Genomic DNA, 54,651 nt, shown 5'->3' with positions numbered 1-54,651 from the left:
CACCGAGCTGCTCGGCGGCCGCGAGCTGCGGCTGCGTCTCGACGGGGTGACCCCCGAAGCAGAGGTACGGCTGGCCGCCGCCGGCCGCGTACGCCGCACCGGCGAGGCGTACACCGTCGAACTGCCCGCTCAACAGGACCCGGCCACCGTGCCGGACCTCGTCGCCGACCTGGTCGTCCTCGGGGTGCGGGTGCACGCGGTCGAACCCGGCCGGGTCACCCTCGAAGAACGCCTCCTCGACATCGTCCGCGCCGACCAGGCGGAGGAAAGCCGATGAACGCCGGGATCGTGCTCACCATCGCGGCTCTCACCATCAAGGAGTCGGCCCGGCGCAAGGTGCTGCGTGCGCTGGCCCTGCTGACCGTCGTGCTGCTGGGGCTCAGCGCGTGGGGATTCTCCATGATGATCACGATCGAGTTCGACGGCGGCGTGATGACCACCGGGGAGGCCAAGCTGGTGGCCTCCCAGATGCTCAACCTGGTCATGTTCGGCCTGAGCCTGATCGCCGCGCTCGGCACCGCCTTCCTCGCTGGCCCCACTCTGGCCGGCGAGATCGAGTCGGGCATCGCGCTGGCGGTGCTGGCCCGCCCGGTGCACCGCTGGGCGGTGCTGCTGGGCAAGTGGCTGGGCCTGGTCGTGTTCGGCAGTGGTTTCGTGGTCGTGGCGGGGCTGGCCCAGTTCCTCATCGTCCGGTTCATCGTGGGCTACTGGCCGCCGCACCCGGTGACCGGCCTGGCGCTGCTCGCGGCCCAGACGACGGTGCTGCTCACGCTCGGTCTGCTGCTGTCCACGGCCGTGTCGCCGATGGCCTCGGGCATCATGGCCGTGGGTCTGTTCGGCGCCACCTGGATCGCGGGCGTGGTCGGCGGCGTCGGGCTGGCCCTCGGCAACGAGGGGGTGGCCAGGATCGGCACGGTCTCCCAGATCCTGCTGCCGACGGACGGGTTGTGGCGCGGGGCCATGAACGCCTTCCAGGACCCGATCGTGCTGGCCCGCTTCGGCGGACCGGCGCTGGAGGGCGGCTTCCCGTTTCTGAGCAACGCCCCGCTGACTCCGGCGTACCTGACGTGGACCGCCGTCTGGGTGGTCCTCGTCCTGGGCCTGGCCGCCCTGTCCTTCCGCCGCCGCGACCTCTGAACTCAGCCGCCGGCCAGCTCGGAGAAGATCTCCACCAGCTCCGGCCGGTCGAACGGGCCGACGTGCGGCGCCGCGACACTGCGCACGTCGGTCGGGTTGTCCGGCGTGAGGCGGTCGGCCTCGGCGATGAACCGGTCCTGCAGCGCGAGCGGGATCAGCCGGTCGAGGGTGAGGCGGACGTACGTCCGGGGGATGCGGCCCCAGGTGTGCGCCTCGCCCCGGGCCTCGGCCAGCGGGATGCTCGCCGTCTCGTCCGGTTCGAGGGCGTTGAGGAGCCGGCTCACGCCTTCGTCGGTGAAGTCGGCGGCCAGGGTTTCCTTGACGGCCTGAAACAGCGCCGGGTCGGCCGAGCGCCAGTTGATCCTGGTCACCCCGAGCACCGCGGGGTCGGCGACCACGGCGGCGCTCAACCTGTGGACCAGGCTGTCCTTGTTCTCCGGTGTTCCGAGGTAGGCGGTCAGGTTCGGCAGGTCCACGCAGCAGTAGGCGGCGACGTAGACGACCCGGTCGAGCAGGTCGGGGATGGCGTTGCCGACCCGGCTCACGGTGACGCCGCCCTGGCTCATGCCGGCCAGGACCACCGGCCCGTGGCGGCGGGCGCGGCGTACCACGTCCACGACGCGCTCGACGTAGTCGTCGATGGTGATCTTGGCGAGCGGGGACGGCTCCGCGGCCAGCGCCTGGAGGTCCTGCGGGGCCTGGTAGGGGCGGGGGTAGAAGGCCTCCTGCCCGTGTCCAGGCAGGTCGATGGCCACGCACCGGTGGCCGCGCAGGGTGAGCTCGGTGGTCAGGCCGGTGGCCCAGGAGGACGAGGAGTTGGTGCCGTGGATGAAGACGAGGGTGGTCATGGTCGTTCTCTTCCTTAGTTGGGGTGGGGGTGGCGCCACATCGGCCACAGCGGCGGGCTGCCGGCCACGCGCACCGGCTCGCCGAGATCCTCGAAGCCGTGGCGCCGGTAGAGGGCGCGACTGCGGGGCGAACTCGCCTCCAGGTACGCGGGAAGCCGGTCGGCGTCCGCTCGTTCGAGCCGGTGCCGGAGCATCGCCGAGCCGAGTCCGGCGCCCTGCCGCCCGGTGACCACTCCCATGCAGGGGAGGTAGAGGTGCCTTTCGCCGTTGGGGTGCCGTGGGGCCAGCGCTTCGCCGAGGGCCCGCAGCCGCTCGCCGCCGCCCGGCTCCTCGTCGGGCGTGTGGTCCGCGGGCAGCGTCAGCCAGATGGCGGCGGCCTGGCTGTCACCGGCCAGGTACGCCTCGGCGGTGGGGTGGGTGAGCAGGTGGCGGTAGTAGTGCGCCTGGAGTGGGCCTCGCGGGCCCGTTTCGGGGTAGAGCCAGCGGACCAGGGGGTCGTTCATGAACGCCTCGGTGAGGACGTCCAGCACCGCCTGCCGTTCCGCCTCGTCCGCCCGCCGGATGGATGCGTACGGTGTATCGACTGTCATGTTTGAAGGGTATTTGCCCACTACCCACAGGCGCATATTTCCAGGATTTAGCGGGCGAAAGTGCACTAGCGACGGCGGCGATTGAACTAGTACACTCCAGCGTCATGGCGACGCAGCGTCCGGAACCTCCCTACCGGCACATCGCGGCGGAGATCCGCGCCCGGATCGTCAACGGCCGCCTGCGGCCCGGCGACCGGGTGCCGTCCATCCGGGAGATCGCCCAGCGATGGGGCGTCGCGGTCGCCACCGCCACCAGAGTGATGGCCACCCTGCGCGACGACGGCCTGGTCGAGACGAAGGTCGGCGCCGGCACCGTGGTCAGCGGCCGCACGGGCACGAAGCGGCAACCGGCGCCACGGCAGGCGCTCGACAGGAAACAGACCCTCCGCGCCGCCGTCGCGATCGCCGACGCGGAGGGCCTCGACGCCGTGTCCATGCGACGGCTCGCCGCCGAACTCGGCGTCGGCCCGATGTCGCTCTACCGGCACGTGTCGAGCAAGGACGAACTGGTGACGCAGATGACCGACGAGGTCTTCGGCGAACAGGAGCTCCCCGACCCGGGGCCGGACGGCTGGCGGGCCAAGCTCGAACTGATCTCCCGCCTGCAGTGGGAGCTCTGCCGCCGGCACCTCTGGCTGCCCCGGGCCGTCTCCTTCACCCGTCCGATGCTGGTGCCCAACGTGATGGCGTACACCGAGTGGACCCTGCGCGCGCTGGACGGGCTCGGCCTGCCCATGTCGATTCGGATCCGTGAGGCCCTGACGCTGCACACGCTGGTCCTCACCGTCGCGCTGTCCATGGCCGACGAGATCGAAGCCGAGCAGGAGACCGGCGTGACCCTCGACCGATGGTGGCTCACCCAGCGCAAAAGGGCCGACGAACTCCTGCGTTCCGGACGCTTCCCGCTGCTGGCCACGCTGACCGACGACGAGGTGGCGGACGCCGACGGCCTGTTCGAGTACGGCCTGGCCCGCCACCTCGACGGCTTCGCCACCCTCATCGAGACCCCCGGCCAGGAAGCCGGGGGCCGATGATCAGACGGTGCGCTTGGCCCAGAAGTGCACCCCGATCTGCGCGAACTGCGTCACCGGAGACGCGCTGGGCGACTGGCTCTGACCGATGTGCCGGAGCGTCTGAACGTTCTTCGTCGGCAGCGTGCCACCCGGGCCGACCACGGCGGTCGGGTGGAACCACTTCTGGCGGTCGCTGTTGTCGCAGGCCGCCACGGTGACGCTCACCGTGCCCGCGGCGGTCAGGCACAGCGGAGCGCCGCTGTTGATGCTGGCCCGCAGGGTGTAGATGAACGCGGGCTGCCCGCCGCCGGACGAGACGGTGGATGTCTGCGCCCACTGGCCGAAGGTGCTGTTCGTGTCGCTCCTCAGCACGACATCCGCCCCGTTGAAGTTGGCGGAGGCCGTGAGCACCGTCCTGGCGCTGTCCCCCCGGTACTCCAGCTCCTTGAACACCTCGGCGTGCGCCGGAGAGGCGACCAGCGCGCCGATCCCCGACAGGCTCACCGCGGCGAGCGTCATCGCGACGGAACGGCGCAGGTTGTGTGATGCGGACATGAGAAAAGAACCCCCCTGGTTGACGTCCCTTGAGACCGACCGGCTCAAGGCGGCACCAGTACACAGCCGGGGCCCGTCGTGGTCAGCGCACAAATACCGCTTCACCCACCCGAGACGTAGATCACACCCGCCCGGGAACCACACCGGATGAAGGAACCGCCCTGGCGCCGGGAGGCAGATCACAGGGTGGAGTTTGGGTCTGTGGCCCGATTTGACTGGAAATGTTAGATCATAGGCTCGTGAATGATCAGATCAGGGACATAGCCGCCCGAAATGGACTTGGTAGGCCTGAGGCGGTCTATGGGCCCGCTGACGGGGGAACTCCCTGGGATCGGGAGCTGCACCTCTTCGAGCACGGGCTGGTCGTGCGGTTGCCGGATGGGCGGGTTCAGGGGCTCCGGTGGGAGTCGATGACGGTGCTGAAGGACGTCATCGATCCGTTCCGGAGCGTGTACTCGCTGAGCGACGGCGTCTCGGCGCCCGTGGTGATCGACGGGTTCGAACGGCCGGAGCAGTGGGGGCCCGCCATTCACGGGGCGGTCCTGCGGACGCATCTGCCGCAGGCCCGGGCGGCGTTGCAGGCGGGCAGCACCGTGGCGTTCGGGGAGGTGGCGGCGACCCAGCAGGCGTTGCTCACCCCGACCGGCGTGGTGCCGTGGGCGGAGATCAGCGAGATCGGGGTCGAGAACGGCGTCGCCTCGATCAAGGTGCGGCAGCAGTGGCGGCCCCTCACCACCACGTATGTCCGCGACCTCCCGAACTTCCTGGTCCTGTTCACGCTCATCGAGGAGCTCAAGGGCGGGGCCCGCGCCTCGGGGTCCCGGCTGGGCTGGGTGGTCGGCGGGGTCGCGACGTTCCTCGTCATCGCCCTGGTGGCCGGCGGGATCGTCGTGGTCAAGCGGCTGGTGAAGACGGGTGTCCGGGAGGGGATCACCGCCTCACAGGAGACGCCGACGCCCACGCCGTCCGACACGGCCTCGGCGACGCCGGAGCCCTCGGAGACGTACTCGCCGACGACCGAGCCGACCCCGACCGAGGAGCCGTTCGACGCGTCCACGCTCGACGACGAGGACACCGACCAGACCCCGATCACGAGCGGCGCGCTGCTGGCCGACTCCTTCACCACCCGCAAGGGCGTGCGCTACAACCTCAAGGGGACCCGCTCGGACGACTGCCCCGCCTGGTTCCAGGAAGGGCGGGTGCGGACGTTGCTGCGCAGCGGGCGCTGCAAGGAGATGATCTCGGGCGTCTACGCCAGCGCGAACTCGACGAAGAACAACCGGATCATGGTCGTGATCCGGGTCATCCCGTTCAAGGATTCGAGCACCGCCAAGCGCACGTTCGACAAGCTGCCGGCGGGCTCACGGGACTGGGGCTTCATGTGCCCGCTCAAAGGTCCGGGCTCCGGCCTGTGCGCGAACGGCCGCGGCAGCTGGTCCTCGGCGTACATCTGGGGCTGGACCCAGCACAACCACCGCTACGTCATCGCGACCCTGGCCCTGTACGAGAACCTCGCCGACGGCAGCAGCACCAAGCCGTGGCTGACCGACGCGTCGAAGGCGGCGCTGGAGGCGGCCGGCCCCATGGTCTACCACGACACCAACTGAGCCCCGCAGAAGGACCCGAGCGCGCGGTGAAGGCCGGCGCGGTGCGGGCGGTCCAGGTCACGCCGCGCGGAGACGCGGAACGCGGCCCAGGTCAGCTTCCGTTCGCAGGAGGGCAGCGCACGGGCCCGTTCCGCGGCCTTGAGTGCCTCCAGCATGTCCTCGGTGATCCGGTCGAGCCGTGGGCGGACCTCGGTCAGCAGGTCGGGGCGGTGGGTCGGCCGCGAGCCGGGGTCGGCGTGCCAGCGTCGGAACAGGGCGCGCTGGACCAGCTTGCTCGCCTCGATCTGGTCCCGGAAGACCGCGGTGGCCGAGGCCGGGTCGATGCCCAGCCGTACTGACCGCTCGGCCACCGAGGCCAGCACCTGCTCCTCCCTGGGCGGATCGTCGATGGGCTGACCGGTGCCCCACTTGGCGGCGGCCACCTGATCGGCCAGCTCGATCCGATCAGCGGCGAGCGCCACGAAACCCGAGATGTCCGGAACGACGGTCACGGACAGCAGCAGCACGGTCACAACCAGCATCACTCAACGGTAGAGCACCAGGACGAGGTGGCCGAGCGGCGTGTCGCGCAGATCGGCGACCTGGAGCCCGGCCCCCGCGGCGAGCGCCGTGTAGTCGTCGGCGGTGCGCTCGCGCCCGCCGCTGAGCACGAGCATGCGCAGGTCCATCTCGGCGAACATGGCCGGATCGGCGCGCTGCTCGATCACGACCACCCGCCCTTCCGGCCCGGCCGCGTCGGCGCACCGCCGCAGGATCCGCCGTGAGTCGTCGTCGCTCCAGTCGTGGATGACCCGCCTGAGCACGTACGCGTCGCCGCCGGCCGGCAGCGGATCGAAGAAGCTCTGCCCGGCGAACGAGCACCGCGCGTCAAGCCCCAGCCCGGCGAGGTGCCGCCGGCCGCGTTCCACGGTGTCGGGCAGGTCCACCAGCGTGCCGCGCAGATCCGGGTGGGCGGCCAGCACCTCGGCCAGCAGGATCCCGGCCCCGCCGCCGACGTCGACCACGTGCAGCACACCGGACCAGTCGTAGCCCGCCGCCGCGTCGGCGAGATAGTCGGCCCCATCCGCCATCATCGCGTCGAACGTCGCGCTCATCTGAGGATTGGCCGCCAGATAGGACCAGAAGTCCGCCCCGAAGACCGTCTTCCACGCCGGTTCCCCGGTGCGGACCGTGTGGAGCAGCCCGGTGAACGCCAGGTCCATCTGCCCGCCGAACCCGTCCAGGTCGAGCCGCGCCCGCATCCCGGACGGATGCCCGGCGGCCAGCAGCGCGGCGGGCCCGTTGACGGCGAAGGCGCCCGGCTCCGGCTCGGCGAAGACACCCCTGCTGACCAGGTGGCGCAGCAGGCGTACCAGGGCATCGGGGTCCGTGCCGGAACGGCGGGCCAGCTCCAGCACGGGCACCGGCTCGTCGCCCATCAGATCGCTCAGCCGCAGTGTGGCCGCCACCCGCACCGCCATCGGGGTGACCAAGTCGGTCACCGGCGCCAGCACCGCCCACGCCTCTTCCCACGCTGTCATGGCCGGAAGCCCCTTCTCGCGAGATCGAGATCAAGCCGAGCGTACTCCCGCAAGCCCTTCGTGATCGGCCACACCGCGAGAAGGCCGGGCGCGCTGGAGACCGGGAATGACTTCGCGGCCTGGCCGGACGAAGCCATGAGCGACCGGGAGGCCTCGCCTACATGGCCGGGGTGCTCAAAGGGCCGCCAGCAGCAGGATGAGCGGTAGCGAGATGACCGACGACAGCGACATCGCCAGCGAGTGGGTCTTGAACGTGCCGCGTGTCGACAGCCCCAGCATGGTCTGGAACATCCAGAAGAAGTTGCTGCTCACATGCGGCAGGAACAACGCGCCGGACCCGGCGGCCAGCGCCACGAACACCAGCGGCGTGTCCAGCGAACCGGCCAGCGGCGCGAGGATCCCGGCCGCGGTGATCGCGGCGACCGAGATCGAGCCGAGCGCGATGTGCAGCACGGCGGCCACCAGCCAGACGAGGATCAGCGGCGGCAGGAAGCTGGAGCCGAACGCGCCGCCGAGCACCTTGGCCAGCCCGGAACCCTCGATGACCGCCCCGAGCGAGCCGCTGATGCCCGACAGCACGAGGATCGGCCCGCACGACGACAACCCCTGGCCCATCGCGGCGTGGATCTCCGCGCGGGAGTGCGTGCGGCTGGTCAGCAGGTACGACGCGGTCGCCCCGGCGAACATCGCCACCACCGGATCGGTCACGAAGCCGAGCACCGGCGAGGTCCAGCCGAGGTTGCCGGCCAGCGCGCCGAGCGCGATGAGCATCAGGGTGGCGACGACCGGCAGCAGCGACACGCCGAGCCCGGCCCGAGTCTCCTGCCTGACCAGCACGGCCCCGGACGCCGGGGCGCCGCCGCCGGCGGGCTCCTCGTCGGGGATCTCGTCCAGGGCCGGGTTCCAGCGCAGGGCGCGCGGGGTGAGCAGGGCGAAGACCAGCATGGTGAGCACGGCCGTGGGCAGGCCGACGATCAGGCCGTACCAGAACATCTGGCCGAGCGGCACGTCCAGCAGCCCGGCCACGGCCAGCGCCGCCACCCCGGGCACCACGAACACCAGCCCGACCTCGATGCCGGCGGTCAGCGCCCCGCCCATCAGCGCCTTGCCGTGCCGTCCCAGGCGCGGGCCGAGGCGGCGGGCCAGCGGCGCGGTCAGCACGAGCAGCACGTCGGAGTAGATCGAGGTGAACAGCGAGCTGAGCGAGACCGCGAACACGTACGGGATGCTGCGCTCGCCGAAGACGCGCAGCATCAGCTCGATCAGCCGGCGCAGCGCGTCGGTCAGCGTCAGCAGCGAGCCCATCAGCACGCCGAACGTGACCAGCAGCCCGATGTCGGCCATCACCTCGCCGAACCCGGCGGTGATCGCCTTGGTGGTGCCTTCGGCCCCGACGCCGGTGGTCAGCCCGAGGAAGATCGTGCCGAGGAGCAGCGCGATGACGGGCGGGATCTTCCAGACGGTGATGGTGACGATGACGCCCAGGATGGCGACGCCGGTCATCGTCAGGAGCAGAGCGTTGCTCACAGTGGCCCTCCTCGGGGGGTGACGGGGCAATCCCCAGTCAGGCAGGCCACCCGGCATACTGTCCACGATGAACTTTGTCGTTCTTCCATAGGCAGCGCCTATGGAAGCGGGGGTGTGGAGACGGACGTGGACGCTCGCCAGCTCGCCTACTTCCTCGCCGTGGTCGACCACGGCGGCGTGCAGCGCGCGGCCGAGGAGCTGTGGGTGGCCCAGCCCTCCGTCTCCCAGGCGATCAAGAAGCTGGAGCGCGGCCTCGGCACCCCGCTGTTCCGCCGGCACGGCCGCCGCCTCGTGCTCACCCCGGCGGGCGAGGCCCTGGTCACCCCGGCCCGCCAGGTCACCCGCTGGCTGGAGGCGGCGGCCGAGAGCGTGGCCGAGGTGGAACGCCTGCTGGCCGGGAAGCTGACCATCGCCGCCATGCCCAGCCAGGCGGTCAGCCCGCTGACCGAACTGGTGGCCGCGTTCCGCCGGCGGCATCCGGGGGTGCAGGTCTCCGTACGGGCCGCCGACCGCCCGGCCGACGTGGCCGCCGCCCTGCGGACCGGGACCGCCGAACTCGGCCTCATCGCCACGCTCGGCCGCCCGGGCCCCGATCCGGACTTGGTGGTGCACCCGGTGGCCGAGCAGCCGTTCGTCCTGGTCGCGCAGGCCGCGGCCGACCTGCCCGAGGGCGACGGCCCCGTCGCGCCCGCGCTGCTGGGCGGCGCCCGGCTCATCGTCGGCCAGCCGGGAACCGGGATGCGCAGGGCCGCCGACCAGATCCTGGCCGCCGCGCCGGGAGCCGCGATCGCCGTGGAGATGGAGCACCGCGAGGCGCTGCTGCCGCTGGTCCTGGCCGGGGTCGGCATCGCCGTCGTCGCGGCCTCGTGGCGGCGGCTGGCCGAGCCGATGGGGCTGGTCGTGCGCGACCTGGCACTGGACGAACTGCTGTACGTCTCACTGGTGCACCGCACCGAGCCGGTCAGCGCCCTGGCCCGCGCGTTCGTCGCGGCGATATAGCGAACGCCTATACGACGGCCACGATCCTCGTCTTGGACCTCGGCCCGCCGGTTCCGGCTCAATGGCGCCATGACCTCCCACCGCATCGCCCTCATTCCCGGCGACGGGATCGGCATCGAGGTGCTGCCCGCCGCGACCGCCGTACTCGACGCCGTCGGCCGCAGGCACGGCTTCACGCTCGGCTACGACACCTTCGACTGGTCGTGCGAGCGCTACGAGCGCGAGGGCGCGATGATGCCCGCCGACGGCCTGGACCGCGTCCGGCACCACGACGCCATCCTGCTCGGCGCCGTCGGGCGGCCGGGCGTGCCTGACCACGTGTCGCTGTGGGGGCTGTTGATCCCGATCCGCCGGACCTTCCGCCAGTACGTCAACCTGCGGCCCATCACGACCCTGGATGGCGTGGCCGGACCGCTGCGCGACGCCGAGGGCGTGGACCTCGTCGTGGTGCGGGAGAACGTCGAAGGCGAGTACTCCGAGATCGGCGGCCGCCTCAACCGCGGCTTCCCCGAGGAGATGGCGGTCCAGGAGTCGGTGTTCACCAGGGCGGGCGTCACCCGGGTGCTTGACTACGCCTTCGAGCTGGCCGCCGGCCGCCGCGGCGTCCTGACCTCGGCCACCAAGTCCAACGGCATCATCCACACCATGCCCTTCTGGGACGAGCTCGTCAGGGAACGCGCGCTGCCCGCTGTCTCCTGGAACCAGGAGCACATCGACGCGCTCGCCGCGAAGGTCGTCCTGCGGCCGAGGGAGTTCGACGTCATCGTGGCCTCCAACCTGTTCGGCGACATCCTGAGCGACCTGGCCGCGGCCGTCGCGGGCGGCATCGGCCTGGCCCCGGCCGCCAACCTCAACCCGGAGCGCGACTTCCCGTCGATGTTCGAACCGGTGCACGGCTCGGCCCCCGACATCGCCGGGACCGGCGTCGCCAATCCCGTCGGCGCCCTCTGGTCGGCCGCCATGATGCTCGACCACCTGGGCCACGCCGAGGCCGGTGACGAGGTGCGCGCCGCCTTCCGCGCCGTCCTCGCCGAGACTCCGGTCCGCACCCCCGACCTGGGCGGCGGCGCCACGACCAAGGAGTTCACCGCCGAGGTGCTGAACCGGCTCGGCACGGCAGGAGGCCGCCCACGCCAGGCGTGAACGGCCTCCTCGATCGAGCGGTCACGGACAGTTGTGCACGCCGCTCCTGGCGGAGGAGACCACCACGTCAGCCAGCGCGGGCGCGCTCACGTGGACGGCGTTGACCAGCATCCCGGCGGATGTGCCCGCCACCGGCCGCTGCTCGTTCAGCGTGATCGTCGCCACGCCCGCCCGGATGACGGTGTTGGGCGCGATCGAGCCGACCGGGTGCGACACCCCGCCGATGGTCAGTGAGCCGAGCGTCGTCGTGCCGGTCGCGCTCGCGGTGTACGTCCCGAGCGCGCACGTGCTCGTCGAGGTGGCCCGCACCCCGGCGACCTTGATGACCGGCAGGCCGGGCAGCCCGATGGACACCTCGTCGGCCGTCGCCTGCCCGGTGGAGCTGCCCAGGCCGGTGACCACCCCGGCCTTGAGCGCCTTGGCGTTGACCAGCGCGAGCGAGATCGCGGCCGTGGTCTTCTCGGTCGTGGACCTGGCCGAGGTGGACACCTCGCCGGTGTCGGCCACGACGGTCTGCGGCAGCAGGATCGGCTTGACCGACAACGCGTGGGAACGGCCGGTGTAGTAGAGCAGCTTGGCCGTGCCGGAGGCGTTCGACGGCAGGTAGCACGCGTCGCCGGTGAAGCTCGCCTTGATCGCGACGCTCGTCGCGGTGGCCGGCTGGGCGACACTGGTGATCACGCAGCTCGCCACGCCCGCGGCGTCCGTGCGCGCCTGGCACGACTGCGCCGACGTGCCGGTGCCGAGGGTCAGCGTCACGGGCCGGTCCCTGACCGGACGGTCCGCGGCGTCGGTGAGCGTGGCCTTCAGCGTGGCCGGGGCGTCGTTGGCGACGTTGGCCGGGCCGTTCACCTTCAGGCCGGTCTTGACCAGCACGTGCGTCTCGGCCTTGGCGGTGTCGTTGGCCGCGTTCGGGTCGGGACCGGCGAGGTTGTCGACCACCGCGGTCGCGGTGATCGTGCACTCGTCGCCGCTGTGCACGACGTCGTCCTGAACCTTCGCGCGGATCGTGATCTGCCGCGAGGCGCCCCTGGTCAGCTCGTCGAGATGGCAGGTGACCTTGGACCCGTCCCGGACGCACGGGCCGGTGCTGTCGACGAAGGTGACTTCAGCGGGCAGCGTGGTGGTGACCACGACCGAGCTGGCCGGGTTGGGGCCCTCGTTGGTGGCCTTCACCGTCCAGGTCAGGGTCTCGCCGCCGCGCACCGGATCGGGGCTGGCGGTGATGCCGACGCCGACGTCGGTCGTGTTGACCGCCTCCCAGTTGTCCTTCAGCTCCTGGAGGGTGGGCAACTGCTCCGGATCGGGCTCGGCGACGACGGGCTCGTTCACGTCCGAACGCCGCAGGCCGCCCGCGAAGCCGGGGTACGCGAGCGAGGTCGCCACCCTGGCCCAGTCGTCGAAGCCGTTCAGCGTGTCGGCGCTGCTGGTGTTGGTGGCGCAGTCGCGCGGCCTCCTGACGCCGGTGACAGGGTCGGGCGGGCCCGCGGTGTTGACGTTGACGGCGGGGTTGACCGGGTCGTCGGCGCTGTCGCCGTCGCCGTTCCAGTCGGGGGCGACGTTGACGTCCTCGGTGATCTTCGCGCCCTGGACGCCGGGGACGCCCGGGTCCTGGTCGTCGCCGTTGACGAAGATGAACCGGTTCTCGTTGTCGTCGGCGTCGAGGAGCCGCTCGGCGAGCGCGGTCTCGTTCAGCTGGCGCAGGACCTTGCCGCGCGAGGTGCCGTCCAGCGCCAGGCGGGGCGGCGAGAAGTCCACGATCCGGCCGCCGCCCACGCGCGGGATGCCGAACTGCAGGTCGTAGTTCATGGCGCTGACGTAGTTCGGCTTGCAGTTGACGGTGACGTCGCCGCCGTGCTCCAGCCCCAGGGTGTGGCCGAGCTCGTGCAGCAGCGTGCCGCCGTCGTGGTTGTAGTCGACGAAGAACCGGTTGTTGGTGCTGGCCTGGCCGCCGATGTTGCAGGTGGCCGCCTCGGCCGTGCTGATGGCGTAGCGGAAGACGCCGCGCCGTACCGCCGCGAAGTTGTTGGTGTTGCCGGCGGCGGCGTTGAAGGCGGCGTCGATGCCGCAGTTGTTCAGCGCGCCGACCATGCCGCCGCCGCCGAGATCGTCGCCGACCAGGCAGGCGGGGTTGGCCACGTCGGCGTTCGTGCACCGGCCGCCGGGGGAGGGGTCCTCGGCGCTGGCGTCGATGAACAGGCAGTCGGGGTCGGCGCCGTCGCGCAGGCCGTCCAGGCCGTTGTCCTGGTCGTCGAAGCACGTGCCGGGCTGTTGCTGGCGGCGTACCGTCTGGTCGACCAGGTTGCCGGTGTCCACCCACAGGTTGATGCCGCGCGAGCCGTCGGGATTGTCGATGGGCGCGGACTTCATGGCGTTCTTCATCGCCTGGATGTCGACGCGGGTGGGCGCCTCGCCGGCCGTCCAGTCGAGCTCCAGGAAGACGTCCTTGCGCAGCGGGTTCGCGCCGAACCTTTTCAGGTCCAGCGCCATCGAGCCGTCGGCGTTGCGGATGCCGTGGATCTCGGCCAGGTCGGTCAGGCCGTCGCCGTCGCTGTCGGTGCTGGCGCCGACGTTGGAGGAGATGGTGAAGCCGATCATCGTCTTGTAGCCGTCGTTCTCCTCGGGGAAGTCGAAGTCGCCGTTGCCCTCGGCGCAGGTGTGGCCTTTCGGCACGCCGTTGCGCAGGCAGGGGGTGCCGACCGCGAGGTTGTCGCCGGAGAAGGTGGCGTTGACGATGTCGTACTTGAGGTTGAGCGTGAGGTCCCGCTCGTTCTTGCTGAGGTCCATCTGGTCGTCGCCGAAGTTGGTGCCGTCGTCGTAGTCCCAGATCTCGATGTTGACGTCCACCGTCGTGTCGTTGTTCGGCAGGTTCACCACCTTGCTGAACACCCAGCCGTTCGGCGCCTCGGGCAGGCCGAGGGGCTCGAACTCGTCGTCCTCGATGCGCGGGCCCCGGGGGAAGCGCTCGTCGGCGATCTGGACCACCGGGTAGTAGTCGCCGTCGCCGGAGGCGTCGTCGGGATTGTCGAGCTGTTTGAGGTAGTCGATCCTGACCGTCAGCGTGACCTGGGTGGCCGCCGACGCGGACCCGGTCAGCGCCACCATCAGGGCGGCGACCAGGACGCCGATCAGGGCGACGGATCTGCCGCGTGGTAAGAGTGCCATGATGTACCGCTCCAGAGAGATTCACAGGGGAATGTCCTCCCTGTGACTGTCGGGGGCGTCACGGCCGGAAACATGAGTAACCCCGTACTCAGAGCGGGTTGCGCACCGGCAGGCTCGCCTCGGGTTCGGGCAGCCAGGCGTCGCCGGTCGGGGCCAGCCAGTCATGGGCCGTGGCCAGCTCGTCCACGGCCTCACGCAGGGCGCGCAGGCCCGGATGGTCGCCGTCGGAACGCCAGATCATCATCCACGGAAACACCGCGACCGGATCCACGAGCGGCCGCAGCACCGCGCCCGGAATGTCAGGTTGCGTGGTCAAGGTGAGGATCGGCGCGTCCCGGTCGCGGATGTGCTGCGCGAGCTCGTCACCGCCCCGCACGTGCGGGTGGGCGAGCGCGGGGTCCACGCCGAAGGGCGCGAGCAACTGCAGGAGCGCGTGCTCCCACCCGGGCGTCGCGTGGTCGCCCGCGCGGATGCACGGGTTGGTGCCGCGCAACGCCTCCAGGGGTACGGCGGGCAGCTCGGCCAGCGGATGCCGCTCCGGCACCAGCACCGCGATGCGCTCGTGGCGGACCGGGCGCTGCCGTACCCCGTCCAGCAGGCCGGGGCTGCGGCCGAACGTGATGTCCAGCCGCCCGTCCAGCAGCAGCGGCACCGCGGCCTCCGCGCCGCTGTGGAAGCGGGCGAAGAACTCCACCCCCGGCGCCCGCCCGCGCGCGGCGGCCAGCACCAGCGCGGGGGTGAGGCCGGAGCCGACCACGTCGACGGTCAGCGACCGGGGCTGCCCGCGCAGTTCGATCATGGTCGCGTCGAACAGCCCGAGGATCTCCCGCGCCCGGGTCAGCAGCAGCCGGCCCTCCGCGGTGAGCGTGACCTTGCGGGTGGTGCGTTCCAGCAGCCGGCGTCCGACCCGGTCCTCCAGCCGCCTGACGTCGCGGCTGAGTGCCTGCTGCGCCACGAACAGGCGCTGTGCGGCTCGGCTGAAGTGCAACTCCTCGGCCACGGCCACGTAGTGGCGCAACAGCCGGATCTCCACGTCGTCAGGCACCCCTCCTTCCTACCCGATTAACGCATCTGACGCGTGAATCACCTTCGAACAGGTGTTGGACCCCAGGCGAGCGCCGCCGCCAGGATCGAGGCATGGCTGGACGAGGAACGATCATGCTGAGCTACGGGCTGACCGGTGTCATGAACGCGCTGTGGGGCGCCACGCTCCCCGCCACCGACGCCCGCCTGGAACTCGGGCCGGGACGGCTCGGCGGGCTGCTGATGGCGCTGGCCGTCGGCGCCCTCGTGGCGATGCCGGTGGCCGGGCGGCTGGCCGAGCGGTGGACCGGGCGGCGCCTGCTCCGGATCTGCGCCCCGGCGGCCGCGCTCGGGCTGGCCGGACCGGCGCTGGCCGGCGGGGTCGAGACGCTGATGATCTCGGCGGTGGTGCTCGGGATGCTGTTCGGGCTGCTCAACGTGGCCCTGAGCCTGCAGGCGGCGGCCGTGGAGCGTTCCCTGGCCCGGCCGATCATGGCCACGGTGCACGGGACGTGGACGCTCGGGGCCGTGGCGGGCGGCGCGGTCATCACGGCGGCGCTGCGGGCCGGCCTGGACGTGCGGGTGCTGATGGGCGCGGGCGCGATCATCCTGGCCCTGGCCCTGCTGGGGGTCAAGGGCACCCCGGACCCACGCCTCCGCCTCGTCCCCCAGCCTGCCGAGCACGCGCGCCCGGCCCCGCCGCGGCCCGGTCTCATGGTGATGCTGGGCGTGGTCGGCGCGGCGGCCTTCATCACCGAGGGCGCCGCCACCGACTGGGCCGGAGTGCACGCCACCCGCGTCCTGGGCGCGGACCCCGCCACCGGCTCGCTCGTGTACACCGTCTTCTTCGTCGCGATGACGCTCGTCCGCTTCGCCGGCGACGCGCTGCGCACCCGGCTCGGCGTGCGCACCACGATCCGGCTGTGCGGTGTGACCGCAACCGCCGGTTACGGCCTCGTCCTGCTCGCCGGCGTCCTGCCGTTCGGCGCGGCGGCGCGGGTGGGCTGCGCCATGGCCGGCTGGGCGCTGGCAGGCGCCGGCATGGCCGTCGTCTGGCCGATCGTGGCCAGCCTGCTCGGCGCCGCCGACGGCGCGGCCCGCCGCCTGTCGGCCGTCACCACCATCAGCTACGGCGGAGGCCTCGTCGGCCCCGCCCTCATCGGCTACGTCGCCACGGCGGCGACGCTGCCACTCGCCCTGGTGATCCCGGCGGCGCTCGCGCTGCTCGTGGCCACCGCCGCACCACCCCTGCTGAACGCGGTCTCCGTGTCAGCGACCCGCAATCGGCCCATCGCGGCCACCACGTCCAGGAGCACATCATGACCGTCGCCACTCTCGACCTCCCCGACGCCCGCCTGCACTTCGAGGTACGCGGCCAGGGCCCGCTCGTCGCCCTCGTCGGCGCCCCGATGGACGCCGACTCCTTCGCCCCGCTGGCCGACCTGCTGGCCACCGACCACACGGTGCTCACCGCCGACCCGCGCGGCATCAAGCGCAGCCTCCTCGACGACCCCGCCCAGGACTCCACGCCGAAGCTGCGCGCCGACGACCTGTCACGCCTGCTGGCCCGCGTGGACGCCGGTCCCGCCGTGGTCTTCGGCTCCAGCGGCGGCGCGATCACCGCCCTCGCCCTCGCCCAGACCCACCCGGAGCAGCTGCGCGCGGTCATCGCCCACGAGCCCCCGCTCATCGAACTCCTGCCGGAGCGCGACAAGCTCCACACCCTCACCGACGAGCTCATTGCCACCTACCTCGGCGGCGACGCGGTCGGCGCGTGGGCGAAGGTCATGGCGCAGGCCAACATCACGGTCCCGGACGGCGCGCTGGAGATGATGTTCGGCGGCGAGCGCGATCCTCAGCACGTGGCCGACGAGCGCCGCTGGTTCGCCCACGAGCTGCACGGCACCACCCACTGGGCTCCCGACCCGGACCTGCTGCGCGCGGGCCCGCGCCTCGTGATCGGCATCGGAGAGGAGTCGGCCGGCCAGCTGTGCGACCGCACCTCCCGCGCTCTGGGCGCCGCCCTGGGCATCGAGCCCGTCTCGTTCCCCGGCGACCACACCGGCTTCGCCGACGACCCCGACGGCTTCGCCCCCGCCCTGCGCGCCGTCCTGGCCCAGCTCTGACCCCATGCCGGCGCACGTTCCTACACGTGAAGAAGCGGCCGCCCCCGACCGATCGGCCGGGGGCGGCCGCGCCTGCCCCCGGCGAGCCGGTCAGGAGCCGTCCATCAGGCGGCTCTCCCAGGCCCAGGCCACGATCTCGACCCTCCCGCGGACCCCGAGCTTGTCCAGGATGCCGGACACGTACCCCTTGACCGTGCTCAGCGACAGGAACAGCTCATCGGCGATCTCCTGGTTGGTGCGCCCCTTGGCGATCGCCCGGACGATCTCGGCCTCCCGCACGGTCAGCGGCTGCGCCGGCACCCGCGCCCTGGCCCGCGCCCCGCGTTCGGCCAGATGGCTCAGCAACCGCAGCGTGATCGACGGCGAGATGAGCGCGTCCCCCGTGTACGCGGCCCGCACCGCCTCCACGAGCAGCTTGGGACCCGCGTCCTTCAGCACGAACCCGGCGGCCCCCAGCCGCAACGCCCCGTAGACGTACTCGTCCAGGTCGAACGTGGTCACCATGACCACCCTCGGCTCCGCGTCGGCCAGCGCGCGGACCACCCCGATCCCGTCCAGCCGGGGCATCTGGATGTCCACCAGGCACACGTCCGGCCGCGTCCGGTGCGCCTGCTCGATCGCCTCCACGCCGTCGGCGGCCTCGGCGACCACGACGATGTCGGGCTGGTCCTCCAGGATGATCCGCAGGCTGGCCCTGATCATCTCCTGGTCGTCGGCCAGCAGCACCCGGATCGGCGGCGTCATCGGCGCCCGCCGGTCGGGATGACCGCCTGGACGGACCAGCCGGAGCCGGGCCGCGGTCCGGCCGCCAGCGTGCCGCCGAGCGCTTCGAGGCGTTCGCGCATGCCGATGAGCCCGTACCCGGCGCGGCGGTAGCGGCGGGCGGGCGTCTGCGGCGCGTCGTCCTCGACCGCGACCGTCACCGCCGTCCCGTCTTCGGTGATGCCGACGGTGACCTCGCGTGCCTGCGGCGCGTGCCGGGCGACGTTCGTCAGCGCCTCCCGCACGATCCGGTACACGGTGCTGCTCACCTCCGGCGGCCATGCGGACGGTTCCGCGTCCATCCGCAGGTACGCCCGTCGGCCCTGGGCCTCGAAGCCCTCGATCAGCTCGCCGAGCCGCTCGTGGCCCTCGCCGGCCGGGGCGGCGTCGCGCAGCAGGCCGACCACGCGCCGGGTCGCGGCCAGCGCCGCCGCGCCCGCCGACTCGATGCCGGCCAGGGAGCCGGGCGTCTTGTCCGGGTGCTTGGCGGTGACGAGCTGGGCGGCCTGGGCCTGGAGCACGATGCTGGTGATGTGGTGGGCGACCACGTCGTGCAGCTCTCTGGCCAGCTCCAGGCGTTCGGCCCGCCGTACCCGCTCGGCCGCGGCGTGGCGGCGGGCGGCGAGGAGCCGGGGGGCGAGTCCAAGCAGTACGGCGGCGAGCCAGGCCAGGGCGCTCAACGTCGGCACCGCCGAGCCGGGATCGGCGAGGAAGCCGCCCGCCACCACCGCCAGCCCGGCGGTGGCCACGGCGGCGGCCGCGCGGACGGGCAGCGTCCTGACCGCGGCGCCGACGAGCACCGCCAGCGCCAGCGACGTGGCCGGGCTGGGCTCGGCGGGCAGGGGGACGAAACGGGTGGCGAGCACGGCCAGCGCGGCGACGGTCAGGCCCGCGACCGCCGTCCACAGCACACCGGCCTGGCGCACGAGAGCCAGCACGCACACCACCACCGCCACCGCCGCCCCGAACAACCCGTGACCGGCGCCCCAGCTGCCGGCGACCTGGTACGCCTGGAAGGCCACGGCCGCCGCGAACACGACACCGAGCCCCGCCGCCTGCAGCCGTTCGAGAACATGCACGTCACACAGGCTAGAAGAGGAACCCCGCCGGCCTGTACCGGCCAAAGGTACTGTCCTTTTCCCTGCTTTCCGCCGATGTGGGGAGCCGGTCGCGGTTCGCAGGATGAAGCCTCATGTCACAAGAAACGCTCCCCGCGACCTCCTCCGGCCGGCCGAGGGTCGCCGCGCTGGACGTGCTGCGCGGGTTCGCCCTGTGCGGCATCCTGCTCGCCAACGTCAAGCCGATCGCCCACATGGGCGGCACCGCACCGGCCGCACCGGGCGGTGATCCTTCCCTGCTGGGGCTCTTCGTCGACCAGCGCTTCTTCCCGATCTTCTCGCTGCTGTTCGGCGTCGGGTTCTCGCTGCTGCTGGAGTCGGCGAGGCGGCAGGTCCCACGCCCGCGGGTCCTGCTGCTGCGGCGGCTCCTGGTCCTGGTCGCCATCGGTCTGGCGCACATGTTCCTGCTGTGGCGGGGCGACATCCTCACCATCTACGCGGTCGTCGGGCTCGTGGTCCTGCTGCCCTCGACCTGGCTGCCGCGCTGGGCCGTCGCGGGGCTGGCGGCCGTCCTCATCGTGACGCCGCTGATCCTCGGCAGCAACGGGGTGCCGCTGGTGCCCGGATTGTTTCTGCTGGGCTCGGCGCTGACGCGCTATGGCGTGATCGACCGGATGGAGCACGCCGTGCGCGGACCGGCCGTTCTGTTCGTGCTCTTCGTGGCGGGCGCGGTGCCCGCCGTGTGGCTGCAGATCGGGACCGAGGGGTCGGCGGGCTTCAACCTCTGGTTCTCCCTGGCCGGGCTGCTGACCGCGGGCGCGTACGTGTGCGGCCTGCTGCTCCTGCTCCGTACGCCGCTGCGGCCCGTGCTGCAGAAGGTGTTCGCGCCGCTGGGCCGGATGGCACTGACCAATTACCTGACCGCCACCGTGCTCGTCCTGCTGGCCACGCTCGTGCTCGGAGGGTCGCCGGATGAGTGGTCGTCGGGGACGGTGGTGCTGATCGCTGCAGCCGTCATCGTGCCCCAGTGGGTGGTGTCCACGTTGTGGCTGCGCCGCTTCCGGCAGGGGCCGCTCGAATGGCTCTGGCGCTGGGCCACCTGGGCCCGCCGCCCCGCCCTGCACCGCACCCCGTGACCCGCCCGTGCTCGGTGAGCTCCACCGGGGCCGGAAACGTCGGTGGCGGCTGCCAGGATGGCCGCCATGACCGACGATCTGCTCCGGCGGGTGATCGCCAAGGCGGCCGAAGAGGCCCTCCCGCCCACCGTGACCGCCGACGAGCTCGGGGAGGCCGAGCGGGAGCTGGGCTTCCCGCTGCCACCGCTCTTACGGCGCCTCTACCTGGAGGTGGCCGACGGCGGGTTCGGGCCCGACTACCAGCTGTTCTCCCTGCGGGATGCCATCGCGGCCCGCGAGGAGGAGCGATGGCCCGCGGGCGTGCTGCCGGTGCTGGAGTGGGGGTGCGGGATGTACGCGGCGATCGACTGCGAGCACGCGCGCGCCACGGTCCTGCTGTACGAACCCAACGGGCTGGGCAGCGACGATGACGAGCATCTGGCCTGGTACGTCGATGCCGACGAGCTGACCGGCTGGCTGGAGACCTGGCTGGCGGAGACCGGCTGGTATGAGGAGGACGCGGAGGAGACGATCGAGATGCCGCACTGGACGCCCGCCCGGGAGCGGCTGGCCCTCTGAGCGCGACCCGCCGCCCCGCGCTGGGGTGGTCGCGAAGGCGGTGTCGCGCTGCGACGTCGTTGTGCGGAAAAAGCGTTTCGACAGCGGTGTTGCCTACGCTCTGGCCAGTCATGGTTCAGATGCATCGGAGGCGCTCAAATGTCCAAACGTGTGCTCACTGCCATCCTCGTGGCCGCCGCCACCGTACCTCTCACCGCGGTCGTGTCCGCCCCCGTCCAGGCGGCCACCGCGAAGTGCGAGCTGCACATCGGTCTCACCAGTAAGTCCGGCAACTACATCAAGGGCTACGGCAGCAAGCTGAACTGCGGCACCGGCGTGAGCTGGCTGCAGATCCAGCGTAAGCGGTGGTACGGCTGGGAGAACCTGGGGCCGGAGGTCACGGTGCGCGGAAGCGGCAGGGACGTGGGGATCTCCTACTTCTGCAAGGGCACGGGCAAGCACACGTGGCGCACCAAGCACTCGGCGCGCCTGGTCGGCGGCGACGCTCTGTTCAAGTTCTCCAACGAGATCAGGGTCACCTGCTGACCGCTGAAACCCGGCGATCAGGCGCGCAGGACGGCGTCGAGGTCGTGGAGGCTGGCGAGGGTGTCGGTCAGGGCGTCCTGGTCGGCCTCGTTGAGGGGGATCTGCCGGGCCCTGGTGAGGAACTCGCGGGCGGCGGGGTGGTCGTCGGCTCGGGCGGCCAGTTCCGCGCGGTAGGCCAGGGCTTCCAGGAGGTCCCTCGGGGCGGCGGTCTCCTGGTCGCGGCGCAGGGCGGTGTCCAGGATGCGGGCGGCCTGGTCGTGCTTGCCGTGGGAGTCGCCCATGACCACGGCGTTGCGCAGGGACGAGGCCAGCTTGGTCAGCGGTGCGTCCGTGTCCGCGGCGTCGGGTTTGGCGGCGAAGAATCTGATCCAGTTGCCGCCGGGGTCGATCACCGAGAATCCGGAGAGGTTGTCGACGTTCTTCCGTTTGCGCGGGCGGGTCATCCGGGGGATGCCGGAGACCAGCAGCTTGCCGTACGCCACGCGCATCCTCTCGGCGAACGCGTTGAACAGTTCCCCGGTGTCGGGCACCAGCACGATGCAGCTCCCGTAGGAGTCTTCCGGGTTGAAGCCCGGCATGCCGAAGAAGTGGATCTCGATGTCGTCGCGCTTCACCGCCACGTACGGGTTCGGGCGGGTCTGGTAGTAGGTCCTGGTGAAGCCGAGCATCTCGTAGAACTCGGCGATCTCGTCGATGGAACGGCAGGGCAGCGCCGGCACGGTCTTCTCACCAGTCATGCGCAGTACTCTACTGGACAAATTTGACTACTGCACGAGGCTTGGCCCGGCACGACATGATGTCCCCAGTACCGTGGAAGGGGAGCGACATGATGGTTCTCGAATTCCGGACCTACCGCCTCAAGCCCGGCACCCGTGCCGACTTCGTCCAGGCGATGGCGACGCTGGCCGTACCTCTGCTGCGCCAGTTCGGCATCGACGTCGTGGACAGCGGGGCGTCGCTGGTGGATGAGGACGGCCACGAGGAGGCTTATCTCATCCGGGCCTTCGCCTCGCTTGAGGCGCATCGTGATCAGGAGGAGGAGTTCTACGGCAGCGACGCCTGGCTGAAGGGTCCCCGGGAGGAGATCATCTCGCGGATCGAGAGCTACCACTCCATCGTGATCCAGGTGCCGGAGGAAGCCGTTCGGGCTCTGCGCCGCTGACGGTCAGTCTTTCAGGCGGTAGCGGATCGGCAGGTGCTTCAGGCCGCCCACGAACGTGGTCGACATCCACTCGGGCGTTCCGGCCAGCTCGATCGAGTCGAGACGCGGGAGCAGCTCGTCGAACAGGGCCCGGGTCTCCATGCGGGCCAGGGCCGCGCCGAGGCAGTAGTGGACGCCGAACCCGAAGGCCAGGTGCTTGTTGGGGTCGCGGCCCGCGTCGAAGCGGAACGGGTCGGTGAAGACGGCCTCGTCGCGGTTGGCCGAGGGGTAGGACAGGAGCACAGACTCGCCCTCCCGTACGGCCACGCCGTTCACCCGGGTGTCGGCGGCGGCCGTACGCATGAACTCCTTGACCGGCGTGACCCACCGGATCATCTCCTCGACCGCGGTCGGCAGCAGGGCGGGATCCTCGCGCAGCCGGGCCAGCTCGGCCGGGTGCTCGATGAGCGCGTGCAGGCCGCCGCTGATCGTGGAGCTGGTGGTGTCGTGCCCGGCGGTGGCGATGATGACGTAGTAGGAGGCGGCGTCGTAGTCGGACAGGAGCTCGCCGTCGACGCGGGCGTTGGCGATGGCCGAGGCGAGGTCGTCGGTGGGGGTGTCGCGGCGCGCGGCGGTCAGGCGGTGGAAGTAGGTGAAGAAGTCGAGCAGCGTCGCCATGATGTCCTCGGTGGTGCCGCCGCGCTGGAACTCCTTGTCGGTGCCGCCGAACAACTGCTGGGTGAGCTTGAGCATCCGGGGGAAGTCGGACTCCGGCAGGCCGAGCAGCGAGAGGATCACATACAGCGGGTAGTGCGTGGCGACCTGGGTGGTGAAGTCGCATTCGCCGCCGTACTCGCTCATCCGGTCCACGTACTGACGGGCCAGCTCGCGCACCCGCTGTTCCATCGCGCGCATGGCCCTGGGCTTGAACCAGTCGGCGCCGATCGCGCGGGTCACCCGGTGCTGCGGGTCGTCCATGTGGATCAGCGTCCGCAGCGCGGTGCCCTCGGCCCGGCTCCGCTCCATCCGCTCGTCCGTCTCGGCCTTGGCCAGCACCGGGCGGGGCGCGTTGCGGAAGACGGCATGGTCGCGTTCGATCTCCATGATGTCGGCGTGGCGGGTCACGGCCCAGAACGGGTGGTATCCCGCCGCCTCCACCCAGTGCACCGGCTCGTCGCGGCGCAGCAGGCTGAGCGCCTGGTGCAGCCGGGCCTCGTCGGCGTAGGCCGACGGGTCGGCGAGGGTCAGCCCCGCCTCGGTCAGAGTCATCGTCATGGGGGAGTTCCTTAGTGTGCGCGAAAACGGGCTCACACTATGATCTTCCACCGACCGGGGCGGGGCCGAGCCGCCTTCGGTCAGATGGTGTCCTGCCAGGTGACGTTGCCCGCGCGGTAGCCGGCGACCCGGCTGCTCACCTCGGCGGGGGAGACCACCTCGTTCTTGCTGTGGTACACCCAGTCGACCTGCTGGATCCAGGTGCGCGCCGTACCGGTCTGGCCGGCCGTGATGAACCAGTGGTTGAAGTTGATCGACATGGGCGTCTCCGGGTAGTACTTGCCGCCGTGCTCGGCGGCGAGCCGGCCGTCGACGTAGTAGCGGAGCGTGCCGCCGGAGACCTGGACGACCAGGTCGTGCCAGCCGGCGTGGCTGGAGTTGACGAACGTCGAGGTGTTGTCGGCCAGCCACGGGTCGGGCTGGTAGGTCTCCCAGCTCGTCATGTACATGAGCGGGCCGGTCAGGCCCCATCCGCCGTTGGGCAGGTACTCGAAGTCCAGCTCGCCGTAGTTCGGGTCCATCGGCGCGTCCAGCGGGGTGATGGTGAAGAACGTCTGCACGGTCTCGTCTCCGTCGGCGCCCGTGGTGGGGGCGTCGCTGAACTTCACCCGGGCGGCGTAGGTGCCCTCGAAGAACTTGCGCTGGTGCAGCATCTCCGACTGGGTGATGTTGACGCCGTCGTTGGTCGCCTTCAGCTGCATCACCTTGGCGCCGTCGGCGGTCGGGAAGGTCACGTTCCCCTTCGGCCAGGTGGCTCCGGGCACGCCCGGACCGCCGGGGTTGGTGCGGACCGTCCAGTTGCGCGCGGCGATGAGCGGGTCATCGGCATTGGTGTACGCGAAGTCGTCGAACAGCACGCCGGCGGGACCCGACGTGGGCGGCGGGTCGCCCCACATCAGCGTGCCGGACCGGTGGACGGTGGCCTTCGGCCAGTCGGTGTAGGCGGACACGGCGCCGAAGGAGTAGTCGTCGCTCTGGCTGAACGACTGCCAGTCGGCCCGGTAGAAGCGCACCTCCACCTGGGTCTGGGCGCCCGCGCCCAGCGTCCCGCCGCGGAAGCCCAGCTCCAGGTGGCCGTTGCCGAACGTCCCGGTGACCTGCGAGCACCCCACCCGCGCCCACGAGCAGGCGAAGACGTGGGGTCCCGAGCCGGTGAAGTAGTAGCGGATCTTCAGATCGCGCAGCTGGAGGGTGGTCGTGCCCGAGTTGACCAGGTTGAAGATCGGCTCCGCCTGGGGCGCGGCGGGCTGGGGCGCGGTCGTGTAGTACTGCAGGCGCACCGCCGGAGCGGCCGTGGCCTGTGCGGGCACGGCCAGCGTGCCCAGCACGGCCATGGCCACGAGTAAGTGCTTCATCATCGGGGGGTTCTCCTCACCTGTTGGCGCTAACGGACGGCTCCGGCGGTGAGGCCGGAGGTGATACGGCGCTGGAAGACCACGTACGCGGCCAGCACCGGCAGCATCGAGATCGTGAGCCCGGCGAACAGCCCGCTCCAGTCGCTGGCATAGCCCTGCCGCACGGCCAGCACCGCCAGCCCCTGCGCCAGGACGAACTCGGACTCCTCCGGGTTGAGCGCGAGCGGCAGCAGGTACTGGTTCCAGAGGCCGAGGAAGTTGAAGATGCCGACGCTGATGAGGCCGGGCTTGGCCATGGGCAGCATGACCCGGAAGAACACGCCGGAATGGGAGCAGCCGTCGAGGAAGGCGGCTTCGGCGACGGAGGTGGGCAGCGTGCGGAAGAAGGACGTCAGGAAGAAGACGGTGAACGGCAACGCGTACGCGGTGTAGACGAGGATCAGCCCGAGTGGGGTGCCGAGCAGGCCCAGGGAGCGCACGACGAAGAAGAGCGGCACGAGGGCGAGGAAGAGCGGGAAGGCCATCCCGGCGATGAACAGGTAGTAGATGAGCCGCGAGCCGGGAAAGCGGTAACGGGCCAGCACATAGGCGACCATCGCCCCGAACAACATGGTGAGGACCACCGCACTCCCCACCACAACCGCCGAGTTCAGGAAATATCGGCCGATAGAGGCTTCTGTCCATGCTCGGACCCAGTTCTCCCCATGCAGCCGGTCCGGCAGGCTCCACGGGCTGGTCAGGATGTCCCGGTCCGCCTTGAACGAGCTCATCACCGCCCACACCAGCGGCAGCGTGACGATGACGCCCCAGCCGACGAGGGCCACGTGCAGCAACGAGGTCCACGGGCGCGGCCGCCGTACCCGATGAGAATGGGTCATGCCATCTCCACCCTGTCGCGGCGCGAACCGCGCAGCACGAGCACGGCGAGCGCCAGCGTGAGGAAGAACAGCGCGACCCCGAGCGCGGAGGCGTAGCCGAACTTCCCGTAGGTGAAGGCGTTGCGGTAGAGGGTGAGGCCGAGCACCTCGGTGGCGTTGTCGGGGCCGCCGGGACCCACGGTCATGATCTGCACGATGGCGAAGCCGTCGAGCGCGGCCATGCCCAGGTAGATGAAGGCGACCTGGACGTTCTCCCAGACCAGCGGCAGCACGACGCGGATCAGCCGGGTGAGCGCGGAGGCGCCGTCGATGGCGGCGGCCTCCAGGATCTCCCGGGGGATCGACTCCATCGCGGCGCAGAACAGCACCACGTAGAAGCCGACCGCGCTCCACACGACCACCGCCATGACCGCCCACAGCGCGAGCGACGGGTCGCCGAGCCAGGAGCGTCCCTCGATGCCCAGCAGGTTCAGGACTCCGTTGAGCAGCCCGGAGTTCGGGGTGTAGACGAACTGGAACAGGACACCGACCACGGCGACCGACAGCAGTTGCGGGAAGAAGTAGACGACGCGGTAGACCCCCGCGCCCCGCCGGCGGCCAAGGCTGAGCGCCGCCGCCAGGAACAACGCGAGCACCACGGTGGCGATCGGCACCACCAGCAGCATGACCGCGTTGTTCTTCAGCGCCCCCAGCACCTGCGGATCGTCCAGCAGCCGGGCGAAGTTGTCCGCGCCGACGAACTCCGCCCGCGCCGAGACCCCGCGCCAGTCGGTCAGCGCCAGGTAGAACGCCTGCGCGTAGGGCGAGAGCACGAGCACCGCGTAGAGCGTCAGCGGCAGGACGAGGAACCCCGCGATGAACGGCAGCCGGCGGTGCCTCATCGCTTGTACTTGGTGATCGAGGCGTCCGCGGCCACCTGGTCGGCGGCCTTCTGCACGCGCTCCGTCCACCGCGCGGCGCTGACCCGGCCGTTGAGCAGCTCTCCCGTCGAGTCGTGTACGGCTTTCGCCAGCGGCGCGTACCAGCCGGGAAAGCGGTAGGACAGCGCGTCCTTGCCCGCCGCCGCGACCAGTTCGCCCACCGACTTCAGCCCGCTGGACAGCTGGAGCCCCTCCAGCGCGTCCTTGCGCACCGGCATGGCGCTGGCGGTCGTGGCGAAGTTGGCCGCGCTCTCCTTCGCCAGCATGAGGCGCAGGAACTCCAGCCCGCCGGCGGTGTTCTTGCCCTGGGCCGGGATGATGAACGGCTCGCTGCCCGCGGCCTGGATGGCGGTGCCGGGCAGCTTGTCGGCGTCGGAGAGCCGGGGCGTGGGCCCGACGACCATGTCGAAGCCGGCGGGGGTGACCTTGGCCTGTTCGGCCTCCAGCCAGGAGCCGCAGGGGATGAAGACCGCCTTGCCCTGGCACCAGGCGGTCTGCGCCTCGGTGTGCGACAGCGCCTCGGAGCCCTTCATGATGTGCCCGCGCCCGGCCAGCTCGGCGAAGGCCTCGACGACGGCCTTGACGCTGTCGGCCCGCCAGGCGCCGGGCTCCAGGTTGTCGATGGCCGCGACCTGCTCCATGCCGCCGGCCTTGGCGACCATGGTGAGCAGCGGGTCGTTCATGTACTCGGGGTACTTACCCTGGTAGGTCCAGGGGGCCAGGCCCGCCTTCTTGATCTCGTCGCCGAGCGTCAGCATCTCGGCCCAGGTCGCCGGATAGGTCCAGCCGTGCTTGGCGAACAGCGAGGAGCTATACCAAAGGCCCCAGACGGTATAGGCGTAGTTGAGCACGTACGGCACGCCGCCGAAGCTGCCCGCCTCGACGATGCCGGGGACCAGCGTGTCGCGCACCTTGACGGCCGGATCGTCGGCCGAGGGCGCGTCGAGTAACTTCTCCAGCGACAAGAGCTGCTTGTCGGCGACCAGCGAGGCGACGTCCAGCGCGCCCGCGCCGGAGTTGTCGATCACGTCCGGCGGGTCCCCGGCCACCATGCGCGGCTGCATGGCCTGGCCGACGCCCTGGATGCCGGCGTGCTTGATCTTCGCCTCGGGATGGCGCTTGGTGTAGAGCGACTCGGCGAACTTCGCCCAGTCGTCGCCGAAGCCGCCCTTGAAGATGACGACGTCCAGCGGGTCCTTGGCGGCGACGCCGAGCGGGTTGGCGGCGCTGGTGGGCCCGGCGGCGGCCGGGACCGAGGGCGCGGGCGCGCCGCCGCCGGTGGCGCAGGCGGCGACGACCGGGGTGAGGGCGAGCAGGCCGAGGAATCCCCGGCGGGTGGGGGTGTTTTCAGGCATGACGAAGACAGCTTTCGGCTAAGAGACCTCACCTCGCCTCAGTGAGAAGCGAGAGGAGTGACAAGGGAGTTCAGGAGCCGCGGCGGATCCGGCCCGCGTAGAGCGCTTCGAGGCGCAGGTTGTGCTCGTCGCCTTCCGGCACGTTGGCCGACAGGTAGATCGGCGGGACCTTGCCCGCCTCCAGCTGGTCGCGGACGACCTGGGTGACGACGAGCTGGGCGAGCAGGGCCGAGGTGATCGTGGAGACCGCGCCGACCGCGCCGCCGTCGGGAAGGGGGAGCACGGCGTCGCCGTAGGGCGCCATGTTGTCGAGGACCACGTCGGCCAGGTCGCACAACCGGGCGCCCGAGGGGTGGCGGGAGGCGACGGCGGTGCTGTGGGCCAGGGAGGTGATGGCGATCAGGTCGTGACCGCGTTCCTTGACGGCCTGGGCCAGCTCCACCACGACGCCGTTGACGCCGGAGTTGGAGATGACCACGAACAGGTCCGGCTCGCCGATCGGGGCGGCGGCCAGGATGCGGTGCGCCACGGTGGGGTCGCGTTCGAGGTCGTAGCGGGTGAGTTCGGCGCGGTCGGCTCCGCCGTACAGGACGATGTCGCGCAGGGCGAGCCGGTTGGTGGGCACGAGGCCGCCGGCGCGGCCGGCGATCTCCATGGCGACCGCCTCGGAGTGGCCGGAGCCGAAGGCCTGGATCACGCCCCCGTTGTCGAGACATTTGCCGATAAGGCGGGCGGCTTGTCCGATCTCGCCGGCGTGGGTCTGCGGAATGGTGCTGACCAGGTCGGCCACGTGTTGTGCGTATATGTCGGGATTCATTGCCCTCCGTCTAGGCGGTGTCCGGTGACGGCGCGTACCGTCAGGTCGAACGCCTCCTTGGTGCGCTCGTAGGTGCGCTGCGCGACCGCGACGTAGACCACGTCGAGGACGAGCAGCTGGGAGTGGATCGCGGCGAACCCGTCGCTGCGGAAGGTCGTCTCCCGCGCCGCCGTGGTGAGGACCAGCTCGGCCACCTCGGCCAGCGGCGAGCTCGGGTGCGAGGTCACCGCGACGGTGATCGCGCCGTGGCCGGCCGCCTCGGCGAGCACCTCGATGACCTCCCTGGTCCTGCCGCTGTGCGAGATGCCGATCGCCACGTCGCCGTCGGTCAGCAGCGCGGCGTCGGTCAGCGCGCTGTGCGCGTCCGACCTGCTCCAGGTGGGGACGCGGATGCGCTGGAGCCGGTACTCCATCTCACCGGCGACCGCCGCGCTGCTGGCCACGCCGAACAGCAGCACCCGGCCGGCGTTCTTGATGACGCCCGCCACCTTCTCCACCGTGGCCAGGTCGAGCTGGGCGGCGGTCTCCTGGATCAGCCGGATGTCGCTGTTGGAGACCACGCCCAGCACCTTGTCCAGGCCGTCGGCGGGCAGGATCTCCTGCCCTATGTCGGTGTCCCAGTGCTGCTGGGCGGCCCGGCCGGTCTGGCTGGCGATCGTGACCCGGAGTTCGGCGTAACCGCTGAAGCCCAGCGCCCGGCAGAACCGGGTGATCGTGGCCGTAGAGGTGCCGCTGCGCTCGGCCAGGTCCACGATGGTCATCCTGGCCGTCTCCGCCGGGTCGTCCAGGATCACCTCCGCGACCTTGCGCAGCGCTTCGGGCATCTCGTCCTGCTCGGCCCGGATCCGGGGCAGTAGTTCCACGTCGTCCTCCTTGATGGTGAAAATTATGCTCATCATCTGGCGTCGTCAAGGGTTTGGGCCGATAATTCTTGACATGAGTTTAGTTCTCGGCGTGGACGCCGGAGGGACGTCGTCGCGCGCGGTCGTCGCGACTCTGGACGGGCAGGTGCTGGGGCGAGGGCGGGCGGGGTGCGGCAACCCGGCTGCCTGTCCGCCCGTGGAGGCTTTCCTCCAGGTGGGCAGGGCTGTCGAGGAGGCGCTGGCGGCGGCCGGGCGCGGCGGTGTCAGGGCGGCGGTGATCGGGCTGGCGGGCATCGAAGGGCTGCCCGAGGGGCTCGCCGCGCACTTCCCGGTGCCGCCCCGGGTGGTCGGGGACGTGGTCGTGGCCTTCGCCGCGGGCACCCCGGCGGCCTCGGGAACCGCGCTGATCTCCGGCACGGGAGCGATCGCGGCGAAAATTATTGACCACGAGATCGCGGCGACGGCCGACGGGCACGGCTGGCAGCTCGGCGACGAGGGCTCCGGGTTCTGGATCGGGCGGCAGGCGGCCCGCTCGGCCGTCCGCGGGACGCCGGGCTCGCTCACCGCGGCGGTGCTCAAGCATCTCGGCGTCGGGGAGCCGGAGATGGTGGCGGTGGCCGTGCAGGCGGCCCCGCCGCTGGCGCTGGCCGAGCTGGCGCCCCTGGTCAGCCGGGCGGCCGAGGAGGGTGATCCGGAGGCGGTGAAGATCGTCGAGCGCGCGGCCGGGTTGCTGGTGCGGACCTTCCGGGAGGTGCACGCGCCCGGCACACCCGTCGTGCTGGCCGGGAGCGTGCTGACGAGCGAGGGTCCGGTACGGCGGGCCGTACGCGATCTGCTGCCGGACTGCGCGCCGGTGGTCGCCGGGCGGGGCGAGGACGCCGCTGCCTGGCTGGCGGCGCGCTCACTCGCACCTCGAACACCCCACCAGGACTTCCTGCCGGACACGTGGGGGGTGTCCCGAACATAGGCGGAGGACGGCCTCATGGTGGTCCCCGGCCGGCGTCGCCAGGCTGGTGAGCATGATGACTGTCACGAACATCGCCGTCGCACTGGTGGCGCTCGCGGCCACCATCCCGGCTTCCGGCACCCCGAAGCCGTCCTGGCGGGACTGCGCGGACCAGGGCGTGCCCGGCATGCGGTGCGCCGCCATCGAGGTGCCTGTCGACTGGGCCAGGCCGGACGGGCGGAAGGTGCGCCTGGAACTGGCCCGGCTGCCCGCCACCGAGCCCGCGCGCCGGATCGGCAGCGTCCTCGGCGTCCCCGGCGGTCCCGGCTCCAACGGGATCGAGGACCTCAAGCACGGCGCGGCCGACCTCACCGAGCTGCGGCGCAGGTTCGACCTCGTCGCCTACCGCCCGCGCAACAGTCTGTGGATCCAGCAGGTGCCGCCCGCGTGCATGCGGCCCGGTACGACCCTGACCGAGACCAGGAGCCCGAGGGAGTACGAGGCGCTGGCGGCCGCGATGGCCAAGGCCTTCACCACGTGCCAGAAAGCGGACAGGACCGGGCTGCTCCACCACATGGACTCCCTGTCGGTGGCCAGGGACATGGACGCGGTCCGCCGGGCGCTGGGCGAGGAACGGCTGAGCTTCATGGCCAACTCCTACGGCGGGGTGCCCGCCGCCGCGTACGCCCGGCTGTTCCCGCGGCGCATCCGCGCCATGTACCTCGACGGAACGATCAACCAGGTCGACGGCTGGCCCCGCCAGTGGTTGCGCGCCCTGCCCGTGCATGAACAGGTCTTCCGCAGGTTCACCGCCTGGTGCGCGGACACCCCCGCCTGCGCGCTGCACGGTGAGGACGCCGGAGCGGTCTGGCGCACGCTCATCAGGGACGCCGACCGCCGCCCGATCCCGGTCACGTCGTCCGAGTTCGGCAAGGGCGAGCTGACCGGCTGGCACCTGAGGGGCTTCGCCTTCAGCGCCGACCCGGGTCCGAAGGAGACGCGGTGGCTGGAGTTCGCCGAGTCGGTCGACAAGGCCCGGCGCGGCGACGGATCGGGGTTCGCGGACTTCGCCCTCGGCAATGCGCGGATCTGGGCCACACCCGGCGCGCTGGCGATGACCTGCGCGGACGGCCGCGGCTTCGCCGGCTACAGCCAGCTACGGGAGTTCCGCCGCCAGGCGGAGAAGGTCTCGCCGAACTTCGGCGGATCCGCGTTCGACGCGCTCGGCTGCGCCGGCTGGCCGGGGAAGGTCGCCAACCCGCCCCGCCCGCTCCCCGTCAGCGGCCTGCCGCCCTTCCTCGGCATGGGAAGCACCTGGGGCGACTACGTGTGGAGCGAGAGCTTCACCCGGTTGATCCCGGGATCGAGGACCGTGGCCTACGAAGGCCCCGGCCACGTCATGTACCTGTCGGGCAAGAAGTGCCCCATCAGGTACGCCACCGAGTACCTGACCGACCTCCGCCTGCCCGAGCCGGGCACCACCTGCCCGGCCGAATGAGACGTCAGCGGCTCTTGAAGTGGGCCAGGCAGGCGGCCAGGGCCAGTTCGAAGGCGTCGTCGGCGCGGGTCGGCGGGGCCGCGGCCATCGCCTGCGACAGGGCGGGGGTGCCGCTCTGGTCGGACAGGTCCCAGATCGGGTCCGGCGCGGCCAGATCAAGAGCCGAGCCGAAGATCAGGTTCTCCACCGCGGTGATCATGGTCAGCACCTCCCGGAGGGCGAATCCGGCCTCGTTCAGCATCCGCACGGCCTGCTCGTACTGCCCCAGCACCCGGGGCGTGCGCACCGGCGTCGCCAGCAGCAGCGGGATGGCGCGCGGGTGCGCGGCGAAGGCGGCCCGGTAGGAACGGGCCCAGCCGGCCAGCGCCTCGTCCCACGGCGGCAGGTCGAGCATGGAGGAGTCGATCCGGTAGGAGACGTGCTCGCGGATCAGCTCGATGACGCCCTCGCGCCCGTCGACGTGGTGGTAGAGCGAGCCGGTCTGCACGCCGAGCCGCCGGGCGATCTGCGGCAGGCTGACCTCGCCCTGCTCGTCGACCAGGGCCAGCGCGGCGGTGGTGATGCGTTCGCGGTCAAGGAGTGGTGTCCGAGGCCGGCCCATGTGTCGTTCTCCCCGTTACGTCTTCTCAAGCGTGCTCTCAGAGGCTACATTGCCAAAATCAAAAGGCTTTAGGTTTCTGGTGCCTGGAAGGGCGTAACCGCCATGCCTCTCAGATCCAACTCGCTCGGCAGCGTCGACATCTCCTTCTTCGTCATCTCCGCCGCCGCGCCGCTCACCGTCATGGCGGGCGTCTCGCCCATCGCGATCATGCTCGGCGGCATCGGGGCCCCCGCCGGCTACCTGGTCGCCGGTCTCGTCCTGGCGATCTTCGCGATCGGCTTCACCACGATGAGCAGGCACGTACGCGGCGGCGGCGCCTTCTACGCGTTCATCACCCGCGGCCTGGGCCGCCCGGCCGGAGCCGGCGGCGCGCTGGTGGCCATGGTCGGCTACAACGCCATGGAGATCGGCGTGTACGGCCTGCTCGGCAGCGCCACCGCGGGCACGCTGAAGAGCCTGCTGGGCATCGACGTGCCCTGGGTCGTCATCGCCGTGGCCGGGCTGCTGATCACCTACTACGGCGGCTACCGCTCGATCAACTTCGGCGCCAAGGTCCTGGGCGTCCTGCTCGTGGCCGAGACCGCGATCCTGCTGCTCCTGGCCGGCGGGGTGCTGCTGAAGGGCACGCTGAGCCTGGACTCCTTCGCCCCGGCCAACGTGACGTCGCCGGGCATCATCGCCGTCCTGGCGTTCGCGTTCGGCGCGTTCACCGGGTTCGAGTCGACCGTGATCTACCGGCGCGAGGCCCGTGACCCCGGCCGCACGATCCCGCGCGCCACCTACGTCGCGCTGGCCTTCCTCGGCGTCTTCTACGCGTTCATCGTCTGGATCGTGATCCAGGCCTTCGGCAGCGCGGCCATCGTGAAGGCCGCCGCCGACGACCCGGCCGGGCTCTTCTTCACCGCGATCACGGCCTACGTGGGCGGCTGGGCCGCCGACCTCATGCACATCCTGATCGTGACCAGCATCTTCGCCTCGCTGCTCGCCTTCCACAACGCGATCAACCGCTACACGCTGTCGCTGTCGGAGGAGCGGGTGCTCCCGTCCGTCCTCGGCCGGATCCATCCGCGCCACCAGTCCCCTTATGTCGCGGGCATCGCGCAGACCGCGCTCGGGCTGGTCGTCGTGCTCGCCTTCTGGCTGGCCGGCGCCGATCCGTACACCCACCTGCTGCTCTGGGTGAACACGCTCGGCATGATGAGCCTGGTGACGTTGATGCTGCTGGCGGCCATCGCCGTACCGTTCTATTTCAGCAGGAACCGGCAGGGGGAGGGCGTGGTGCGCACGCTGGTCGCGCCCGTGGCCGCCGCGGTCCTGCTCGCCGGGGCGCTCGGCCTGATCGTCACCAAGATCTCCCTGTTCACCGGCGGCGTCGTCGCGGTGAACACCGTCATCCTCACCCTCATCCCCGCGGTCTTCGCCATCGGAACAGGGCTCGCGTTCTGGCTCAGAAGGCACCGCGCGGAGGTCTACCAGAACTTCGGGAGTGAACCGTGCCCACAGCCGACCTCGTCCTGATCGGCGCCCGCGTCCGTACCCTCGACCCGGCCCGGCCGCGCGCCACCGCGCTCGCCGTCAAGGGCGGCCTGATCGCCGCCGTCGGCGACGACACCGACGCGCGGGACTGGCAGGGGAACGGCACCCGCGTCGTGGACCTGGCCGGAGCCACCCTGGTGCCCGGCCTGACCGACGCGCACGCCCACCCGCTGTGGGGCCTGGACCTGGCCACCGGCACCGACCTGTCCGAGGTCACCGACCTCGACGGCCTGCGCGCGGCCCTCCGCGCGGCGCCGCCGGTGGACGGGTGGGTGCTCGGCTACGGGCTCGACCACAATGTGTTCGGCGGCCGGGCGCTCCACCACGACCTGATCGACGAGGCGGTGTCCGGCGCGCCCGCGCACCTGCGGCTCTATGACGCGCACTCCGTCCTGGTCAGCCGGGCCGCGCTGGAGCTGGCCGGCATCGACGGGCCGCGCGCGTTCGCCCAGCGCGCCGCCGTCGTCTGCGACGCCGACGGCCGCCCGACCGGCCACCTCGTGGAACACGCCGCGATGGAGCTGATGACGCCGCTGCTGCCCGCCACGCCGCCGGCCGTACGTGCCGAACGCCTGCTCGACCTCCTGTCCCGCATGGCCGCGACCGGCCTGACCGGCGCCCACGTCATGGACGTGGGCGCCGACGACCTCGACCTGCTCACCGCCGTGGAGGACAAACACGACCTTCCCGTACGGCTCCGCCTGGCCCCCTGGTGCATGCCCGGCGACGGCCCCGACGAGTTCGCCGGCCTGATCGGCATGCAGCAGAAGCACGGCCGTACCTGGCGGGTCGGCGGGGTGAAGCTGTTCATGGACGGCACCGTCGAGGGTGGCACCGCCTGGCTCGAGCACGCCGACTGCCACGGCGAGGGGACCGACGCCTTCTGGCTCGATCCGGCCGACTACCGGCATGCCGTACGGACGCTGCATCAGGTGGGCGTGCCCACCGCGACCCACGCGATCGGCGACGCGGCCGTCCGCCATGTCCTCGACACGATCGAAGGGCTGGGGGCGGGTGGCCCGCGCCACCGCGTCGAGCACATCGAGACGCTGGCCGACGACCAGGTCGGCCGGTTCGCCAGGCTGGGCGTGGCGGCCTCGATGCAGCCCCCGCACACCGCCTACACGCGCGCCGACCACACCGACGAATGGTCCAAGCGCCTCGGTGACGAGCGGGCCGCGCGCGCCTGGCGCTGCCGCGACCTGCGCGAGGCCGGCGCCACGCTCGCGCTGGGCTCGGACTGGCCGATCGCCCACTACGACGCCCGCCAGATCCTGGCCGCCGCCCGCGAGCCGCGCGGCGCGGCCACCGGCCATGGGCTGAGCGGCCTGATGGCGCTGGAGGGCTGCACCTCGCACGCGGCGCTGGCCTCCTCGACCGAGTCGGTGTCCGGCCGGATCGCCCCCGGCTTCCAGGCCGACCTCACCGCGCTCGCGCTCGACCCGGTCACCGCGCCCGCGGACGAGCTGGCCGAGTCCCCGGTCACGCTGACCGTGACCGGGGGACGTGTCGTGTTCGAGCGGCCCTGATCAGGCGATCTTGGGGGTGACGCGCATGCCGACGTACACGCACGGGGTGCCGTCGGTCAGCGTGGAGAACACGACGGGCATGTAGTCGTCGTTGAACGAGGGGCCGGCGCCGCTGCCCGCGAACACGGTCGGGGTGACCGTTCCGAGCTCGACGTCCAGGGGCGGGGAGATGCCCTCCATGCCGTCGACGAACTCATACAGCAGCCGGCCCTCGGTCACGGTCAGCTTCGCGCCCTCGCGGCGGTAGGTGCCGGTCAGCGCGGCCCAGTCGACCTTGGGCGGCTCGGCGGCCGGGCCGAACGGCTCCGGCACGCGCACGCCGGCCAGTTCGGCCAGCAGCTCGCCGAACAGGTCGGCGTAGAGCTGGCGGGTGGAGCCGCCGTTGGTCAGCAGCGCGATCGCCACGCCCGCCTCCGGCACCACGCGCAGGTAGGCGAACTGGCCCACGGCCGAGCCGTCGTGGCCGTAGCCGCGCACGCCGTTCCAGTCGTACAGCGTCCAGCCGAGGCCCCACGCGTCGGCGCTGAGGGTCCACTTGTCCGGGCTGTCGGCCTCGCGGCGCTGCATCGCGGCGATGGTCCCGGGGGAGATGACGCCGGCGCCGCCGTTGAGGTGCATCCGGGCGAACCTTGCCAGATCGCCCGCGGTGGCCAGGACGCGGGCGGCGGGGGCGGCGGCGCGTGCCTGGAAGTCCCACACGGGGGCGGGCTCGGGGTAGGCGCCGGGGCCGCCGAGGTGGCTCATGGCCACGCGGAAGCGCAGCGCCTCCTCGGGCAGCGTCATCGTCTGGTCCAGGCCGAGCGGGGTCAGGATGCGTTCGTTCAGCGCCTGGTCCCAGGTCAGGCCGGTGATCACCTCGACGATGCGGCCCAGGATGACGTAGCCGCTGCCGCTGTAGGACAGCGCGCTGCCGGTGGGGCAGTCCAGGCTCAGGTCCTTGCAGGCCTCGACGTAGCGGGCGACGCAGTCGTCGCCCCGGCCGGTGTCGAGGTGGAAGTCGCCGCTGAGACCGCTGGTGTGGGTGAGCAGCTGCCTGACCGTGATCGTCTTGGTGGCCTCCGCGTCGGCGACGGCGAAGCCGGGCAGCACGTCGGCGACCCGGGCGTCGAGGTCGAGCTGACCGGCGTCGACCAGCTGCATGACCAGCGTGGCCGTGTAGATCTTGGCGACCGAGCCCAGCTGGAACACCGAGTCGGTGGTGGCCTCCACTCCGGTGCCTCGGTGGAGCAGGCCGCTGGCCAGCTCGTACATCTCGCCGCCGGCCACCACCGCCAGCGTCGCGCCCGGCACGTGGTGGGTGGCGCGCAGGTCGTCGAGCCGGGCCTGCCAATATGCGAGATCCATTCTTTCCTCCACAGATGCGCACTTCGTTCCCTTGATGCGAACACTGTACGCACATGGGTGAAGAATGCGCAACCCGGGCCCGGCTAACCTCGGTCGTATGGTGTTCGACTCCGTTGAATTCGATCTCCAGCCCTATGCCGGTTTCGACATGGATCGCTATGTCCGGCGGACCCATTGCAGCTGGGAGAACTTCGGCTGGCGCTCGCTGCTCGTGCAGCGCTTCGAGCACGTGCCCGTGGTCGAGGACATGGAGTTGCCGGCCGCCGCCGACCTGCACCTGATCCTGCCCGTGGGCGGCCGGGCCGCCATGGAGACGCGCACCGGCGGCCGATGGAACCGCCACACCTGGGCGCCGGGGCGGCTCGAACTGGGCGTGCCCGACCAGCCTCTCCTGCGCCGTTACCGAGGGGACGGGCCGCTGCGCAGTGTGCAGGTCCACATCCCGCGCGGCACCGTCGAACGGACCGCCGAGCAGCTCGGCGGCCGCCCGCCCGACTATCCGGGCATGGCGGCCTCCGTGACCGCGGGCGATCCGCTGATCGAGGAGGCCGTACGCGCCGTCGGCGCCGCCGGCGACATCGGCGACCTGTACGCCGAGTCCGTGGCCGCCTTCCTCTCCGTCCACCTGCTCACCCGCCACTCCCGGGAGACCGAGCGGCCCCCTGCCCGGGAGGACACCCGCGTCCGGGCGGCGATCGCCCTCATGCGTGACCGGCTCGCCGAGCCCCTCACCCTGGCCGACATCGCCGACGAGGTTTACCTCAGCGTCTTCCACCTGGTCCGGGTGTTCCGCGCGGCGACGGGGGAGACGCCGCATCGCTATCTGGCCCGCCTGCGGATCGAGAAGGCACGACGCCTGCTGCGGGAGAGCGGCCTCACGGTCGCCGAGATCGCGCCGCTGTGCGGTTTCGCCGGCCCCGGCGCCCTGTCGACGGCCTTCCTGCGGCACACGGGCATGCGGCCGACCGCGTACCGCAATTCCTGATGGCTTTTCCGGCAATCCGCGGCATGGCCACCCGGGGTGACACGTTCCTAGGGTTTCGTTCATGCCTGACATCGAGCCCTACCCCATCCGCATCCCCGACCGCGACCTGGCGAGCCTGCGCACCCGCCTCGACGAGGTACGGCTGCCCGAGCCGGAAACGGTGCCGGACGCCACGCAGGGCCTTGAGCTCGACCGGCTGAGAACGCTCCTCGACACCTGGCGCGGCCACGACTGGCGGGCACTGGAGGAACGCTGGAATACGATCCCGCACTACCGCGTCCGCGTCGACGGCCTGCCCATCGCGTTCTGGCACGTGCGTTCACCCGAGCCCGGGGCGACCCCCCTGTTGCTGACCCACGGCTGGCCGGGCTCGGTCCTGGAGTTCGAGAACGTCCTGGGCCCGCTCACCGACCCCGTGGCCCACGGCGGCTCCGCGAGCGACGCCTTCCACGTGGTCGTCCCGGCGCTTCCCGGGTTCGGGTTCAGCGGCGTTCCTCGCGAACCCGGCTGGCACCCCGGGCGCACGGCGCGCGCGTGGGCCGACCTGATGACCCTGCTCGGCTACGAGCGGTTCGGCGCGCACGGCGGCGACTGGGGCGCGTTCGTCAGTACCGAACTCGCCCGCCTGGCCCCCGAACGCGTCATCGGCCTGCACCTGACCATGCCACTCGCCTCACCCCTGCCGGAGGACCGGATCGCCCCGGACCCGGCGGAACAGCGCATGCTGGAACGCCGCGACACGCACCTGGCCGACGGCTACGGCTTCGCGATGATCATGGCCACCCGCCCCCAGACGCTCGGCTACTCCCTGCTGGACTCGCCCGCCGGCCTGGCCGCGTGGCTCGGCGAGAAGTTCGCCGCCTACTCCGACCCGCGCCCTGAGTACGGCGGCGGAGTCAGCCTGGCGCAGCAGGTGGACACCATCGCCCTGTACTGGCTGACCGGCACCGGCGCCTCCAGCGCCCGCTGGTACTGGGAGACCATGCGATGGGTGCCGCGCAGCGCCGAGGCGGAGAACGCCCAGCCGGTGACGGTGCCCACCGCCTGCTCGCTGTTCCCGGCCGAGCCGTGGCCGACCGCCCGCCGCTGGGCCGAGCGCCGCTACCACGACCTGCGGTCCTGGCACGAACTGGACCGCGGCGGCCACTTCCCCGGCCTCGAACAGCCCGGCCTCCTGGTCTCCGAACTCAGAGCGGCGTTCCGGCGGGACGCCTGGTGAGGGGCCCACCCGCGCTACGCTGGCCGTCGTCCGTCCAGCCCGCCTCGCCGGGGTAGAGGAGAGTCCGCATGGAGTACGGCCGGCGCCGCATCGTCGCCACCACCGGCGAACTGGCCGGCATCGCCGACGGCTGCTCGGACGGCACGCCGGTCATGCTCGACGTGGACGAGATCGAGCCGGGTCACGACCCGCGCGCACCCCGCGACTGGGCGGTGGTGGCCAGGATCGACCACCTGCCGCTCAACGAGGCGGGCGAGCTGGCGGGCCCCGGCGACCGCATCGCCACCGGCGAACCGGACGCCGAGGGGCAGGAGCCGCTGCTGTTCACGCCGGTGCTGATGCTGCAGTCGCGCAAGCTCGCCACCCCCGGCGAGATCGGGCCCGTCGCCCGCCCGGCCGACCCGTGCCAGCGGCGGGCGGACGCCTACGAGCTCATCGAGCGCGAGGGCGAGGCGGGCCTGTACCTGATGGAGCTGCTGGAGGCGGTCGCGGAGCTGCGGCGCGAGGTCGCCGACCTGGCGGCCGACCGGGACCGCCTGCTCCACCCGGCCGCCCGCCGGCACCTGGACAGCCTGGGCGACGCGCTGCGCAACGCCAGATCCTCCGCCGACCACGCCACCCGCTTCAGCACGGTGTGCGAGCTGCTGCGCGGCAGCGCGACCGAGAAGTGGGCCGACGAGCTCGACGCCGACCGGCCCTGCGACCCCGACGGCCTGCACCAGATGCTGGTCGAGCTGCCCGGCATGGGAGGTTCCGAGCTGGCCTGCCGGGTGCACGCCGCCGTGGCCAGCGAGCGGGTGCCGGACGCGCTGGTCAGCCCGAACCCGCACGCCGCGCCCTGATCAGCCGCGGCCGGCCGGCATGTGCTTCTGGAACCAGTCCACGACCCGCGTGCAGAAGTCGATCACCGCGGGGAACGCGCGGACCCCGTGCCCCTCGCCCGGGTAGATCGCCAGCCGCGACTCGACCCCGTGTTCCAGCAACGCCTGATGGAACTCCCTGGCCTGCGTCGGGGGAGTGCATCGGTCCAGGGCCCCGGCGACGTTCAGGCAGGGAGTACGCACCTTGCTGGCATGCGCGACCGGGCTCCTGGTGTGGAACTTGTCCCCGGGCACCTCCGGATTCCCGTCCAGGAACAGCGCGTCGAAGAAGGGGATGTTGCTGGTGAAGTGCTGGCTGTACCAGTTCGTCACGGGCGCGAACGGCACGGCGGCGGCCCAGCGCTGGTCCTGGGTGACCAGCCAGGACGACATGTAGCCGCCGTAGGATCCGCCGATGACGCCGAGTCTGGCCGGGTCGGCGATGCCGCGCTCGACGAGGGCGTCGACCGCCGAGGTGAAGTCGGCGGTGTCGTCGCCGCCCATCTCGCCGAACACCAGCCGGGCGAAGTCCTGGCCACGCCCCGAGCTGCCTCGCGGGTTGGGGTTGAGGACCGCGTACCCCTGCGAGACCAGCAGGGGAGTCCAGGCGTAGAGCATCGACCACAGGTTGCGGAAGCCCCACACCGGGCCGCCGTGGATGTTCACCACCAGCGGGAAGGGCCCCTCGCCGTCGGGGACGCACAGGATGCCCTCCAGCGGCAGCCCGTCCGGCGCCGACCAGGTGACCGTCTCGGCCCGGCCCCCGATCGACAGCTGGTAGTCGGCGCCCGCGTGCGAGAGCGCGGCCAGCTCGACCCGGTCCTCGCCCAGCACCACGACCTGCTGCGGCCGCGCGTAACCCTCCTCGACGATCACCACGCGGCCGTCGGCGGTCCAGGCCGCCTCCGGGTAACGCATGCCGCAGCTGGTGTCCGTGCTCGACCACAGCTCGGTCGTCTTCCCGCTCACCGCGTCGTACACGGCGGCGACGGTTTCCAGGCCGCGTACCCCCACGAAGCCCAGGCGGTCGGCGTCGATCCACTGGGTCGCGGTGACGTCCACCCCACCGGCGTCGACCCGTGCCAGGGCCGCGTCACCGGAGCCCACCAGCAGGTCGCCCGCGACGACCCAGCGGTCGCTGCACACCGCCTCGACCACCGCCAGCCGCTCCCCGGAGGGCGAGGCGGCGGGCCAGCCGAAGTGCACGTCGGAACCGGCCCGTTCGGTGACGGTCCCGTCGAGTCCCACGCGGGACAGCACAGCCGTGTACCAGGCGCTCTCGTCCGGAGCGGGGCTGGTCACCGCGAGGACGGCGTCCGGGCCGGACCAGACCGCCTCCCACGCGTTGAGTCCCTCCGGCGACAGCCGGGTGGTCGCGCCCGCCGCGAGGTCGTGGACCCACAGCGAGCGCCACGCCTCCTCCGTCGCGCCGACCTCGACGTGCGGGTGCCAGTCCGGCAGCTCCTCCTTCGGCTTGTACGTCGTGCCGCTCCCCTGACCGCCGGCCAGATCGGCGCCGAGCCCGGCCACCCCGAGCAGCACCCGGGTGCCGTCGGGCGACCAGGAGCAATATTCGACCGTCCCGGGCACGGCCGGGGTCGCCTCCGCCTCACCCAGCTGGTCCTCGCGCAGCAGATAGAGCTGGAACCTGCCCGCCTCCGCGCGGTCCGACAGGAACGCCACCGTCGCGCCGCCGGGGGAGAAGCACGGCTGCCTGGAGGAGCCGGACGATCCGGTCAGCGGGTGCAGGTCCGTACCGTCGACCAGGAAGCAGGACTGCCGGGGGAGGCCCGCCAGTTCGTCGTACACCAGCCCGGTCACGGCGATCCGCGACCCGTCGGCGGAGCAGGACGGCTCCAGCAGCTTGTGCGGCCGTCCCAGCACCGGCCCGTGCAGCCTGCGGAAGTGCTCCTCGACCAGGTTCCAAGTGGCGCTGCCGCGCACGTCGATGTCGGTCATGACGAATCCTGTCTGTCTGTGGTGCGTGAACGGGGCTACCCCATGACGGTGCCGGTGCTGTCGGTGTTGATGGGCCTTTTCCGGGAAAAGGCGCCCAGGCCGATACGGTGCCCGGTGTGCGGGGCGAGATAGTCCAGGGGCTCGCGGTCATGGTCGTGGCCGCCCTCGACCGCCTCGATCAGCGCGGTCATGATCCGGCCGACGACCGGGGCGTTCTTGAACTGGTTGCCGCTGGTGCCCATCGCCACGTAGAACCCGGGCAGCTCGGTCCTGTCGTAGACGGGCGTCCAGTCGTCGGTCACGTCGTAGACGCCGGCCACGCCCTTGGCCCGGCCGGGCACGGTGAGCGCGGGAAAGCGGCGCGCGGCCCTGGTGACCTGGGTCTCGAACGCCGCCGCCGTGGGCGCCATGGCCGCCTGACCGGGGTCTTCCAGCCATTCGAGCGGGTCGCAGGCCGGTTCCGTGCCGCCGACGAGCAGGCCGCCGCCCGGTTCGCCGCGCAGGTAGACGCCGAGGTCCAGGTCGGCGACGATCGGCCTGAACCCCGGGGGAGCGGCGGCCACGTGGTGGACCTCCTGACGCAGGGGACGCGCCCGCACGGAGGTCACACCGGCCAGCCGGTTGAGCGCCGCCGACCAGGGACCGGCCGCGTTGACCACGATCGGGGCGGCGAGCAGGGTGTCGTCGGCCAGCCGTACACCGCGGACCCGGCCGTGCGCGCGGGCGACCTCCACCACCTCCTGCCGGTAACGGAAGGACGCGCCGCGCCGGCTCGCGGCGGCGGCCAGCCCGGCGGCGGCGAGTTGCGGGTCGTCGACGTAGCCCGCGTCCGGCGTGTAGACCGCGCCGAGCCGGCCGGCCGGCTCGGTCCAGAAGCGCTCGTCGTCGAGCCGCGCGGGCGGCCAGTGCCGGCCGGTGTCGATGCCGGGGACGCGGGCGGCGAGCGTGTCGGCATCCCACTCCTCGTACGGCACGCCGGCCCGGTCGAACAACGGCAGGATCCGCGCCCGGGGAGCGACGGGCGCGTCCAGCATGACCAGGCCGGTGCGGTGGTAGCGGGGGAGCTGCTCGCCGGCCGGCGCGCCGAGGTGGTCGCGCCAGGACTCCCAGCAGTGCCTGGCCTCCCAGGCCAGCGCGACGCCGTCCCAGGTGGAGAAGGTGAATCTGACCACCGCGCTGGATGCCCCGGTCGAGCCGCAGCCGGCGCTGCCGCCCTTGTCGACGACCAGGACGTTCAGGCCGGAGCCCGCCAGTTCGTGCGCGATCGACGCCCCGATGACACCGGCGCCGATGACCACCACGTCCGCGTTCATCCCGTCAGCCTGCCCGCCGGACCCCGGCCGGATCCACTGACGAACCTATGACGGCGGAAGCCCGTGATGCGACGATTGTCGAAAAGCTCACCTCAGGCCGATGAGCCTGGCGACCTTGAACCCCAGATGCAGGGTGAGGCGGTCGTCGCCACTGGACAGGTCGATCCGGGCGACCTCCTCGGCCTTGCGCAACCGGTAGTAGAGGCTGGCCCGGTGGATGCGCAGCTCGGCCGCGGTGCGCTTGACGTCGCCCGCGTTGTCGAGGAATTTCTCCACGGTCGTGGCCAGCGCGTCCTTGCCAGCGTCGTGTTCGAGCAGCCTGCGTACGCCGGGGTGCAGGTCGTGGCCGAGCCGTTCGGCGGGCAGTTCGGCCAGCAGCCCGTAGACGCCGAGCTCGGCGCGCCAGACGACCGGGCCGAGCACCTTGACGATGCGGGCCACGTCGGCGGCTCGCTTGGCCTCGCCGTACGACTCGTGCGCCTGCGCCAGACCCGGGCAGCTCTCGCCGATGCCGATCCAGCACTCCTTGCCGCTCTCCCGGACGACGCGCCCGTGCACGACGCCGGCCAGGTCCTCGACCTCGGCACGTGCGGGGACCTGCTGGACCCAGACGAGGATGCCGTGGTCGGGGCGTTCGAGATGGAGGGCGCTGCGGGGCGGCAACCGGTGACGGGCCTGCTCCAGCCCGACGGCCAGGGCGAGCCGGTCCTGCTCGCCGAGCGGCTGGCCGGATTCGGGCCCGACGGTGGCCACCAGCACGCGGACCGGACCGGCCGCCGCCAGCTCCTCCTCGATCAGCCACCGGGCGGCCTCGGCGCGCAGTTCGGCGTCGGCCGAGATCAGGTCGCGGACGAGCTCGCGTTCGCGGCCCCTGCTGAGCTCGCCCATGAGGAAGTCGCGGTGGAGCGTGAGCGCGGCGCTGTCGGCGGCCTGCCGTACGGCTGCCGCCTGCGCGTCCGTGACCGGCCCGTCGGACAGCAGCAACCACAGGAACCCGAGCAGGGCGCCCTCGTAGCGCACCGGCATGCCCACCCGCGCGACGTCGAACCCCAGGTCGGGCCGGGAGGGAACGGTGAACAGGCCGGCGGCCGTGAGCGCGCCCGAGCCGTGGACGTGGCCGACCAGCTCGGGGGAGACGCTCCTGCGGAGGATGGACTCGAGCCGCGCGCCGTCGATCCGGCCGGTGTGGGAGTTGTAGGCGAGCAGCCGGATGCCGGGATCGTCGATGGCGACCGACCTGCCCAGGCGCGCGCCCAGGCTGTCGACCAGCCGCTGCAGTTCGGACACCACGCCCAAAGGTTAGCCCCGACGCAAGAAATCTACTTTGTAAAGGCGTCCGGTTGTTGCTCAAGCGCTAGTCGGCAAAACCGACAAGAGCGCGGCGGCAGGCGCGGGCGGTCTCGATCATAGTTTCGTCGTCGGATCCGCCTTCGGACATGGCGGCGGCGGCGCTCGCGCTGACGGCGCCGAGTGCGGCGCCCACCATGGCGTACGCGGTGACGCGGTCGAGTTCACAGGCGGCGGCCAGGGCGGTGGCCAGGCGTGCCATGCGGTTGTTGGACCGGTCGATGGCGGACTGGGCGGAGTAGATGGGCAGTTTGACGGCGTCGCCGACGAGTCCGGCGATCAGCCCCATTTCCCAGCTTTCGGCGAGCATGGCGTCGAAGGCCCGGGCGAGCAGGTCCGTGGGTGGTTCGCCGGGGCGTCTGGTGCCGAGCGCCGTCACGCCGGCTTCCAGGCAGTCGGCGCTGTTGGCGTACAGGACATCGGCTTTGTGGCGGAAGTAGGTGAAGAACGTGCGGGTGGAGACGCCGGCCGCCGCGGCGATCTGGTCGACGGTCGTGGTCTCGTAGCCCTGCTTGTCGAACAGCTGGGCGGCGGCGTCCATGAGGGCCTGCCGGGTCTGTCGTTTCTTCCGTTCGCGCAAGGACGCCATGGAGACACAATATTACATCGACTGCATATTTACAGGTCTGCAAGTTTTGCCGTAGCGTGCCGGGCATGGACGCTGCGATCTCGGTCTCTGGGCTCGTCAAGTCGTACGGGCGGGTCAGGGCGCTGGACGGGCTCGACCTGCGGGTGGACACGGGGGAGATTCACGGTTTTCTCGGTCCGAACGGGGCGGGGAAGACGACCACGTTGCGGGTGCTGCTGGGCATGTTGCGGGCCGACGCCGGGCAGGTCAGGTTGCTGGACGGGCATCCGTGGCGCGACGCCGTACGTCTGCATCGGAGGCTGGCGTACGTGCCCGGCGACGTCGTGCTGTGGGAGGAGCTGACCGGCGGCGAGACCATCGACCTGCTGGGGCGGCTGCACGGCCGGATCGACGAGGGCCGGCGCGCCGAGCTGGTCGAGCGGTTCGCGCTGGATCCGGGCAAGAAGGTCCGCGGCTATTCCAAGGGCAACCGGCAGAAGGTCGCGCTGATCGCCGCGCTGGCGGCGCGCGTCGAGCTGCTGGTGCTGGATGAGCCCACGTCGGGGCTCGACCCGCTGATGGAGGCCGAGTTCCGCCGGTGCCTGGCGCGGCGGCGCGACGAGGGCGCCACGATCCTGCTGTCCAGTCACATCCTGGCCGAGGTGGAGGCGCTGTGTGACCGGGTGAGCATCATCAGGCAGGGGCGCCTGGTCGAGTCCGGCACGCTGGCCGAGCTGCGCCACTTCACGTGGACGTCGGTCACCGCCCGGCTGGAGCGGCCGCTGGATCGGCTGGAGGGTGTCCACGACCTGGAGATCGACGGGGGCACGCTGGTGCGTTTCCGCGTGGACAGCGGGCAGGCGGGCCGGGCGCTGGTGCGGCTGGCGGAGTTCGGTCTGGTGGACGTGACGGCTCAGCCCGCGACGCTGGAGGAGCTGTTCATGCGTCACTACCGGCAGTTGCCCGAGGCGGTGGCGGGGTGAGGGCCGGGGCCTGGGTGCTGGTGCGGTTCATCGCCCGTCGCGATCGCGGTCTGATCGCGTTGTGGATCGGGGTGGCCGTGGCGCTGCCGCTGTTCAACGCGTACTCGCTGGCGGCGCTGCTGCCCACCGAGGAGACCCGGGTGGCCTTCGCCGGGATGAGCGCGGGCAATCCGATCACCAGGGCGTTGCTGGGGCCCGTGCACGGCACGTCCATCGAGTCTTTGGTCGCCTGGCGGTCGGGGGTGCAGAGCCTGCTCATCACCGGGCTGGGCGGGTTGCTGTTCGCGATCCGGCACACCAGGGCCGAGGAGGACTCGGGCCGGGGGGAGCTGGTGGCCGCTCGTCCGGTGGGCAGGCAGGCCGTGGTCACGGCCGTCACGGTGCTGGTCGCCGTCGTCAACGTCGCCGTGACCGCGCTGCTGACGGTCGGGCTGAGTCTCGGGTTCGGCTATCCGCCCGGCGGGACGTTGTTGTTCGCGCTGACGGTGGGGGCGGGCGGGATGGCGTTCGCGGCCTGCGGGTTGCTCGCGGCGCAGGTGTGCCAGAGTGCGGCGCTCGCGCGTGGCGCCGGTGTGGGGGTGCTGGTGGCGGGGCTGGTGCCCGGTGTGGTGGTGCCGGAGAGCTGGATCGGGATCTTCCCTGCGGGCTGGCCGCGCCTGGCTCAGGCGTACGGTGCGGAGCGGTGGTGGGTGCCGCTGATGCCGCTGGCGTTCGCGGCCGGTCTCACGGTGGCCGTGTTCGTGTTGTCGTCGCGCCGGGATCTGGGCGCGGGTGTGCTGCCCGACCGGGCCGGCTTCACCGGTCCCGTGCGGGGGCGGCTGGGCAGCCCGCTGGCGCTGGTGTGGCGGCTGCGTGGCGGGCAGGTGGTCGGCTGGACGGTCGCGTTGGGTACGGCTGCCGCCGGGGTGGGCTGGGTGTCGGCCTCGTTCGAGCTGGCCACGTTGACCAGGCACACGCTGCTGGCGATCTTCACCTATGTGTTCTGCATGGTGGTGGCGTGCCTGACGGTGGCCGGGACGCTTCGGCCGTACACGGAGGAGAGCCGTGGCCGGGCCGCGCCGCTGCTGGCCGCGCCCACCACCCGGGCGCGCTGGCTGGGCGGGCACACGGCGCTGTCGCTGGGCGCGCCGGTCGCCATGCTGCTGGCCGTGGGTCTGGGCAGCGGCGCGGGCAACGCGCTGGGCACCGGCAGTGTCGGGCCGCTCCTCACCCAGGTGGGCGCCGCTCTGCTCTTCGTGCCGGCCGCGTGGGCGATCGCGGGCGTGACGATCGCCGTCTACGGGCTGCGTCCCCGCGTGGCCGTTCCCGTCGCCTGGGCGGCCGTGGTGGTGTCGGCCGCCTCTGTGGCGCTGTGGGAGGCGGGGACGATCGGGGACACGGCGTTCCTGCTCACCCCGTTCGGTTACGTCCACCCGTCCATCTCCTCCGGATTCGTCGTCCCGGCCGCGTTCGTGGTGGTCGCGGCTGCGCTGGTGGTGGCGGGGGGTGCCGGGTTCGCCCGGCGTGACCTGCTGGCTTGAGGTGGGTCAGTTGCGGAACCAGCGGTTGCCCCACGAGGTGTAGAGGGCCTGGAGCAGGTCGAGCCATTCGCGCCGGGTGCGGAAGACGGGGTAGGGGTGGGGGCGGATGGCGACCTCGGAGGTCCAGACGATGTCGAACTGCCGGTCGGGGCGGATGCGGCCGATGCGGACGGTCCGCCACAGGTGGCGGTTCTCCTCATCCACCCAGACCCGGCCGCCCGGCCGCCAGGACGCTCGCGGGTGCGGGGGTGCCCGCCGACTCGACCGCTTGGGCCCACAGGCGGACGGCGACGTAGGCGTTGTGGATCTGGTCGTCGGTGTGGCGGTGCGCGCCGTTGGCGCCGGTTGTCGCCCAGTTCGTTGAGCCGGGTGACCGAGCGGTCGTACAGGGGGCTGGCGTGTTGTTTGGCCTCCATGTCGGTGTAGACCGTCCACAGCTCGACCAGTGCGGCGTGGGTGCGCGGGCTGGTGAGCCCGCGCGCCATCAGCGGCCGCTCCTCGTGGATCACCAGCCGCAGGTAGGTGCGCGCCGCGTCCTGCCACACCACCACGATCACGAAGCCCAGCACCAGCGCGTAGACCGCGCCGACGGTCGCGAACGAGCCGCTGATCAGGTCGTCGTCGGCGGATTTACGGCGATGCGGCGGGTAGAGGCGGCGCACGGTGGCGGGCATGAGGTGGGCGCACGCGGCCGCACCGGCAACACCAGGAGTGAGCTGTCAATCGCTCAAGGCGACAGTCGCGTGTGTGCGTGCCAGCAGCCACAGTGTCCCGGCGACCAGGAGGATCTGGATGGCTGTCGGGACGAGGTGGAAGCCGTACTGGGTGATCTGGACCATGAAGCCGGCCCAGCAGTAGGTCAGGACGGCGCCTGCGGCCAGCGCGAACACGTGCCGGTGCGACCAGTCGGCGGCGCGGGTGTTCACGACCAGGACGGCGAGCACGACGGTCATCAGCACCGAGAGCAGGATCAGGGTGAGCGGTTCGGAGATCACCTTCCTGGCCGGGCCGAACTCGAACAGCAGGAACATCGCGCTGCCGCCGGTGAGCGCGAAGGCGCCCATCGCCGCGGGCGGCCATGCCCGATGGGTGGCGGTACGGCCCCGCCCCCGGGTGAGGAAGGCGAGGGCGATCAGCGCGGCCACCGTCACGACGGCGCCGATGAGCTGCCCGGCCGACAGCAGGAACGCCTTGTTGTCCGGGTTGAGGTACATGGCGAAGAACAGGATCACCGCGCCGGCGACGTACCCGATCGTGTTCGAGATCAGCCCGCGCGCCCGCAGCCAGGGTCCGCGCCGGGCGGGGTAGAGGGTCTCGATGAGGACGATCGGGGTGAAGATGCTCCAGACGGAGTGGATGGACAGCACGTACACCGACCACGGCGCGCTGATGCCGAGCCAGGGGATCTCGCCGTAGGAGCCGAGACCGAGGCCGAGGTAGTTGAGGTTGAACAGGGACTGGGTGACCAGGGCCTCCTCGACGACCCCGTAGGCGATGGCCAGCAGGAGCGTCATCCCCCGGCCGCCGCCCGCCCTGACGACGATCTCGCGGATGAGCACCGCGCCGCAGCCGTAGAGCAGGGCGGTCGGCGGGAACGCGGCCGGCGCCCAGACGTCCAGGGGGATGTTGCCCAGCAAGTACTCGCCGATGAGCGGGGCGAGCAGGAACAGGGCCAGGGCGGGTGGAAGGCGTTTCACCGGACGGGGTCCTTCGGCTTGGGAGAGGGCGTACCGGCACGCTAGGGCTGCGGCGGCGCGTGCCGGTACGGCCGAAGGTTGCGCGCCGCCGACCGGATGTTGCCGGGCGCTTCGGTCAGGTGTGCAGGTAGCGCAGGACGGCCAGGACCCGGCGGTGGTCGGTGTCGGAGGGCGGCAGGGCGAGTTTGGTGAAGATCTGCGTCACGTGCTTTTCGACCGAGCCGTAGGACAGGAACAGCGCTTCGGCGATGGCGCTGTTGGAGCGGCCCTCGGCCATCAGCGCGAGCACCTCGCGCTCGCGCGGGGTCAGCGTGTCCAGCTCCTCGGTACGCCGGGCCGCGCCGATGATCTGCGTGACCGCCTCGGGGTCGAGCACGGTCTGGCCGGCGGCGAGCCGGTCGAGGGCGGCCAGGAAGTCCTCGGTGTCGGCGACCCGGTCCTTGAGCAGGTAGCCGACCCCGCGGGCGTCGCCGGCCAGGAGTTGGGCGGTGTAGCGGGTCTCGATGTACTGGGAGAAGACCAGCACGCCGAGGTCGGGGTGGCCGGCGCGGATGCGGATGGCGGCGAGCAGGCCCTCGTCGGTGTAGGTGGGCGGCATGCGCACGTCGACCACGGCCAGGTCGGGGCGGTGCTCGTCCACGGCGCCTTCGAGCGCGTCGCCGTCGCCGACGGCGGCGAGCACCTGGTGGCCCCGGGAGGTGAGGAGCAGGCTGAGGCCGTCCCTGAGCACCGCGGAGTCCTCGGCGATCACGATGCGCATGCGAACTCCGCTCAGAGGTGGAGGGGCAGGTCCACGGTGACCACCGTAGGTCCTCCCGCCGGGCTGCGGATGTCGAGCGTGCCGTCCACGATCCGTACCCGTTCTTGCAGGCCGCGGAGCCCGGATCCGGCTCCTGCGGTGGCGCCGCCGCTGCCGTCGTCGCGGACGCGCAGGTCGAGGCGTTGGCCGCGGGTGTGTACGTCGATCGTGGCCTGGCGGGCGCCGCTGTGTTTGGTGGCGTTGGCCAGGAGTTCTGCGGCGCAGAAGTAGGCGATGCTCTCGATCGCGGGGCTGGGCCGTACGGGGAGGTCGGCGGCGAACGTGACGGGGAGCGGGCTGCGCGCGGCGAGCGTGGCGAGGGCGGTTTCGAGGCCTTTGTCCAGGGCTGGGGGGTGGATGCCGCGGATCAGGTCGCGCAGTTCGGTCAGCGTCTCCTTGGCGTTGTGGTGGGCGCTGTCGGCCAGGGCGCGGGCGTGGCCGAGGCGGTCGGGGTGGCCGAGTTCGTCGCGGATCATGTCCAGGCTCATGGCCAGGGCCACCAGCCGGGCGGAGGTTCCGTCGTGCAGGTCGCGTTCGATGCGGCGCAGTTCGGCGGCGGCGTCGCCGACGGCCAGGGCCCGGGTGCGCTCCAGCGCCTGGATGCGCGCGGCGCTCGGGGCGGGGCCGAGCAGCGTGAACGCGATCCAGCGCTCCGGCGCCAGCGCGAGATGCACGGCCCACGGCGCCAGGACCAGCATCGCCGCGCCCACCGGGCTCAGCAGCGCCGGCTGGCGCCACAGGGGAGCGGCGAGCAGGGCCAGGCCGCCGCCCCACAGCCCGGCCGCGACGCCGAAGCCCAGGAGCGCGGCGGGCAGCCGGAGGAGGCTGTGGGCCAGGGCCCGCCAGCCGGCGACGTCGGCGAGCGCCGGGACCCGGACCCCCGCGAGAGCGCCCGCCAGCGCCCGGTTGACGGCGCCGAGCCCTCTGGCCCCGCGCACGCACAGCGCGAGCAGTGGCACGCCGACGAGGTTGGCCGTGGCGACGACGCCGAGCAGCACGATCAGCAGGTACGCCAATCCGGCGCCGGCCAGCAGCGGCAGGGCCAGCGCGTAGGCCAGTTCGCGCGATGCCCGCTTGGCCACCGGGACGCCACCTCCGCACGACATGATCGATGCATGACCGTTCCTGTGTTGATCATCAGTGGTCCGGTGGGCGTGGGCAAGACGTCGCCGACTTCGTGGTCACGACGGACGAGCGGCCGCTGTAGCCCTCGTTGAAGATCAGGTAAATGACGGCCAGCACCGCGCCGAGCCGCTCGGCCAGCAGGTCGGCGCCGGGCACGGCGAACGGGATGCCGGTCGCCTTGATCTTGGCCTTGGCGCGCGACAGCCGCCGCTTCATGGTCTCCTCCGGCACAAGGAAGGCGCGCGATCTCGGCCGTGCGCAGTCCGCCGCTCGCCGGTATGCCCGACGTGGGCCAGCGCCGCGCGGCGATCGCGAACGCCTCCTGGGCGGCGTCCTCGGCCCGGTCGAAGTCGCCCAGGTAGCCGACCAGCGAGGCCACCACCCGGCCCCACTCCTCGCGGAAGACGGCCTCGAGCGCGGTCAGCGCCTCACCACCGGCCTGACTTCGACCACGCCGCCGAGCCTGGCGGCCGGGATCCGCGCCGCGAGCTCGACCGCCTCGTCCAGGTTGGCCGCCTCGACCAGGCAGAAGCCGCCGAGCACCTCCTTGGTGTCGGCGAACGGGCCGTCGGTCGTCAACGTCCTGCCACCGGCCACGCGTACCGTGGTCGCCGTCTCGACCGGCTGCAACTGGGCGCCGCCGACGCAGCGCGGGTCATCGCCCAGCGCGAAGTACTCGGCGTACATGGCCTCGCGCTCGGCCTCCGACAACGTCTCCGCCAGGCCGGGCTCGGCATAGATCACCAGGGCGTACTGCATCGCGACCTCCCGATCGGTTCACCGTACCTGTGACGACGAACGGCCGGGCGCCGGGGGGACACCCGGCTCCATGAGAACGCGCCCGCGCGGGAAGTCGAAGGTGACCGCGTACGGCTTGAAGAACCGGTGCGTGGGCAGCCCGCCGATGCGGAAGCCGAAGCCGTTCTCGAACCACGGGGGGAAGGCGCCGGTCAGGCCGGGCACGTCGCGGCCGGTGGCCGAGCCGAGCGTCAGTTCGCGTACGGTCACCGGGTGGAATCCCTCGCCGGGCGGGATCTCGATCCCGGCGGCGGTGAAGGTGGAGGGCGGCGCGGTGAACCCGATGTCGCCGCCGCCGGTGTCGACGAAGAACACCATCGGGTCCAGGCCGTTCACGCTGCCGCGGGAGAGCAGGTAGTGGTCGCCGACCCACCACAGGGGCGCGCTGTGCCGTGCGTGTACGGCGGTGCGCCGGTCCCGGCGCAGGACGAGCGCCTGGCCCGGGTAGTCGAGGGTGGGCAGGAACCGGGCCAGGACGCTCGTGCCGATCGCGCCCTGGGTGAGCCTGCCGTCGGGCGCGGTCAGGCGGATGGCGTCGGGGATCGTGTGCACCGGGAGGTTGCCGATCGTGAGGCCGCCGGCCAGGGCGAGGGTGTCGACGCGGCCCTGGTGGGCTCGGTGCTCGCCGTACATCGTGCGGCCCGTGGTGTGGCCGTAGGTGGGGATGGCGAGCCGGTGGGCGTAGTCCTGGTTGAGGGCGAACAGGGCGCCGGTGTCGAGGAAGAACAAGGCGGGCGGGGCGCCGTTCAGCGACGCCTCGATCATGGGCAGCGGGTCGGCCGCCGCGAACGGCACCCTGACCGTCGCCGGGCCGGAGACCGTGTACGGCCGCAGCCCCGCGAAGCTCCGCAACTGCGTCGCCGTCGCGGTGGGACCGTCCTGGTCCACCGAGGGCAGCAGCGCGGCCAGTTCCGCGAACTGGTCGGTGCGCCACAGGGCGTCGGCCAGTTCGCCCCGTGCGCGCGGGTGTCCGGGGTCGAGGCGCAGCACCTGCTTGAGCAGGCGTTTCGCCCTGGGCAGGCGGCCGGTCAGGAGCGCGATGCGAGCGTGCCGGGCCAGTGCGTGCACGTGGTCGGGGTCGCCGCGCAGGACCTTGCGGTAGTGCGCGTCGGCGGACGCGAACTCGCCCGAGGCGAACAGCTCGTCCGCCCTGTCGAGGGTCTTCGGGGAGGTGATCGCCGCCAGGCCGGTGGCGACGGCGGACTTCAGGAGGGTTCGGCGCGTGGTCATGACCATCCTTCAAATACCGACGAGTATCTGGATACCGATCAGTATTCGTATACTCTTGAGAATGTCAACAGCGGGGAAGGGAGCGGTGCGGTGACCGATCGGCTCACCCGGCAGGAGCAGCGCGAGCGCAATCGGCTCAGGCTGCTGGAGGCCGCGGAGAAGGTGTTCGCCGAACGCGGCATCCAGGGCAGTTCCCTCGACGAGGTCGCCGCCGCGGCCGGTCTGACCAAAGGCGCCGTCTACTCCAACTTCGACGGCAAGGAGGATCTGCTGCTGGCGGTCATGCGCCACCGCCTGGGGCAGGAGGCGCGGGCGCAGGCCGAGCACCTGCTCCACTCCGGGCGGGAGGCCGGCGAGCTGGGGGAGGAGTACGCGCGCTACTGGGCCGAGCGGGCGCGCGCGGGCGAGCAGGACACGTTCGCGCAGATGACCGTCGAGCTCATGATCCACGCCACGCGTCATCCGGGCGTGCGCGCCGAGTTGGTCGCCCTGCTGTTCCCGCCAGGGAGGCCGGGCCGCCATCCGCTGGCCCCCGAGGGCAGCGCGCTGGGCGAACTGCCGTACGAGCAGGCGGACGCCGTCCTGAAATCTCTCGACATCGGGATGCGGCTGCTCACGCTCCTGGCCCCGGGGCACTGCCCGCCGGAACTGTTCGCGACCGCGCTGCGCCTGCTGACCGCGCCCTCAGGCGGGCGACCAGACCAGGGCCAGGAACGTCCGGCCCCCGCCGTCCGCCCCCGACAGGACTAAGACCCCCGCCACCTGCCCGTCCTCGACCTCGACCAGCCGTCCCGCCCGGTCCAGTGTCCTGGTACGGCCGGCGAACACCCCCAGCGCCTCCGGCCCCCGCGCGGGCCGGAGCGGATCGTCGCGCAGCAGGCAGGCGTGCAACCGGCGC

General features: G+C 71.8%; 54 protein-coding genes and 1 pseudogene (2 of these 55 cut by a window edge). 22 read left to right on the top strand and 33 right to left on the bottom strand.

Features of this window, described 5'->3' with window-relative positions; translation table 11 throughout:
• Window positions 1-277 carry the 3' portion of an ABC transporter ATP-binding protein gene (locus tag HNR40_RS22890; RefSeq protein ID WP_184964564.1) on the top strand. The gene continues 686 nt to the left of window position 1, outside the view, so the window shows 277 of its 963 coding nt (coding positions 687-963); its start codon lies beyond the left edge, outside the window; the stop codon is at window positions 275-277.
• Window positions 274-1,137, top strand: a complete 864-nt coding sequence (locus HNR40_RS22885; RefSeq protein WP_184964563.1) for a DUF2705 family protein — start codon at window positions 274-276, stop codon at window positions 1,135-1,137. The genes HNR40_RS22890 and HNR40_RS22885 overlap by 4 nt, the downstream gene beginning before the upstream one ends.
• Before the next feature lie 2 nt (window positions 1,138-1,139).
• Here HNR40_RS22885 and HNR40_RS22880 read toward each other — a convergent pair whose 3' ends face one another.
• On the bottom strand, window positions 1,140-1,985 hold the full coding sequence (locus HNR40_RS22880) for an alpha/beta fold hydrolase (protein WP_184964561.1): 846 nt from the start codon (window positions 1,983-1,985) through the stop codon (window positions 1,140-1,142).
• Between the two features lie 14 nt (window positions 1,986-1,999).
• Window positions 2,000-2,575 carry a GNAT family N-acetyltransferase gene (locus HNR40_RS22875; RefSeq protein WP_184964559.1) on the bottom strand — a complete coding sequence of 192 codons (576 nt, stop codon included), beginning with the start codon at window positions 2,573-2,575 and terminating at the stop codon, window positions 2,000-2,002.
• Window positions 2,576-2,679: 104 nt separating this feature from the next.
• On the opposite strand from HNR40_RS22875, the gene HNR40_RS22870 reads away from it, so the two are divergent.
• Complete coding sequence (locus HNR40_RS22870; protein ID WP_184964557.1) at window positions 2,680-3,609, top strand: TetR/AcrR family transcriptional regulator C-terminal domain-containing protein; 930 nt, start codon at window positions 2,680-2,682, stop codon at window positions 3,607-3,609.
• Here the strand turns inward: HNR40_RS22870 and HNR40_RS22865 are convergent, their stop codons facing one another.
• On the bottom strand, window positions 3,610-4,143 hold the full coding sequence (locus tag HNR40_RS22865) for a ricin-type beta-trefoil lectin domain protein (RefSeq protein WP_184964555.1): 534 nt from the start codon (window positions 4,141-4,143) through the stop codon (window positions 3,610-3,612). It lies immediately after the preceding gene.
• A 410-nt stretch (window positions 4,144-4,553) separates the two neighbouring features.
• On the opposite strand from HNR40_RS22865, the gene HNR40_RS22860 reads away from it, so the two are divergent.
• Complete coding sequence (locus tag HNR40_RS22860) at window positions 4,554-5,750, top strand: DUF6585 family protein (RefSeq protein WP_184964553.1); 1,197 nt, start codon at window positions 4,554-4,556, stop codon at window positions 5,748-5,750.
• Here HNR40_RS22860 and HNR40_RS22855 read toward each other — a convergent pair.
• The 3 genes from HNR40_RS22855 to HNR40_RS22845 all read right to left on the bottom strand — a co-directional run bounded on the left by HNR40_RS22855 (window position 5,732) and on the right by HNR40_RS22845 (window position 8,797).
• Window positions 5,732-6,271: a chorismate mutase gene (locus tag HNR40_RS22855; protein WP_184964551.1), complete on the bottom strand. Its 540-nt coding sequence runs from the start codon at window positions 6,269-6,271 to the stop codon at window positions 5,732-5,734. The two genes, HNR40_RS22860 and HNR40_RS22855, sit on opposite strands and share 19 nt — an antisense overlap.
• Window positions 6,272-6,274: 3 nt before the next feature.
• Window positions 6,275-7,270, bottom strand: a complete 996-nt coding sequence (locus HNR40_RS22850) for a methyltransferase (RefSeq protein WP_184964549.1) — start codon at window positions 7,268-7,270, stop codon at window positions 6,275-6,277.
• 174 nt (window positions 7,271-7,444) lie between these two features.
• A complete protein-coding gene (locus tag HNR40_RS22845; protein WP_184964547.1) occupies window positions 7,445-8,797 on the bottom strand; it encodes a GntP family permease in 1,353 nt (450 codons plus the stop codon).
• Between the two features lie 126 nt (window positions 8,798-8,923).
• Between HNR40_RS22845 and HNR40_RS22840 the strand changes: the two genes are divergently transcribed.
• The gene (locus HNR40_RS22840; protein WP_184964545.1) at window positions 8,924-9,796 is read left to right on the top strand and encodes a LysR family transcriptional regulator; all 873 of its coding nucleotides are present in this window, start codon (window positions 8,924-8,926) and stop codon (window positions 9,794-9,796) included.
• A gap of 69 nt (window positions 9,797-9,865) precedes the next feature.
• The gene (locus HNR40_RS22835) at window positions 9,866-10,939 is read left to right on the top strand and encodes a tartrate dehydrogenase (RefSeq protein ID WP_184964543.1); all 1,074 of its coding nucleotides are present in this window, start codon (window positions 9,866-9,868) and stop codon (window positions 10,937-10,939) included.
• A 21-nt stretch (window positions 10,940-10,960) separates the two neighbouring features.
• Here the strand turns inward: HNR40_RS22835 and HNR40_RS22830 are convergent, their stop codons facing one another.
• A complete protein-coding gene (locus tag HNR40_RS22830) occupies window positions 10,961-14,104 on the bottom strand; it encodes a choice-of-anchor P domain-containing protein (protein WP_184964541.1) in 3,144 nt (1,047 codons plus the stop codon).
• 88 nt (window positions 14,105-14,192) lie between these two features.
• Window positions 14,193-15,149 (bottom strand): LysR family transcriptional regulator, encoded by a 957-nt coding sequence (locus HNR40_RS22825; protein WP_184964538.1) that lies wholly within the window; start codon window positions 15,147-15,149, stop codon window positions 14,193-14,195.
• 92 nt (window positions 15,150-15,241) lie between these two features.
• Here HNR40_RS22825 and HNR40_RS22820 point away from each other — a divergent pair, with 92 nt between their 5' ends.
• Window positions 15,242-16,450: an MFS transporter gene (locus tag HNR40_RS22820; RefSeq protein WP_184964536.1), complete on the top strand. Its 1,209-nt coding sequence runs from the start codon at window positions 15,242-15,244 to the stop codon at window positions 16,448-16,450.
• Entirely contained in the window at window positions 16,447-17,253 is an 807-nt protein-coding gene (locus tag HNR40_RS22815) for an alpha/beta fold hydrolase (protein ID WP_184964534.1), read from the top strand. Before HNR40_RS22820 ends, HNR40_RS22815 begins: the two co-directional genes overlap by 4 nt.
• Window positions 17,254-17,343: 90 nt before the next feature.
• Here HNR40_RS22815 and HNR40_RS22810 read toward each other — a convergent pair whose 3' ends face one another.
• On the bottom strand, window positions 17,344-17,997 hold the full coding sequence (locus HNR40_RS22810; RefSeq protein WP_184964532.1) for a response regulator: 654 nt from the start codon (window positions 17,995-17,997) through the stop codon (window positions 17,344-17,346).
• Complete coding sequence (locus HNR40_RS22805) at window positions 17,994-19,094, bottom strand: sensor histidine kinase (RefSeq protein ID WP_312896480.1); 1,101 nt, start codon at window positions 19,092-19,094, stop codon at window positions 17,994-17,996. The genes HNR40_RS22810 and HNR40_RS22805 overlap by 4 nt, the downstream gene beginning before the upstream one ends.
• A gap of 113 nt (window positions 19,095-19,207) precedes the next feature.
• Here HNR40_RS22805 and HNR40_RS22800 point away from each other — a divergent pair, with 113 nt between their 5' ends.
• From HNR40_RS22800 to HNR40_RS22790, 3 genes are all read left to right on the top strand, one after another.
• On the top strand, window positions 19,208-20,209 hold the full coding sequence (locus HNR40_RS22800; protein ID WP_184964530.1) for a DUF418 domain-containing protein: 1,002 nt from the start codon (window positions 19,208-19,210) through the stop codon (window positions 20,207-20,209).
• Between the two features lie 66 nt (window positions 20,210-20,275).
• Window positions 20,276-20,767, top strand: coding sequence for an SMI1/KNR4 family protein (locus tag HNR40_RS22795; protein ID WP_184964528.1), 492 nt, complete (start codon window positions 20,276-20,278; stop codon window positions 20,765-20,767).
• A gap of 138 nt (window positions 20,768-20,905) precedes the next feature.
• The gene (locus tag HNR40_RS22790; RefSeq protein ID WP_184964526.1) at window positions 20,906-21,292 is read left to right on the top strand and encodes a hypothetical protein; all 387 of its coding nucleotides are present in this window, start codon (window positions 20,906-20,908) and stop codon (window positions 21,290-21,292) included.
• A 17-nt stretch (window positions 21,293-21,309) separates the two neighbouring features.
• Here HNR40_RS22790 and HNR40_RS22785 read toward each other — a convergent pair whose 3' ends face one another.
• The gene (locus tag HNR40_RS22785; protein ID WP_184964524.1) at window positions 21,310-22,029 is read right to left on the bottom strand and encodes a DUF8817 family protein; all 720 of its coding nucleotides are present in this window, start codon (window positions 22,027-22,029) and stop codon (window positions 21,310-21,312) included.
• 89 nt (window positions 22,030-22,118) lie between these two features.
• Between HNR40_RS22785 and HNR40_RS22780 the strand changes: the two genes are divergently transcribed.
• Complete coding sequence (locus tag HNR40_RS22780) at window positions 22,119-22,454, top strand: NIPSNAP family protein (protein WP_221340723.1); 336 nt, start codon at window positions 22,119-22,121, stop codon at window positions 22,452-22,454.
• A gap of 3 nt (window positions 22,455-22,457) precedes the next feature.
• On the opposite strand, the gene HNR40_RS22775 is transcribed toward HNR40_RS22780, so the two are convergent.
• From HNR40_RS22775 to HNR40_RS22745, 7 genes are all read right to left on the bottom strand, one after another.
• Window positions 22,458-23,708, bottom strand: coding sequence for a cytochrome P450 (locus HNR40_RS22775; RefSeq protein ID WP_184964522.1), 1,251 nt, complete (start codon window positions 23,706-23,708; stop codon window positions 22,458-22,460).
• Between the two features lie 80 nt (window positions 23,709-23,788).
• Entirely contained in the window at window positions 23,789-25,066 is a 1,278-nt protein-coding gene (locus HNR40_RS22770; RefSeq protein WP_184964520.1) for a cellulose binding domain-containing protein, read from the bottom strand.
• Between the two features lie 26 nt (window positions 25,067-25,092).
• On the bottom strand, window positions 25,093-25,941 hold the full coding sequence (locus tag HNR40_RS22765) for a carbohydrate ABC transporter permease (RefSeq protein ID WP_184964518.1): 849 nt from the start codon (window positions 25,939-25,941) through the stop codon (window positions 25,093-25,095).
• Window positions 25,938-26,822, bottom strand: coding sequence for a carbohydrate ABC transporter permease (locus HNR40_RS22760; protein ID WP_184964516.1), 885 nt, complete (start codon window positions 26,820-26,822; stop codon window positions 25,938-25,940). The genes HNR40_RS22765 and HNR40_RS22760 overlap by 4 nt, the downstream gene beginning before the upstream one ends.
• Complete coding sequence (ngcE, locus tag HNR40_RS22755; protein WP_184964514.1) at window positions 26,819-28,216, bottom strand: N-acetylglucosamine/diacetylchitobiose ABC transporter substrate-binding protein; 1,398 nt, start codon at window positions 28,214-28,216, stop codon at window positions 26,819-26,821. The genes HNR40_RS22760 and ngcE overlap by 4 nt, the downstream gene beginning before the upstream one ends.
• Window positions 28,217-28,286: 70 nt before the next feature.
• Complete coding sequence (locus tag HNR40_RS22750; RefSeq protein WP_184964512.1) at window positions 28,287-29,033, bottom strand: sugar isomerase domain-containing protein; 747 nt, start codon at window positions 29,031-29,033, stop codon at window positions 28,287-28,289.
• Entirely contained in the window at window positions 29,030-29,932 is a 903-nt protein-coding gene (locus HNR40_RS22745) for a MurR/RpiR family transcriptional regulator (RefSeq protein ID WP_246509379.1), read from the bottom strand. The genes HNR40_RS22750 and HNR40_RS22745 overlap by 4 nt, the downstream gene beginning before the upstream one ends.
• Window positions 29,933-29,969: 37 nt before the next feature.
• On the opposite strand from HNR40_RS22745, the gene HNR40_RS22740 reads away from it, so the two are divergent.
• Window positions 29,970-30,863, top strand: a complete 894-nt coding sequence (locus HNR40_RS22740) for an N-acetylglucosamine kinase (protein ID WP_184964510.1) — start codon at window positions 29,970-29,972, stop codon at window positions 30,861-30,863.
• A gap of 52 nt (window positions 30,864-30,915) precedes the next feature.
• Window positions 30,916-32,340 (top strand): alpha/beta fold hydrolase, encoded by a 1,425-nt coding sequence (locus HNR40_RS22735; protein ID WP_184964508.1) that lies wholly within the window; start codon window positions 30,916-30,918, stop codon window positions 32,338-32,340.
• Between the two features lie 4 nt (window positions 32,341-32,344).
• Here HNR40_RS22735 and HNR40_RS22730 read toward each other — a convergent pair whose 3' ends face one another.
• Entirely contained in the window at window positions 32,345-32,941 is a 597-nt protein-coding gene (locus HNR40_RS22730; protein WP_184964506.1) for a TetR/AcrR family transcriptional regulator, read from the bottom strand.
• A gap of 102 nt (window positions 32,942-33,043) precedes the next feature.
• On the opposite strand from HNR40_RS22730, the gene HNR40_RS22725 reads away from it, so the two are divergent.
• Both HNR40_RS22725 and HNR40_RS22720 read left to right on the top strand, forming a co-directional pair.
• Window positions 33,044-34,459 carry an APC family permease gene (locus HNR40_RS22725; RefSeq protein ID WP_184964504.1) on the top strand — a complete coding sequence of 472 codons (1,416 nt, stop codon included), beginning with the start codon at window positions 33,044-33,046 and terminating at the stop codon, window positions 34,457-34,459.
• Window positions 34,435-36,006: an amidohydrolase gene (locus HNR40_RS22720; protein ID WP_184964502.1), complete on the top strand. Its 1,572-nt coding sequence runs from the start codon at window positions 34,435-34,437 to the stop codon at window positions 36,004-36,006. Before HNR40_RS22725 ends, HNR40_RS22720 begins: the two co-directional genes overlap by 25 nt.
• On the opposite strand, the gene HNR40_RS22715 is transcribed toward HNR40_RS22720, so the two are convergent.
• Window positions 36,007-37,350: a serine hydrolase domain-containing protein gene (locus tag HNR40_RS22715; RefSeq protein WP_184964500.1), complete on the bottom strand. Its 1,344-nt coding sequence runs from the start codon at window positions 37,348-37,350 to the stop codon at window positions 36,007-36,009.
• 97 nt (window positions 37,351-37,447) lie between these two features.
• Here HNR40_RS22715 and HNR40_RS22710 point away from each other — a divergent pair, with 97 nt between their 5' ends.
• From HNR40_RS22710 to HNR40_RS22700, 3 genes are all read left to right on the top strand, one after another.
• Window positions 37,448-38,335 (top strand): AraC family transcriptional regulator, encoded by an 888-nt coding sequence (locus HNR40_RS22710; protein WP_184964498.1) that lies wholly within the window; start codon window positions 37,448-37,450, stop codon window positions 38,333-38,335.
• A gap of 61 nt (window positions 38,336-38,396) precedes the next feature.
• A complete protein-coding gene (locus HNR40_RS22705; RefSeq protein WP_184964496.1) occupies window positions 38,397-39,554 on the top strand; it encodes an epoxide hydrolase family protein in 1,158 nt (385 codons plus the stop codon).
• Between the two features lie 68 nt (window positions 39,555-39,622).
• Complete coding sequence (locus tag HNR40_RS22700; protein WP_184964494.1) at window positions 39,623-40,396, top strand: hypothetical protein; 774 nt, start codon at window positions 39,623-39,625, stop codon at window positions 40,394-40,396.
• Here HNR40_RS22700 and HNR40_RS22695 read toward each other — a convergent pair whose 3' ends face one another.
• The 4 genes from HNR40_RS22695 to HNR40_RS22680 all read right to left on the bottom strand — a co-directional run bounded on the left by HNR40_RS22695 (window position 40,397) and on the right by HNR40_RS22680 (window position 45,622).
• Window positions 40,397-42,373, bottom strand: a complete 1,977-nt coding sequence (locus tag HNR40_RS22695; protein WP_184964492.1) for an alpha/beta hydrolase family protein — start codon at window positions 42,371-42,373, stop codon at window positions 40,397-40,399.
• A 35-nt stretch (window positions 42,374-42,408) separates the two neighbouring features.
• A complete protein-coding gene (locus HNR40_RS22690) occupies window positions 42,409-43,686 on the bottom strand; it encodes an NAD(P)/FAD-dependent oxidoreductase (protein WP_184964490.1) in 1,278 nt (425 codons plus the stop codon).
• 87 nt (window positions 43,687-43,773) lie between these two features.
• Window positions 43,774-44,976 (bottom strand): PucR family transcriptional regulator, encoded by a 1,203-nt coding sequence (locus tag HNR40_RS22685; RefSeq protein WP_184964488.1) that lies wholly within the window; start codon window positions 44,974-44,976, stop codon window positions 43,774-43,776.
• Between the two features lie 64 nt (window positions 44,977-45,040).
• Window positions 45,041-45,622, bottom strand: coding sequence for a TetR/AcrR family transcriptional regulator (locus HNR40_RS22680; protein WP_184964486.1), 582 nt, complete (start codon window positions 45,620-45,622; stop codon window positions 45,041-45,043).
• A gap of 65 nt (window positions 45,623-45,687) precedes the next feature.
• Here HNR40_RS22680 and HNR40_RS22675 point away from each other — a divergent pair, with 65 nt between their 5' ends.
• Together HNR40_RS22675 and HNR40_RS22670 are read left to right on the top strand one after the other, a co-directional pair.
• The gene (locus HNR40_RS22675; protein ID WP_184964484.1) at window positions 45,688-46,584 is read left to right on the top strand and encodes an ABC transporter ATP-binding protein; all 897 of its coding nucleotides are present in this window, start codon (window positions 45,688-45,690) and stop codon (window positions 46,582-46,584) included.
• Window positions 46,581-48,104, top strand: a complete 1,524-nt coding sequence (locus tag HNR40_RS22670) for an efflux permease Rv1217c-related protein (RefSeq protein WP_184964482.1) — start codon at window positions 46,581-46,583, stop codon at window positions 48,102-48,104. Before HNR40_RS22675 ends, HNR40_RS22670 begins: the two co-directional genes overlap by 4 nt.
• Window positions 48,105-48,110: 6 nt before the next feature.
• On the opposite strand, the gene HNR40_RS57310 is transcribed toward HNR40_RS22670, so the two are convergent.
• From HNR40_RS57310 to HNR40_RS22630, 8 genes and pseudogenes are all read right to left on the bottom strand, one after another.
• A complete protein-coding gene (locus HNR40_RS57310; RefSeq protein WP_312896479.1) occupies window positions 48,111-48,539 on the bottom strand; it encodes a transporter substrate-binding protein in 429 nt (142 codons plus the stop codon).
• A pseudogene (locus HNR40_RS58115) lies at window positions 48,446-48,778 on the bottom strand (bestrophin-like domain); the annotation flags it as partial. The pseudogene HNR40_RS58115 and the gene HNR40_RS57310, both read right to left, overlap by 94 nt.
• A gap of 45 nt (window positions 48,779-48,823) precedes the next feature.
• Window positions 48,824-49,801 (bottom strand): AF_0692 family protein, encoded by a 978-nt coding sequence (locus HNR40_RS22655; protein ID WP_184964478.1) that lies wholly within the window; start codon window positions 49,799-49,801, stop codon window positions 48,824-48,826.
• 115 nt (window positions 49,802-49,916) lie between these two features.
• Window positions 49,917-50,561, bottom strand: coding sequence for a LuxR C-terminal-related transcriptional regulator (locus tag HNR40_RS22650; protein WP_184964476.1), 645 nt, complete (start codon window positions 50,559-50,561; stop codon window positions 49,917-49,919).
• Between the two features lie 11 nt (window positions 50,562-50,572).
• Window positions 50,573-51,682: a sensor histidine kinase gene (locus tag HNR40_RS22645; protein ID WP_221340722.1), complete on the bottom strand. Its 1,110-nt coding sequence runs from the start codon at window positions 51,680-51,682 to the stop codon at window positions 50,573-50,575.
• A gap of 55 nt (window positions 51,683-51,737) precedes the next feature.
• The gene (locus HNR40_RS53655) at window positions 51,738-51,941 is read right to left on the bottom strand and encodes a hypothetical protein (protein ID WP_221340721.1); all 204 of its coding nucleotides are present in this window, start codon (window positions 51,939-51,941) and stop codon (window positions 51,738-51,740) included.
• Window positions 51,942-52,145: 204 nt separating this feature from the next.
• Window positions 52,146-52,484, bottom strand: coding sequence for a YciI family protein (locus tag HNR40_RS22635; protein WP_184964472.1), 339 nt, complete (start codon window positions 52,482-52,484; stop codon window positions 52,146-52,148).
• 18 nt (window positions 52,485-52,502) lie between these two features.
• Window positions 52,503-53,753, bottom strand: coding sequence for a tetratricopeptide repeat protein (locus HNR40_RS22630; RefSeq protein WP_184964470.1), 1,251 nt, complete (start codon window positions 53,751-53,753; stop codon window positions 52,503-52,505).
• A gap of 90 nt (window positions 53,754-53,843) precedes the next feature.
• On the opposite strand from HNR40_RS22630, the gene HNR40_RS53650 reads away from it, so the two are divergent.
• Entirely contained in the window at window positions 53,844-54,503 is a 660-nt protein-coding gene (locus HNR40_RS53650; RefSeq protein WP_312896478.1) for a TetR family transcriptional regulator, read from the top strand.
• On the opposite strand, the gene HNR40_RS22620 is transcribed toward HNR40_RS53650, so the two are convergent.
• Window positions 54,438-54,651 carry the end of an AfsR/SARP family transcriptional regulator gene (locus HNR40_RS22620; protein WP_184964468.1) on the bottom strand. 659 nt of this gene lie beyond the right edge of the window, so 214 of the gene's 873 nt are visible here — the last part of the coding sequence; its start codon lies beyond the right edge, outside the window; it ends in the stop codon at window positions 54,438-54,440. The genes HNR40_RS53650 and HNR40_RS22620 overlap by 66 nt on opposite strands.

Origin of the sequence: Nonomuraea endophytica (assembly GCF_014203235.1) — a bacterium.
Lineage (GTDB): Bacteria > Actinomycetota > Actinomycetes > Streptosporangiales > Streptosporangiaceae > Nonomuraea > Nonomuraea endophytica.
This window is presented reverse-complemented; position numbering and strand designations above follow the sequence as displayed.

Excerpts from the sequence above, each read along its gene's own strand:
- HNR40_RS22880 (WP_184964561.1), bottom strand. The coding sequence starts at position 1,985 with ATGACCACCCTCGTCTTCATCCACGGCACCAACTCCTCGTCCTCCTGG.
- HNR40_RS22800 (WP_184964530.1), top strand. The coding sequence starts at position 19,208 with ATGTCACAAGAAACGCTCCCCGCGACCTCCTCCGGCCGGCCGAGGGTC.
- HNR40_RS22860 (WP_184964553.1), top strand. The coding sequence starts at position 4,554 with ATGACGGTGCTGAAGGACGTCATCGATCCGTTCCGGAGCGTGTACTCG.
- HNR40_RS53655 (WP_221340721.1), bottom strand. The coding sequence starts at position 51,941 with ATGAAGCGGCGGCTGTCGCGCGCCAAGGCCAAGATCAAGGCGACCGGC.
- HNR40_RS22630 (WP_184964470.1), bottom strand. The coding sequence starts at position 53,753 with ATGACCACGCGCCGAACCCTCCTGAAGTCCGCCGTCGCCACCGGCCTG.
- HNR40_RS22710 (WP_184964498.1), top strand. The coding sequence starts at position 37,448 with ATGGTGTTCGACTCCGTTGAATTCGATCTCCAGCCCTATGCCGGTTTC.
- HNR40_RS22745 (WP_246509379.1), bottom strand. The coding sequence starts at position 29,932 with ATGATGAGCATAATTTTCACCATCAAGGAGGACGACGTGGAACTACTG.
- HNR40_RS22885 (WP_184964563.1), top strand. The coding sequence starts at position 274 with ATGAACGCCGGGATCGTGCTCACCATCGCGGCTCTCACCATCAAGGAG.
- HNR40_RS22820 (WP_184964536.1), top strand. The coding sequence starts at position 15,242 with ATGGCTGGACGAGGAACGATCATGCTGAGCTACGGGCTGACCGGTGTC.
- HNR40_RS22680 (WP_184964486.1), bottom strand. The coding sequence starts at position 45,622 with ATGGCGTCCTTGCGCGAACGGAAGAAACGACAGACCCGGCAGGCCCTC.
- HNR40_RS22705 (WP_184964496.1), top strand. The coding sequence starts at position 38,397 with ATGCCTGACATCGAGCCCTACCCCATCCGCATCCCCGACCGCGACCTG.
- HNR40_RS22735 (WP_184964508.1), top strand. The coding sequence starts at position 30,916 with ATGATGACTGTCACGAACATCGCCGTCGCACTGGTGGCGCTCGCGGCC.
- HNR40_RS22760 (WP_184964516.1), bottom strand. The coding sequence starts at position 26,822 with ATGAGGCACCGCCGGCTGCCGTTCATCGCGGGGTTCCTCGTCCTGCCG.
- HNR40_RS22875 (WP_184964559.1), bottom strand. The coding sequence starts at position 2,575 with ATGACAGTCGATACACCGTACGCATCCATCCGGCGGGCGGACGAGGCG.
- HNR40_RS22690 (WP_184964490.1), bottom strand. The coding sequence starts at position 43,686 with ATGAACGCGGACGTGGTGGTCATCGGCGCCGGTGTCATCGGGGCGTCG.
- HNR40_RS22740 (WP_184964510.1), top strand. The coding sequence starts at position 29,970 with ATGAGTTTAGTTCTCGGCGTGGACGCCGGAGGGACGTCGTCGCGCGCG.
- HNR40_RS22810 (WP_184964532.1), bottom strand. The coding sequence starts at position 17,997 with ATGACGCCGCCGATCCGGGTGCTGCTGGCCGACGACCAGGAGATGATC.
- HNR40_RS22870 (WP_184964557.1), top strand. The coding sequence starts at position 2,680 with ATGGCGACGCAGCGTCCGGAACCTCCCTACCGGCACATCGCGGCGGAG.
- HNR40_RS22730 (WP_184964506.1), bottom strand. The coding sequence starts at position 32,941 with ATGGGCCGGCCTCGGACACCACTCCTTGACCGCGAACGCATCACCACC.
- HNR40_RS22675 (WP_184964484.1), top strand. The coding sequence starts at position 45,688 with ATGGACGCTGCGATCTCGGTCTCTGGGCTCGTCAAGTCGTACGGGCGG.
- HNR40_RS22780 (WP_221340723.1), top strand. The coding sequence starts at position 22,119 with ATGATGGTTCTCGAATTCCGGACCTACCGCCTCAAGCCCGGCACCCGT.
- HNR40_RS22795 (WP_184964528.1), top strand. The coding sequence starts at position 20,276 with ATGACCGACGATCTGCTCCGGCGGGTGATCGCCAAGGCGGCCGAAGAG.
- HNR40_RS22835 (WP_184964543.1), top strand. The coding sequence starts at position 9,866 with ATGACCTCCCACCGCATCGCCCTCATTCCCGGCGACGGGATCGGCATC.
- HNR40_RS22715 (WP_184964500.1), bottom strand. The coding sequence starts at position 37,350 with ATGGATCTCGCATATTGGCAGGCCCGGCTCGACGACCTGCGCGCCACC.
- HNR40_RS22695 (WP_184964492.1), bottom strand. The coding sequence starts at position 42,373 with ATGACCGACATCGACGTGCGCGGCAGCGCCACTTGGAACCTGGTCGAG.
- HNR40_RS22700 (WP_184964494.1), top strand. The coding sequence starts at position 39,623 with ATGGAGTACGGCCGGCGCCGCATCGTCGCCACCACCGGCGAACTGGCC.
- ngcE (WP_184964514.1), bottom strand. The coding sequence starts at position 28,216 with ATGCCTGAAAACACCCCCACCCGCCGGGGATTCCTCGGCCTGCTCGCC.
- HNR40_RS22850 (WP_184964549.1), bottom strand. The coding sequence starts at position 7,270 with ATGACAGCGTGGGAAGAGGCGTGGGCGGTGCTGGCGCCGGTGACCGAC.
- HNR40_RS22785 (WP_184964524.1), bottom strand. The coding sequence starts at position 22,029 with ATGACTGGTGAGAAGACCGTGCCGGCGCTGCCCTGCCGTTCCATCGAC.
- HNR40_RS22770 (WP_184964520.1), bottom strand. The coding sequence starts at position 25,066 with ATGATGAAGCACTTACTCGTGGCCATGGCCGTGCTGGGCACGCTGGCC.
- HNR40_RS22635 (WP_184964472.1), bottom strand. The coding sequence starts at position 52,484 with ATGCAGTACGCCCTGGTGATCTATGCCGAGCCCGGCCTGGCGGAGACG.
- HNR40_RS22865 (WP_184964555.1), bottom strand. The coding sequence starts at position 4,143 with ATGTCCGCATCACACAACCTGCGCCGTTCCGTCGCGATGACGCTCGCC.
- HNR40_RS22855 (WP_184964551.1), bottom strand. The coding sequence starts at position 6,271 with ATGCTGGTTGTGACCGTGCTGCTGCTGTCCGTGACCGTCGTTCCGGAC.
- HNR40_RS22830 (WP_184964541.1), bottom strand. The coding sequence starts at position 14,104 with ATGGCACTCTTACCACGCGGCAGATCCGTCGCCCTGATCGGCGTCCTG.
- HNR40_RS22725 (WP_184964504.1), top strand. The coding sequence starts at position 33,044 with ATGCCTCTCAGATCCAACTCGCTCGGCAGCGTCGACATCTCCTTCTTC.
- HNR40_RS22790 (WP_184964526.1), top strand. The coding sequence starts at position 20,906 with ATGTCCAAACGTGTGCTCACTGCCATCCTCGTGGCCGCCGCCACCGTA.
- HNR40_RS22750 (WP_184964512.1), bottom strand. The coding sequence starts at position 29,033 with ATGAATCCCGACATATACGCACAACACGTGGCCGACCTGGTCAGCACC.
- HNR40_RS22650 (WP_184964476.1), bottom strand. The coding sequence starts at position 50,561 with ATGCGCATCGTGATCGCCGAGGACTCCGCGGTGCTCAGGGACGGCCTC.
- HNR40_RS22775 (WP_184964522.1), bottom strand. The coding sequence starts at position 23,708 with ATGACGATGACTCTGACCGAGGCGGGGCTGACCCTCGCCGACCCGTCG.
- HNR40_RS22815 (WP_184964534.1), top strand. The coding sequence starts at position 16,447 with ATGACCGTCGCCACTCTCGACCTCCCCGACGCCCGCCTGCACTTCGAG.
- HNR40_RS22765 (WP_184964518.1), bottom strand. The coding sequence starts at position 25,941 with ATGACCCATTCTCATCGGGTACGGCGGCCGCGCCCGTGGACCTCGTTG.